The sequence below is a fragment of the Citrobacter sp. Cc139 genome (assembly GCF_030334645.1).
Classification (GTDB): domain Bacteria; phylum Pseudomonadota; class Gammaproteobacteria; order Enterobacterales; family Enterobacteriaceae; genus Citrobacter; species Citrobacter werkmanii.
This window is the reverse complement of record NZ_JAOWDM010000094.1, coordinates 2,230-58,256: the sequence shown is the minus strand read 5'-3', so window position 1 is coordinate 58,256 and position 56,027 is coordinate 2,230. Positions and strand designations below refer to the sequence as shown.

Genomic DNA, 56,027 nt, shown 5'->3' with positions numbered 1-56,027 from the left:
AGACAGGCATAGCTTTGCACAACCAGCGTGGGGTCGATGATCTCTTCACCCAATATCGGTTTTTTAATGTACAGATAAAAGCGAATCACGCTGAGCTTGAACTTTCGTTTGACCGTTGCGCCACCGGTCGGTCGCGTTTCGTTGTTACAGACATCTGCCGTCCCTTCCGACAGTTTTTGGTCTGCCTTTTGACTGCCCATATTGCCGATTGGGGTCGGGTACTCGGTGATTTTGATCTCACTTAACCCCATGCCATCGGGATTGTCGATAGCGTCGTTAAATCCCGAAACCTTGATATCCAGGTTCTCTGTTAAGACTCCGTATCCACTGACGCCTGCCGTCAGCGGACTACCGGCGAAGTTGTATTCATAAATCATCGATGCTGATGTGGTATTGGCGGGACATGTGCAATTGGCTTCGATCTCAGTCCCGGTACCTGGCATGTAGCTCCCCGTTAAGTATGAATAATTTGTATTGTTTTCTGTGCTGCTGAGTTCATGCTCATATGACACTGAATAGTCAGCAGATGCTACAAAGCAATTTGTTAACAGCGTTATCGCAGCCTGGACTGAGGCTGGCAATAGAAAGAGAACCGAGGTCAATACGACCGCAAAAATGTGGCGCATATGTTATTCCTGTTTGCAAATGGCCTGAGTAGAGAGAATCCCTGCGAGATTCGCAGCGTGTTCGGGCTCAGGGAGTACCACGCTGGCATGGCATTGTTGTTCACGAGCCTTACCCCATTGAATGGTTACCGGAAAGGTCGCCGGAACCCCTGCGAGGTAGACGGTGCCGGTATCATCAACGATGCCGAGAATTGAGGCATTATCGACGGAGACCATTGCACCGAAAGGAATGACTTGTCCCCTGGCATTGGTGAGATGGAGAAGCGCCCGATAACCGATGTGCGCGACAAAGTTTGCCGCCACCGCTGCGCTACGGCTTGGAATGACGGTGGTGGCAGTTGCATCGGTATCAACATCATCCGGCAGGCTGGTGGTATCAATTCGGATGCTGTTTTTCTGATACGGCGTCAGGGAGGGGATGACAGCATTACCCTGCCAGTCGGTGCGGACACCGCGCTGATTCTGAAAGCGGATGCCTTTTGCCCCTTGAGCAGAGACTATGGCAAACTGATCGCCCAATGGTTGAGAAAAGGTGATGCCGTGAGGATGGGCGACAATCGCGCCGCTGGCACCCAGATTCAACTGTTGCGAGCGGTCCGATGAAGTGTAATAGCCGGCGTTCAAACTGGCGTATTGCGAGCGGTAGCTGCTGTACAGACTGCTGGTATCTTCGCCGTCGTGATTGCTGTGGCTTTGCTGCAGGGAATAGCTCAGACGCTGATCGTCAAGTAGCGTGCCGTTCAAGCCGATATTATGGCGGGTATAGCCATGTTTGCTGCTGCTGACGTTATAGGTCGACCATGCGTTGGGCAACCAGCGGCTGAGAGGCACGCTGAGTCCAAAGGCGATCATCTGATCGTCTTGTCGATCGCTGGTTTTACTGTAGGTATAAGTCAGATGATAGCTAATCCCATTTATTGTCGTATTTACTCCGGCAGACAGGCTGCGTTCAGTTTCTGAGGTTCCCCAGTAGTCCTGCTGATAACCGTTCAGGTAGATGCTGCTGCCCAGCAATGTTTGGCTGATGCTGGCCTGAATTCGGTTGCGTTTGTTATAGCTGAACATCAGGTCATCTTCATTACCGCTGTATTTCTTATTGGCATCACTGAAGCTGTAATAGCCCTGCGTAGAATAGCGATAGCTGGCGAGCGTGAAGTTGGTGGCGGTACGCTCGATCTTGCCCGAGTAAAGCAGGCGATACGACTGACCGGAACTTGTTTGATCATTATCCAGCGTGGCTCTGGCTGCCGTGACGTCAGCCGAAAGGGCGCCCAACTCGCCCAGTGCTATACCGATCCCGGCGTTCGCAGCCTGATAATCACCAGAAGAGGTGACTCCGCCGAACAGCGTTGCGGCATTGTTCAAACCGTAGATAAAACTGGCCTGGGCGAATTCGGGTTCTTTCTCGTCGCTGCCGCTGGCCGCCCGGTAACGGGCCGCGGTGACTTCGTATTTTATCCTGCCGGGACGTAACATCACGGCGGTGCTGGAGTAGGGTTGGGTAAAATGATGCTCTGTGCCGTCGGCTTCTTTTACCGTGATATCCAGATCGCCGCTGTTGGTTGTCGAGTAGAGATCGGAAATCTCAAAAGCCCCCGGGGCAACGTTTTGCTGGTAGATCAAATAGCCATTTTGCCGGATGGAGACTTCCGCATTTGAACTGGCGATCCCGCGTATAACGGGCGCGTAGCCGCGCTGGCTGAACGGTAACATTTCGTCATCGGAGGCCAGATTTACACCTGTGTACTGAATACTGTCGAAGACATCGCCACGGGTGCTGTTTTCACCCGCGGTAAACTGGCTGCGTAGCACATCAATATCATGCTGCAGATAGGTATTAATGGCATCCCAGGCATTGATGCTTTCAGATTTGCTCCAGGTAGAATAGTTGCGTACCCGCCACCCGCCCAGGTTAAGACCACTACGCAGATTGAGGTACTGGCTGTCAGAGGTATTATGGTTACCGTCACGGGTCTGTGAACCTGAATAACTGTAATCCGTAAACAGAACCGGTACGCCGTCATCCCACTGTGACGGGTCAATACCATCCCTGGCCGGATTCGCAATGGCGGCCTGCGGCATGCTGATATTGAGCGTCATCGTGGAAAAGTCGAGAGATGATGAGGCTTGCGGGATGTAATACCCCAGAGGGTGTAGGAGAGGTACATTCGCTGGCGCATCCGCAAGTGCTGGATAGTTCTCAATTTTAACGCCCCAGTGGCGCAGCATTTCTGGCGTCAACTGTGCCTGAAGCGTACCATCCGTGGCACTTGTATAGGTAACCGGTTCTTCACCCAGCAACGTCTTATTGAGCTGTAGCCGCGAAGGCCAGGTACCGGGCAGTTGCGCATTTTCGCGGGAGAAAAGCGACAAATCGATATCCTGTTGCGAGAGTTCGTTGCCCTCCAGTGATGAAGAGGAAAAGGAATATTCCCGTGCGAAAGCATGGCCTGAAACGACAAATGCAATGCTGAGAAGACCGCGGATTAGCAGCGACAGCCTCGAAGGAGCAAACGTAGAACGTCGCAACATTAACCCCCCTTGCTCAACGGGGCCGAGTATTGTTGCGAGGCATTTCCGTAGTCGGTAATACAGTGCCAGGTAACCTGATCACCGTTAGCTTGCACGGGCAGCGGGAAAGTGGCGGTGCTGAAAGGTGCCACCATATCCGCCTTCGGAAGTGAAACTGCGCCCAAGTGTAAGCTATCGAAAACCGTGTAGAAGGCGTTATTATTCGTTACCTGTAACTGGTTACCTGAACGCACAAACTGTAACTTCTCGCAGCTTTGTGCCGGTGAACCCGTAATATTTTTAGGGCGCCAGAGCAGTTTGAGACGGGTTTTATAGATTAGCCGAAGAATATTTTTACTTTCATTTTCTTTGGCGGTCGCCGGAATAGTGCGCACGTTCATATAAAACAGCGATTCTTTATTCTCTGGAAGTGGCGTGCCGTTCCAGGTGATACGCAGGCTCTGCTCTTTTTGCGCGTTGAGGCGAAAAAGCGGCGGGGTAACGATAAAAGGTCCGCGCGTCTTCTCATCCCCCGTATCGGTCCACGACTGAATTAACCATGGCAGTTGCGTGTCAGTATTAGTCAGCGCCAGCGCGACCTCTTTTTTGTTAGCGTCAAAAATAATCCGTGTGCGGCCAACCTGAATTCCACTCGCCGGACAAAAACACGAGTAAAAGAGAGGAGGGAATAATGCCACCATAATAAGGATACGCATAAAATGGACCCGTAATAGGTTAAATATTATCGATGGTATTAAGCGCCTGGAAATATTCCAGGCGTAAAAATAGAAAGTGTTAGCGATATAAAATATTAATTGTCATGTCCGCATCAGCCGGGCCAGCGGTGACTTCTTTTGCGAACGATTTATAGCGAGCCTGAAGGTGAGCCTGAATGGTATCGGTGGACTCTGTTGATAGCGGAATATAAACTTGCCCCTCTGAACCATCGAAGGCCAACAATGTTGTTGGTGAGTTGATCGGGCTAAGTGCAATACCCACTCCGGTAGCTGCCGTCTCTCCTGCGGTCGTGATCTGACTGACGTCAAGAAGCGTATTGGACTTGGTTAATGCGGTAGGGCCATTAAAGGTTAACTGCACGGAAGTCAGACCTTCAGTCGTCACCGGACAGTCAGTCAGTTTTATATCGACATCAACCAGATCTGTTTCTGTACCTACAGTGGTAAATAATGATGTCGGCCACGTACCCAGCGGTATAGTGCTGTCCGTACCATCATCTCCATCAATGACACAACTTGGTTCAATGATTTCTCCGGTAAAATGAATCGTCCCTGCATTCATTTCTGCGGCTAATACATTAAATGTATATGCTGACAGCAGAGCAAAAAATACAGCGCTTTTCTTCATCTTCATGATTTGATAATCCCTGTAAGTGTTAATATTTTATTCCATAAAAATATGGGTGTAGCTCAACGGTAATATTATTCGGTCGCCAGTATACATGAGGTTTAATCGTTGTGGAGTAGGGCGGGGTTAAGTGGGTTATAATTAAAGCTTATGATTTTTTATTTTATTATTGAGTCTGAAGGGAATGATATATAATGTGATTATGTTAAGCAATTCTTATATTGCTTTCTTCTAAAACTTAGGCGGAATTGCTATTTTTTTATTCGATTTTGTTCTGTTGACAGAGTTATGTTCGTCTTTTTTTAATGTTTCTTAATTCAGAAATTAATAAATATTATGCTGTGATAGCTATTTTAGCCGCGATGAGACGGTATTGCGCAGGATCTATCCGCCGGGTAAACCCCGAAAAGAGCATGATTGCGCGGTTTTTTCTCGCCATTGCTTACGGACCATGCTGGCATGATAAGTCAGACGTAATGGGTAACGAGCACGTACTGTGGCAGAAGAAAGCGACGACGACAAAACAGAAGCCCCCACACCCCACCGACTTGAAAAAGCCCGGGAGGAAGGGCAGATCCCCCGATCCAAAGAGCTGACTTCACTGCTTATTTTGCTGGTGGGAGTGTGCATTATCTGGATTGGTGGGGAGTCGCTGGCCCGCAGACTGGCTGGCATGCTGTCGGCTGGGCTACGGTTTGACCACAGTATGGTCAATGACCCCAATCTGATCCTCAGCCAAATCATCCTGCTGATTAAAGACGCGATGATTGCGCTGTTGCCGTTGATTACTGGCGTCGTTCTGGTGGCATTGATCTCACCCGTGATGCTTGGTGGCTTGATCTTCAGTGGTAAATCTCTGCAACCCAAGTTCTCTAAGTTGAATCCGCTGCCAGGCATTAAACGAATGTTTTCCGCGCAAACCGGTGCCGAACTACTCAAAGCGATACTGAAGTCCACGTTAGTGGGAAGCGTGGCCGGATTTTATCTCTGGCATAACTGGCCAGCGATGATGCGGCTGATGGCGGAATCACCGATTACGGCGATGGGCAATGCCCTGGATTTAGTCGGTATGTGCGCGCTGTTGGTGGTGCTGGGCGTCATTCCCATGGTCGGGTTCGACGTTTTTTTCCAGATTTATAGCCATCTGAAAAAGTTGCGCATGTCGCGTCAGGATATCCGTGACGAATTTAAGCAAAGCGAAGGTGATCCGCACGTTAAGGGCAAAATACGCCAAATGCAGCGCGCGGCGGCACAGCGTCGCATGATGGCGGATGTACCGAAAGCGGACGTCATTGTGACCAACCCCACGCACTACTCGGTGGCGTTGCAGTATGACGAGAACAAAATGAGCGCGCCGAAAGTTGTTGCCAAAGGCGCGGGGCTGGTGGCGTTACGTATTCGTGAGATTGGTGCCGAGCATCGTGTCCCCACGCTAGAAGCACCACCACTGGCGCGTGCGTTATATCGTCATGCAGAGATTGGTCAGCAAATACCGGGGCAATTATATGCCGCCGTTGCCGAAGTGCTGGCATGGGTATGGCAGTTAAAACGCTGGCGTCTGGCAGGCGGCAATCCGCCACCACAACCTGAAAACCTTCCGGTGCCTGACGCACTGGATTTCCTGAACGAGAAGAATACTGATGGCTAATCTGGTCGCGATGCTGCGCCTGCCCGGCAACCTCAAATCCACGCAATGGCAAATCCTTGCCGGGCCGATCCTCATTCTGCTGATCCTGTCGATGATGGTGCTGCCGCTGCCGGCTTTCATCCTCGATCTGCTGTTTACGTTTAATATTGCGCTGTCGATCATGGTGCTGCTGGTGGCGATGTTTACACAGCGCACGCTTGAGTTTGCTGCATTCCCGACGATTTTGCTGTTCACCACATTATTGCGCCTGGCCCTGAACGTCGCGTCGACGCGTATCATTTTGATGGAAGGACATACCGGTGCGGCCGCGGCGGGGAAGGTGGTTGAAGCCTTTGGCCACTTCCTGGTGGGCGGTAACTTTGCCATCGGGATCGTGGTTTTCGTTATTCTCGTCATCATTAACTTTATGGTTATTACCAAAGGCGCCGGTCGTATCGCTGAAGTTGGCGCACGCTTCGTGCTGGATGGTATGCCCGGCAAGCAGATGGCGATTGATGCCGACTTAAATGCCGGACTGATTGGCGAAGATGAAGCCAAAAAACGCCGTTCGGAAGTGACGCAGGAAGCGGACTTCTACGGTTCGATGGATGGTGCGAGTAAATTCGTACGCGGAGATGCCATCGCCGGTATTTTGATCATGGTGATCAACGTGGTTGGCGGCCTGTTGGTCGGGGTGCTACAGCATGGTATGAGCATGGGCAGCGCCGCGGAAAGTTATACCCTGCTGACTATCGGTGACGGCCTGGTCGCGCAGATCCCCGCGCTGGTTATCTCAACGGCGGCGGGTGTTATCGTGACCCGCGTGAGTACCGACCAGGATGTAGGCGAACAGATGGTGACCCAACTGTTCAGTAATCCAAGCGTTATGCTGCTTAGTGCAGCGGTGCTGGGTTTGCTGGGCCTGGTACCTGGTATGCCAAACCTGGTATTTTTGATGTTTACCGCCGCATTACTCGGCCTGGCCTGGTGGATGCGTGGCCGCGAACTCAAAGCGCCTGCTGAACCTCAGCCGGTAAAAATGCCGGAAAATAACTCTGTGGTGGAAGCCACCTGGAACGATGTGCAACTGGAGGATTCACTGGGAATGGAGGTGGGTTATCGCCTGATCCCAATGGTGGATTTTCAGCAGGATGGCGAGCTACTGGGGAGAATTCGCAGTATTCGTAAGAAATTTGCCCAGGATATGGGCTTCCTGCCGCCGGTGGTCCACATTCGCGACAATATGGATCTGCAACCCGCCCGCTATCGCATTCTGATGAAAGGGGTGGAAATTGGCAGCGGGGACGCCTATCCCGGACGTTGGCTGGCTATTAACCCGGGGACGGCGGCAGGTTCGTTGCCGGGAGAGAAAACGGTCGATCCGGCTTTCGGTCTGGACGCTATCTGGATTGAGAGCGCATTGAAGGAACAGGCGCAGATTCAGGGCTTTACGGTGGTTGAAGCCAGTACCGTTGTCGCTACGCATCTGAATCACCTGATTGGTCAGTTTGCCGCTGAGCTGTTCGGGCGTCAGGAAGCGCAACAGCTACTGGACCGCGTCTCACAGGAGATGCCAAAACTGACAGAAGATCTGGTCCCTGGGGTTGTGACGCTGACCACACTGCACAAAGTGCTGCAGAACTTACTGGACGAAAAAGTACCGATTCGCGATATGCGCACCATTCTTGAAACGCTGGCTGAACATGCGCCGCTGCAAAACGATCCGCATGAGCTTACTGCGGTAGTCCGTGTTGCGCTGGGGCGCGCCATCACCCAGCAATGGTTCCCGGGTAATGAAGAGGTTCAGGTTATTGGTCTGGATACCCCGCTTGAACGTTTGCTGCTGCAAGCATTACAGGGCGGCGGCGGTCTGGAGCCTGGTCTGGCAGACAGGCTGCTGGCCCAAACTCAGGAAGCGCTCTCCCGCCAGGAAATGTTGGGTGCGCCGCCGGTATTGCTGGTTAATCACGCGTTGCGCCCGTTACTGGCACGCTTTTTACGCCGCAGCATACCGCAACTGGTGGTGTTATCGAACATGGAGCTTTCCGATAACCGCCATATTCGTATGACGGCGACCATTGGAGGTAAATAATGCGTAACTTACTGTGGCTGTTGGTTTTTCCTTTGGTGGCGCAGGCGGCCGGAGAAGGGGCATGGCAGGCGAGCGGAATGGGCATCACCTTAAACCATCGTGGTCAGTCAGCCTCGTCCGCACCTCTGGTTCCCAGTCAGCCCGTCTCAGGTTTGATGACCCTGGTGGCGTGGCGCTATGCGCTTAATGGCCCAACCCCTGCCGGGTTACGTGTGCGTTTATGTTCTCAGTCCCGCTGTGTCGAGCTGGACGGGCAAAGTGGCACCACCAACGGGTTCAATAATGTTCCCGCCATCGAACCGATGCATTTTGTCTGGGAAGTTCCCGGCGGCGGTCGTCTGATCCCCGCCTTACAAGTACAGAGCAATCAGGTAATAGTAAACTATCGTTAACGCCTTCCTTCATTAAGCCAGCAGCAGAAACTGCTGGCTGCTTCGCAATTTTAGCCCGCCGCTTTGATTAAAAAGAAACGCTGTTTTATAAAATTGGTGACATACGTTGCCGGACTCTTTGTGCTGTTGCCATTTCGCGAACATCCCTGGCAGAAACAGAAAGGTTTCACTTCCTGTTAGCTTTTACTGTGACCCTGTAAGGACGCCCAATATCAACGCGAGGATTGCGGGGCCTCCCAATAATGTGCAGGGGTAACGGCAATGAAGACACGTAAAATCGGACTGGTTAACTATTTTGCCTACGGTTCGGGGGATTTTTTGGGCGCAGGCACCACGGCATTAACCGCCGCCTGGCTGCTCTATTTTTACACTACGTTTTGTGGCCTGACGCCTATCGAGGCGACCTTCATTTTTGCCACCGCCAGGGTGTTGGATGCCGCGGTTAGCCCGTTAATGGGTTTTTTAACCGATAACTTTGGTTCCACCTGGCTCGGTAAACGCTTCGGGCGACGTAAGTTTTTTATTCTGTTGGGGATCCCCTGCGTCTTTAGCTACTCGCTGATGTGGGTGGGTGACATGGGTTTCTGGTACTACCTGCTGACCTATCTGATTTTTGACGTGGTCTACACCATGATTCTGGTGCCTTATGAAACGCTGGTGCCCGAAATGACCGATGACTTTAAACAGAAAACCAAGTTTTCCGGCGCGCGTATTTCGATGGCGCAAATGTCAGCTATTCTGGCCTCGTTCTTACCCGGCGTTCTGCTGACGCTGTTTGGCAAAGATAACCCGGTGTCTTTTTTCTACGCCAGCCTGGTGTTCTCTGTGCTGTGCGCGCTGATGCTGATTTTCGTCTGGTTCTTTACCTGGGAGCGCCCACGTTCTGAGTGGACTGAAGCCGCGCTGCGAGCCGAAGAAGAGAAGAAAAAGCTGACCTTTAGCCAAAGCATGACCCGTCTGTTTGTTGAACTGAGTTCAACACTGCGCATCCGAATCTTCCGCCAGCATTTAGGAATGTATCTCGGCGGCTATATAGCGCAGGACGTTTTTAACGCCGTCTTTACTTACTATGTGGTGTTTGTGCTGATGCAGGAAGCCTCGATGGCGTCAAACCTGCTGGGAACGATGGCTATCTTCCAGTTCATTGCCGTTATCGCCATGATCCCATTGTGTATCCGCTTTGGACCCGCGCCATCATACCGGATGGTGGTTGTCCTGTTTGGCGCGAGCTCTCTCTCTTATGCGCTGCTTTACTATGCCGGGTTAAGCGATGTTTATTCTCTGTTGCTGCTGGTCTCTGCCATTGCGGGTCTGGGACGCGGCGGTATCAATTATGTCCCCTGGAATACCTACACCTATATTGCTGACGTTGACGAAGTGATTACCGGCCAGCGCCGGGAAGGGATCTTCGCCGGCATTATGACGTTAACGCGTAAGGCGTCACAGGCGGGAGCGGTGATGCTGGTTGGGATTGTCATGCAGATGTCCGGTTTTGTCTCCGGTCACAGCGTACAACCCGCGGCAGTCAGCCATACCATTTTGTTAATTCTGAGCTGCGGTACGCTCATTGTTCTGGCGCTGGGTTTCCTGGTTTCCTTGCGCTTCAAACTGAACCTGCAAACCCACAGTACCCTACGTGAAGAGACCGCAAAAATGCGGGCATCGGGACGCCCCGTGCCGGAAGGGCTCTCCGCCAAAGGCCGCGCGACCGTAGAGATGCTGTCGGGCATGCCATATGAATCACTTTGGGGCAACAACAATATTGGTTACCTGAATCGTAATAAGCCAGCAGCACCGAAACTGGAAAAGGGTGCCGCATTGAATTCGACATTGACAGAGGTGAAGTAAATGATTGTTTACCCGGTTAAACACAGCCCGTTATTGCGTCAACCAGACCATTTTATTGCCAGGGATGAATTAAAAACGTTGATCAAAAAGGTGACGCATAACCTGGTCAATATTCATGATGAGACAGGCGAATTCCTGCTGCGTCTGGACGACGGCCGCGTTATTGATACCAAAGGCTGGGCGGGATGGGAGTGGACGCACGGCGTCGGCCTGTACGGGATGTATCAGTATTATCAGCAAACCGGCGATGAAACGATGCGCGATATCATCGATAGCTGGTTTGCCGATCGCTTTGCTGAAGGTGCGACCACCAAAAACGTTAACACTATGGCGCCGTTTTTAACGCTGGCGTATCGCTATGAAGAGACGCGTAACCCCGCGTATCTGCCGTGGCTCGACAACTGGGCTGAGTGGGCCATGCATGATATGCCGCGTACCGAATTCGGCGGTATGCAGCACATTACGCTGGCGGAAGAGAATCATCAGCAAATGTGGGATGACACGTTGATGATGACGGTTTTGCCACTGGCGAAAATCGGCAAGTTGCTCAACCGTCCAGAATATATCGAAGAGGCAACCTATCAGTTCCTGCTGCATGTGCAGAACCTGATGGATAAAGAAACGGGGCTGTGGTTCCACGGCTGGAGCTATGAAGGGCGGCATAATTTTGCCAACGCCCGCTGGGCACGTGGTAACAGCTGGTTAACTATCGTGATCCCGGACTTCCTCGAACTGCTCGATTTACCAGAAAACAGTGCTGTTCGCCGCTATCTGGTGCAGGTCCTGCACGCGCAAATCGCGGCGCTGGCAAAGTGTCAGGATGACAGTGGATTGTGGCACACGCTGCTGGACGATCCGCAGTCGTATCTGGAAGCGTCAGCTACCGCCGGATTTGCGTATGGGATCCTCAAAGCAGTACGTAAACGCTATGTCGGTCAAGATTATGCTGCGGTGGCCGAAAAAGCCATCAGAGGCATTGTGCAACATATCTCACCAGAAGGTGAATTGATGCACACCTCGTTTGGTACCGGAATGGGGCACAATCTCGATTTTTACCGCAATATCCCGCGGACCTCCATGCCATATGGACAGGCCATGGCGATACTGTGCCTTACCGAATACTTGCGTAAGTATTTTTGATCTCGTTGGCAGAGGGGGCTGCCGCTAACGGACCTGATTGTTGATTCACCTCTGTTTGCGCGGCATTATCCTGCGGCGCAAACAGATGATCCATGATTTGCCGCATGACCGGTGCGGCGGTAACACCGTCGCTGCCGCCGTTTTCGAGGATTAACGCCACGGCGACTTTCGGGTTCTTATAGGGCGCAAAAGCGGTATAAAACACATGGTCGCGCAAACGGACAGGAATCATTTTCGCATTGTAGGTCTGATTTTCTTTCAGGCTGAAGACCTGCGATGTGCCACTTTTTGCCGCAATGCCGTAAGGTGCGGTGTGAAAGAACTTATACCCGGTACCGTTTGGTTCATTTGCCATGCCGAACATCGCCTGACGCACCAGCCCCCAGTAGGGTGACGACGCAGAGGCGATTTGCGACGGCGGTTCAGGAGCCTGGTATGGCGTGAGGATTTTGCCGCTTTCTTCATCGAGTAGCAGGTGAGGAGCGATGACTTTGCCGTTGTTAATCAGCGCTACCATAGCCTTTACCATCTGGATCGGCGTGGCAATCCAGTAGCCCTGGCCGATACCGACAGAAATGGTATCCCCTTGATACCATGCTTTTTTATGTACTTTCTGTTTCCATTCGCGGCTCGGGAGCAGGCCGTTATACTCCTCATCAAGATCGATACCGGTCGGTTTACCGTAACCAAACTGGCTGAGCATGCTGTTAATCCGGTCGATCCCCATCATATACGCCACCTGATAAAAGAAGGTATCGGCGGATTCTTCAATCGCTTTGGTGACGTCCAGCATACCGTGACCGGTTTTTTTCCAGTCACGATAATGTCGCTCGGTGCCGGGTAGCGTCCAGGTGGGCGCGCCGAAGAAACTGGTCTGCGGGGTGATGACGCCGTTCAGTAACGCTGACATCGCCATGTAGGGTTTGACCGTGGAGGCAGGAGGGTATAACCCCTGCGTGACGCGGTTGATTAAAGGCAGGTCTTTATCCTGCAACAGCTTGTTATAGTCCTGATAGCTGATGCCTTTGACAAACGGATTGGGGTCATAGCTGGGATTGGAGACCATCGCCAGCACGGAACCGTCGTGCGGATCTTCCACCAGTACTGCCGCACGCTGGCCCGCCAACAGACTCTCAATGTATTGCTGTAAATGTAAGTCCAGCGTCAGATGGATATCTTTCCCGGCAACGGGCGGCACATCCTTGATCAAGCGGACGATGCGTCCGTGGTTATCGACTTCCACCTCCTGATAACCGGTTTTTCCATGCAGTTCGTTTTCGTAATAGTGCTCAATACCCTGCTTGCCGATGTTGTGATCGGCGGCATAGTTTTCTGCCAGACCTTTTTTATCCAGTGCTTTCAGATCGTTGTCGTTGATTTTTGAAACATAGCCAAGGACATGCGCCAGTGCGGCCCCATAGGGGTACTGGCGGTCTTCATAGCTATTGATATTGACGCCACTGAAACGAAACTGGTTAACCGAGAAGCGAGCGATTTCTACATCGGTCAGCGCATTTTTTAGCACTACCGGGCGATAACGGCTGCTGGATTTTAGCTCATGGCGGAACTGGTCAATGTCATCCGGGGTGAGGTCAACGATCGGCGTTAGCTGCCTGATTAGGGTATCCATATCGCTGATTTTATAAGGCGTAACGGAAATGTCGTACCAGGTTACGTTGCGCACCAGCGGGATGCCGTTACGATCGTAAATCATGCCTCGCGTTGGGGCGACGGGCAGCATTTTAATGTCGTTTGCATTCGAGCGGGTGGTGTAATACTGGTGCTGACAGATTTGTAAATTGTAGAGATTGTAAATCAGGATGCCAAAACAGATAACCACAAGGCCAAAGGCCACTATCACACGCCGCTGGAAGAGTTTTTCTTCCGCCTCAAAATCTCTGAATGTCATTGACCCGTACCCGATTAATTCGCCGCCTAATGATACGGAGGCTCAAACGGGATGACAGGCAAAAAATGTTCCATATCTCAACGGAAATGTGTCATTCCTTGTGAGTTGTTACAGATAGCCTGTTACGGAAATAAAAAAGGCCTGAGTCCGCGTTACAGACTCAGGCCTCAATCATTGCGTACTTACATACGTTCTACGGTTTCGATACCCAGCGTATCCAGACCCAGCTTCAGGGTTTTCGCCGTCAGTTGCGCCAGCTTCAGACGGCTGTTACGAATCTCTTCGTTCTCCGCGCTGAGGATAGGGCAATGTTCGTAGAAGCCGGAGAACAGACCCGCTACGTCGTACAGGTAGGCACACATCACGTGCGGCGTACCTTCACGGGCCACGACGGTGAGCGTTTCTTCAAACTGCAGCAGACGCGCAGCCAACTGGGCCTCGCGATCTTCATTGATAATGACCTGCGCATTTGCCAGCGTGCTCTCGTCGATTTCCGCTTTACGGAACACGGACAGTACGCGGGTGTAGGCATACTGCATGTACGGCGCGGTGTTGCCTTCGAACGCCAGCATATTGTCCCAGTCGAAGATGTAGTCAGTGGTACGGTTTTTGGACAAATCCGCATATTTCACTGCGCCGATACCGACCGCATTCGCCAGCTTTTCCAGCTCATCGGCAGGCATATCCGGGTTCTTCTCAGCCACCAGACGACGCGCGCGTTCCAGCGCTTCATCCAGCAGATCGGCCAGTTTAACCGTACCGCCCGCACGGGTTTTGAACGGTTTACCGTCTTTGCCCAGCATCATACCGAACATGTGGTGTTCCAGCGGCACGGAATCCGGCACATAGCCGGCTTTACGGACGATGGTCCAGGCCTGCATCAAGTGCTGATGCTGACGGGAATCGATGTAATAGAGAACGCGGTCGGCATGCAGCGTTTCGTAACGATATTTGGCGCAGGCGATGTCGGTGGTGGTGTAGAGATAGCCGCCATCTTTCTTCTGAATGATAACGCCCATCGGTTCGCCTTCCTTGTTCTTATACTCATCAAGGAATACGACGGTAGCGCCTTCGCTCTCAACAGCCAGACCTTTCGCCTTCAGATCGGCCACGATACCTGGCAGCATCGGGTTGTACAGGCTTTCCCCCATGACGTCGTCACGGGTCAGCGTGACGTTCAGGCGGTCGTAAGTTAACTGGTTCTGCGACATGGTAATGTCGACAAGTTTGCGCCACATCTCACGGAAGTACTCGTCGCCGCCTTGCAGTTTAACAACATAGCTACGGGCGCGCTCTGCGAAGGCTTCATCTTCGTCGTAATGTTTTTTCGCGTCACGGTAGAAACCTTCCAGGTCAGCCAGCGCCATCTCTCCGGCGTTTTCCTGCTGCTGTTTTTCCAGCCACGCGATCAGCATACCGAACTGAGTACCCCAGTCGCCGACGTGGTTAGCACGAATAACATTGTGGCCGAGGAACTCCAGCGTACGCACCGCAGCGTCACCGATGATGGTGGAACGCAGGTGACCCACGTGCATCTCTTTCGCTACGTTAGGCGCGGAGTAGTCGACCACAACGGTTCGTTTAGCCGGTTGGGTTACACCCAGACGATCGGAGGCCAGCGCCTGCTGAACATGCTGCGCCAGAAATGCCGGATCGAGAAAAATATTGATAAAGCCCGGGCCAGCAATTTCAACCTTGCTGGCAATCCCGTTGAGATCCAGATGAGTCAGCACCTGCTCAGCCAGTTGTCGCGGCGCCATACCCAGTTTTTTAGCGACAGCCATCATGCCGTTGGCCTGATAGTCACCGAACTGTATTTTTGCTGACTGACGAACCTGCGGTTCGCAATCTGCAGGCGCGCCTGCAGCAATCATGGCCTGACTGACTTTTTCTGAGAGAAGAGCCTGAATATTCACCGGAATACCTTACATTTATGAAGCGGGATAAAATTCACCGCGCCAGTTTAAGAATTTAGGGCGCGAGTATACTGCAAATGCCCGTTGCCGTCAGCATTGCGAGTACAGTGCATTGTCGGAAATGAAAGCAACGCAATAACGTATAATTATGCATATCGCGTTCGAAAAAAACAGCGGTTGGATGGCGCAGCGCAACAGAGTAAATTAGCGGCTTTGAACATGGATATGAGCTTTTATTATGGCGAACTGGCAAACAGTTGCAGAACTGCATGATATTTCCGCAGATTTACCGCATTTCACGCAGGCGTTAACAGAACTTTCCACCCGTCTTGGTCTGGATGTCACACCGCTTGAAGCCGATCACATTTCTTTGCGTTGCCATCAAAATACTACCGCAGAGCGCTGGCGTCGTGGGTTTGAGCAGTGCGGTGAACTATTGTCAGAGAATATCATCAATGGCAGACCCATTTGCCTGTTCAAACTTCATGAGCCGGTTTGCGTACTGCACTGGACATTTTCCATCGTAGAGCTGCCGTGGCCGGGAGAAAAGCGTTATCCACATGAAGGTTGGGAGCATATTGAGATTGTCCTGCCGGGTGATGCACAAACGCTGAATGCGCGAGCGTTGGCGCTGCTTTCCGATCAAGGCTTGAGTCAGCCGGGCATTTTCGTGAAAACCAGTTCACCGAAAGGAGAGCGTGAGCGATTACCCAATCCTACGCTGGCGGTCAGCGATGGCAGCGTGACGATAAAGTTTCACCCGTGGTCGATTGAAACCATTGTGGCAAGTGAGCGACAGGAGTAAACATGGCCTTACTGGAAGTTTGCTGTTACAGCATGGAATGCGCGCTTGCGGCGCAGCAAAACGGCGCGGATCGTATTGAGCTTTGCTCGGCGCCGAAAGAAGGGGGCTTAACGCCGTCACTGGGCGTATTGCGTTCGGTTCGTCAGCATGTTGCTATTCCCGTCAACCCGATTATCCGCCCGCGTGGAGGGGATTTTTGTTATACCGACGGTGAATTCGCGGCAATGCTGGATGATATTGCGATGGTCAGAGAACTGGGATTTCCAGGGCTGGTGACCGGTATTTTAGATGTGGATGGCAATGTCGATATGCCGCGCATGGAAAAAATAATGGCGGCTGCCGGTCCGCTGAATGTCACTTTTCATCGGGCGTTTGATATGTGCGCTAACCCACTCAATACGCTACAAAAACTCTCTCAATTGGGCATCGCCAGGGTACTGACTTCCGGGCAAAAATCAGATGCAGTGCAAGGTTTAACAAAAATAATGGAACTTATTGCGCAGGCGGGTGCTCCAATCATTATGGCCGGAGCGGGGGTTCGCGCCTCGAATTTGTCCCTGTTCCTGGATGCTGGAGTGCAGGAAGTCCATAGTTCTGCCGGAGTATGGCTGGCTTCCCCAATGCGTTATCGCCATTCGGGGTTGTCGATGTCTTCGGATACGCAAGCGGATGAGTATTCTCGCTATGCGGTAGACGGAGCGGCGGTTGCTGAAATGAAAGCAATCATGGCACGCCATCAGGCCAGCTGATTTTTACCGTTGCATCATGTCGCCCAATATGATGCTTGCTCGTACCAGGCCCCTGCAATTTCAACAGGGGCCTTTTTTTCTCCTTCATATTTCAAGCCGCAGCAGCGTTGGCCGCCTCGCGCACCCCGGTCACGTAGTTATCTACGCTCCCGGGGATTTACTGCGTTGCCGCCTTGCTGCAACGTGAACTATTTTGGAGAAACGGTGCTATACGTAACGGTCATTCGGCAATCTATTACGGCTTACGCGCAATCAATACCGCGCGTAATGGGGCGGGGTAGCCTTCAACCGTTTTACAGTGGTCGTTCGGATCGAGGAAATCGGCCAGCGATTCGGTTATCATCCACTCGGTACGGCGCTGCTCTTCGGTGGTGGTGACGCAGATATCGGCGATGCGCACATCAACAAATCCGCATTTTTCCAGCCAGTTTTTTAGCGCCAACGCAGAGGGGATAAAATAGACGTTACGCATCTGCGCGTAGCGGTCACCCGGCACCAGTACGGTATTTTCATCACCCTCGACAACCAACGTTTCCAGTACCAGTTCACCCTCTTTAACCAACTGATCTTTCAACTGCCACAGGTGTTCCAGCGGGGAACGTCGATGATACAGCACGCCCATGGAAAACACGGTATCAAAGGCGTTGAGCGCCGGAAGCTGTTCAATACCCAGCGGCAGCAGATGCGCGCGCTGATCGTTGCCCAGCAGTTTACGCACCGCTTCAAACTGGCACAGGAACAATTGCGTAGGATCGATGCCAACCGCCAGGTGCGCCCCCGCGCCAATCATACGCCACATATGATATCCGCTGCCGCAGCCGACATCGAGAATGGTACGGCCGGTAAGATCCGATAAATGCGGCAGGACGCGATCCCATTTCCAGTCTGAGCGCCATTCGGTATCGATATTGACGCCGTAGAGCGAGTATGGCCCTTTACGCCATGGCATCAGGTTCCGCATCAGGGTGTCGATGCGTTTGAGCTGACCGTCGCTAAGTGGTTGCTCGCTTTCTGCGGTGACGCTATGCAGTAAGTCCAGACGATACGGCGTTAACTCTGGCAAAAACTCCACCGCATTCGACCACTGCTTAAATAAGCCATGCTGATCGCGCTGCCAGGCAGCGATTTGCGCCGGGAGTGTTTCCAGCCAGTGGGAAAGGTGATTTTTGGCAATCAACTGATAAAAGTTACCAAAATCGATCATGCGCAAACCTCAGCTTTCAGCGCCACCAGGGAACCAAAGTTGAAGCACTGGAACCACAATTCGCTGTGCTCAAAGCCTGCCTGATGCAGTCGCGCTTTGTGTGTTTCTACGGAGTCGGTCAGCATCACGTTCTCCAGCATGCTGCGCTTCTGGCTGATTTCCAATTCGCTATAGCCATTTGCGCGTTTGAAGTCATGGTGCATGTTGAACAGCAGCTCGCCAACTTGAGCGTCTTCGAAACTGAATTTCTCCGACAGCACCAGCGCACCGCCGGGATTCAGTCCCTGATAAATCTTATCCAACAATGCCTGGCGCTCAGGTGGCTCAAGGAACTGCAGGGTAAAATTCAGCACCACCATCGAGGCGTTTTCGATAGTAATGTCGCGAATATCGCCTTCGATGACGTCAACCGGGGTTGGGGCCTTATAAGCGTCAATATGACGACGGCAGCGCTCAACCATCGCCGGGGAATTATCAATGGCAATAATTTTGCAATTCTCGTGATGAATATTGCGACGCACCGAGAGCGTCGCCGCGCCCAAAGAGCAGCCGAGATCGTAGACCTGTGTGTTGGGTTGTACGAAACGTTCGGCCAGCATGCCAATCATCGAAATGATATTGGAGTAGCCGGGAACGGAACGCTGGATCATATCCGGGAAGACTTCAGCTACCCGTTCATCAAAGGTCCAGTCACCCAGACTGGCGATAGGCGCAGAAAAAAGCGTGTCGCGGTGAGACATAACGTAAAAATCCGGGAAAAATAAAGTGGCGTATTGTGCGCTAATGCAGGGAGAAAACCAACTCCCAGGGCATATACCAAAGATTCGCCAGCACCATTAGCAACAGCGAACACCAGGTCGCGCTCATGCCTGAACGCCGCCAGCGGAAAAGCCGGTGGTGGAATCCGTAATAATGCATCAGTCGTCCGGAAATCAAAATCAGTCCGCAAATATGCACCATCCACGTTTCTGCGCCGTTCATTTCCATAAATAACAGCAGCACTAACGCGACAGGAATATATTCCACCGCATTACCATGAATACGGATAGCGTTTTGCAGTTCGCTAAAACCACCGTCACCATAGGCAACGCGGTACAGCATACGCAGGCGCACGACGTCAAATGAGAACTTTATTAACAATAACGCACCCAATACGGCATAAAGCGCGCTTACCATACAAACTCCCTTTAAAATGGCTGATGGCATTGTCTATGATAGGTGGCAATTTCAGAAAAGAGAAGATTGCTGTGGAATAGACGGTGCTGATCCGATCTCTGGCAGGGCGCTACGTAAATCCGCCCATAACGTGTCTACCAGCTCCGGGGCCTGCGCGATATCCGGCGTATGTAAAAAAAGATACGGCGTCGTGGATTGTTGCCACTGCGACAGCTTGGTTAACCAAACTGCAAATAACTGCCGGTTTTGTGCCATATCATCGCTACCGATAAAACGCACCATCGGATGATTGGCCGTTACCACTGCATGAACCGGTACCTTTGGTTTCTTACGCTGAGCTTCGCGTACCGCTTCAGTATGCGGGATGGCGGCATGCACCGGGCGACTGTCTAAGATCACCCGGTTTACACCTCGCTCATGCAGGCCGCGATTCAGTTGCTGCTCGGCTTCGCCTTTGGCAAAGAAGTCCGGATGGCGAACTTCGACACCGTAGGTAAAGGATTTGGGGAGCGCGTCGAGAAACGGCCACAGAGCAGACAGGTCGCGTGAGGCGAAGGTGGCGGGTAATTGTAACCAGTATTGCCCGATGCGCGACTCCAGCGGTGACATGCGCGTGAAAAATTCCTGTACCAAATCATCACAATTACGCAACGCGGCCTGATGTGAAATGGTGGCCGGAAACTTAAAACAAAATCGAAACGCATCAGTGGTATGAGCATGCCAGCGGGCGACAATCTCGGCTTTTGGCAACGCATACAGCGTGGTGTTGCCCTCCACGCAGTTAACATGACGGGCGTTAGGGGTTAACTTACTGATTTTAATAATCCTCCCGTACTGTTCTCGTGGCTATGGGGCATCAATGGGGCAAAATCTGCCAGCTTCTGATTCAGCATTGCGATCTGCTCTGCGCTGCTGTCAGCCATCCATGCACCGTAAACATTGAACACCATCTGCGCGCTCGCATGCCCCATCTGACTGGCAATAAAACTCGGGTTTGCACCAGCAGATAATGACCAGCACGCATAGGTATGTCGTGACTGGTACGCCTTTCTGTGTCTGATCCCCGTGCGCTTTAGTGCCGCTTCCCATGAGTCGCCTACTGAATCGACCCGGTAGATAAATCCGACCTGCTTACTGCGTCTGACTACATGCGGGTTAAAGACGAATGTACACTCATGGTTCACCGAACGGCCGTACTCACGTAACTGCACTTCAATGTGATATTGCCTGCCCAGCCTTGTCATTTCAGCCTGATTTTTCAGGATACTGATTGCGGGCTGGATAAGATGCACTACTCGATCTGTGCTTGCCTCGGTTTTCGGTAGAGTGAACTCACCAAGTTTCGTATAATTACGCCTGACGGTAATTGTTCCCGCCTTCAGGTCGATATCTTCCCAGGCCAGGGAGACCAGTTCCCCGTGACGCATTCCTGTGTACACTGCTAATGACCACAGGTTTTTCGTCTGCTGATGCCGGCATGCATCTATCAGGCGAATAAATTCATCACGAGACAGAGGATCTGGTTCTGCCCTGGCTTTTTTCAGAGGCTTAATTCCCTCGAATGGGTTCACCTCTAAGTAACCGTGATCCGCAGCAAACTGAAACATTCCGGCCATTGTCGTCATGTAATAGTTCACGGTAACAACGCTTCGCCCTTTTGCCGGGGCTTTGTTTTTCGTCGGATTCTGGTAACCAGTTAGCAAATCTTTCCTGAGATACAGCAATTCCTCTTTGGTTACTGCTGATACCAAGCGATTACCTCCGATCCTCGGCACCATATTCCTTGCGACAGACTCATAGCGATTGAATGCGTTCGCGCAGATTTCCATCCGTTTCAGATCCAGCCATTTTTCTTCAAGTTCTTTCACTGTAATGTCTTTTTTACTTACACCAAAAGCCTTGAGGTTAGGGGAGTCAGGAAACTGGGTTGCATAATCAAAGGTTCCTGTGCGGATGGCAAAACATACTGATGTCCGCAGTTCCCCGGCTATCTTCCTGTTCTTAGCGGTGTCAGGGACACCGAGACTTTCCCTGACACGCTTACCTTTAAAATTAAACCAGATGCGTAAAGTGCCACCGTGGTTTTCGACGCCTGTTGGATATGTGACTTTATCCATTGGTGTTACCTCCAGACGCCCAAGAGCGATACGAGCTTACCTTTTTCATTGCATCAAATCACCCTGGCTGCTTGCATTTCATTGAAGCGACCCAGGCATCTACAGCCTTTCTGTTATACATGCACTCACTGGACGGTTTTGGATTCCCGTCAGGCGAGACGTGGATATATTCCCTCCCAACCATCCAGCACTCTTTTCTGGCACGGAGGATGGTTCCGGGTTTGAGCCCGGTAACCGCGATCAGAACGCTTTCACAAACCCAATCGTTGGGAGCTAACTGGAAAACATTGCTCATAGTTATTTCTCCATTATCCCGGCTGCACCCGGGGAAAACTTTAGCTGTTGCTGGTGGTTGGGATTAGTTTCTGCCAAATCTCTGAAACATATTTCGCCTGGTGGCGGGCATCAGCCAGTGCGTTATGTGCAACCCCATCAAATGGCATATCACGCTTAGGATCGAAACCTACAACTCTGCCCAATGTGACGATGGTTCTGACGTCGTGATCATTCCAAAATTGCCACGGGCAAACTTGGCCGGCACGCTCATATGCGCCGCGCAATATAACGTTGTCGAAAGTAGCTCCATTGCCCCAAACTTTTAAATATTTAGGGTTATCAGAATGCCGATTAATGAAATGGCTCAGTTCAGATAGGGCAGATGATATCGGCATCGCATCATCAACACAGATTGCTGATCGTGCTTCTGAGCTTTGTCTTAACCACCACAGAATAGTGTCACCATCCGGCACCGCTCCCTGCTCCATAGCGCTTTCAAGATTAATAGCGGTGTAAAACTCCTGACCCAGTTCACCACTTTGCGGATCGAAGAATACGGCACCAATGGAGACGATAGGGGCATTCGGTTTTTTGCCCATGGATTCGAGGTCGATCATTAAATTGTTCACGTTATACATTCTCCTGCTGCGGTGCTGCTGCGAAATGTTCGACACCTTTAGCCCAAATAGCTTTGATGGTCGTCCATGTGACAGGAACGGTGATTTCAATTCTTCCGCTTCCGTCGCAGGTTTCGCAATCATCATCACCAAAACACTCTGGGCAGTTTATAAATTTCGTTTCTGAAAACTCACCGGACAGCACTCTTTTTGCGCCGTTCTCAGCGGTTAGTTTCTTCGGGACCAGCACGTAACCATCCTGAGTTACCGGAGAGTTGCCAGCCTGAAGCATGGCGGCGCGGCAAGCATCATACGATTCACGCATCGCGTCTTTGACCCAACCAAGTGGTTTATCACCGCGAATTGCCAGCCATTGATCGAACGTTGGCACTACCGGCGCTGGAGGGGCGGCATAGAGTGGGGTCACCTTTACGCTATCCCAGGATAAATCCCTTGCTCGCTCCTCGTCATTGGTAACATGCCATTGATTTAGGTGGAACCATCGCCACGCCACAGGCTCAGCACCAAACGCCGAAATAGCCCCATCAATCACCTTCAATACATCAGCGAGAATGTAAGCTCTGTTCCCGCCGTTTGAGTACTGGGTATCATGTTGCAGGTGCTCGCGTATCTGGTGCAGGCGATCGACAGATACAGGACCGTGCACCGGGTGGTTTGTGCTTTTAGTCATTCCATGCCTCCAGCTCGTTCTGGATTTCCTCGTCGACCTCGTCATTTGTGGCATCTTCGTTCAGATAGTCGCGCGCCTCTTTGAGATACTGTTCACGGCGTTCGTGGTACCAGGCAGAGAACTCCGGCAACCACCCTCGATTAGCCCCCTGAAAATCTACCATCGCATTATCCTCTGCCATACGCTCGACCATGCAGTCGGCAGTTGTCAGGGCGCATTCCCGGATGTAACTGCGAAGGTGGTGCTTACGCCAGTACGGACTGTATTTTGAATCGCAGCGGCTTTTAAATTCGACAGTCCAGCGACGGATGCAACGTGCGTTCAGTGATTTACTCATTGTGTTGCTCCCTGTCTGGCTCTATTCAATAACTGGTTAAACATCATGGTTAGGCTGTTACTGCACCCAAATGGCATATCGTTGACACGGTATGTTGGAATGCCCTTGCGAACACCAGACTTCACGATCCTGCCAGTGGTAAAGAGTTGCGATAACGAACCAGCGATCGAAGCTGTTTTTTTGTTTAAACCCTTAGCTATTTCAGCGCTGGTGGCGTTGGGGTGAGCCTGGAGATATTCAAATACGGTCATGGCGTTTTACCTTTACGTTCCTGTTCAAGTTGCACCAGAGACTCTTTTAATGCTGCGAACGTAGCTTCCAGTCTGGTGGCGACTTCGCGCATAAGCGGTGCATGCTTTGGTGGCAATTCAGCAACGGAGGCAAAAGCCTCCGCTACGAGTTCTTTTACCTTCATGCGGCGCATTGGCGCAGCTCCACCAGTTCGTTAAAGCGATTCATGAACAGGCCATAGGCTTGACCAGGACGGAGAGGAATAACCTGAACGAGATCAGAGCAGGGAATACCTTCGAGAATTTCCCACTTCGAACCGTCATCGATTTCCAGATCACGGCGCTCGGTAGCTAACATGGTTAGATTGGCATATTTCACGACGGCAGCTTGCTCAAGCTGGATACCGAATTTAAAGCGGATAAGACCATCAATATAAGTTTCCATGCGCTGGTAGTCAGGCAGCAAGGCTTTGAGCGGGGCCGGAATATCCTGGCAATATGCCTCCGCAGCGTCGTGCATCAGCGCTTCAAAGGCGAACTCTGGCGGCACAATCTGGCTTACAAGCACAGAGTGCTGGGCCACGCTGTAGAACTCTGGGAGATGCCCAGCGAATCGACAGATGTTGGAAAGAGCAGTCGCGATATCCTCAACATCGATATCGTCGATTGTGGCGGTCAGGTAGTTTAATTTTTTACCGGATAATGTCTGAATGTAGCTCATGGTTTTCTCCATATTGGCGCGCTGCACCGCGCAAACTTATTGGCCTGAATATTTAAAACAGACCACCTTGGTTTTTAGGTTGATTGCGTTTACTTTTCGTGACTTCAGTTTTCGAAACCTGTTTATCTGCCCATGCTTTCGCATGCCTCATCACGTCATCAAAAATTGCACCCTTTTTACTGGCTTGTGACATGCGCTTATATAAATCAATCGCTTGCCATGCCCCCCCCCTGCGCTACTGAAGAAGAAAAGCCTTGTTTTATAAGGATTTCCCTGACGTTCTTCTCAATAAATTCGATATGATTCATCTGCCCTCCGAACCAACCTTCGCCAGATTTGGAGTGCAGCAACCCAACCCATGCTTATGGGGTAATTGCTGCCTGGTGTTTATCGCTTGGCTTCGCCGCCGAGAGAGGTTGTTAATCCGTTAATGAGAGAGATAAGCTCGCCGGTCATTAGAACAAAGTCAGCGTCGAACCGCTGAGCCGCATCATCACGGTCGATATCGTCGTTTTGTTCTGTAATCTCATTAGAGAACTTAAGGCGTTTGATGCTGCCGTCATCGCAAAGAACGAACTGAATGCGCTGTTGCCAGTCGATAGACAGCTTTGTAACTACTTTGCCAGCTTCCAGATGCACATGAATTTCGTCACTGACCAAAGTCTGTTTTTTAAAGCGTCCAATACCGCCATCTTCAAGAATAGCTTTCAGTTCGGCTTCATCACCCAGGCTAAAGCCAGCAGGGGCACTACCGGAACGAACCCAGTCGGTAATAGTTAGTTCGATCGGCGTTTCCATAGTCAGCGGTACCACCGGGAGAGAACCGAGAGTTTTACGAAGCAGGGCCAGTGAGTCTTCGGCACGTTTAGCGCTGGCTGTATCAACCATGATCAGACCGTCTGTGACGTTGATCCACAAACTAACAGTCGAGTTTTTGGAGAACGCCCGAGGAAGCAGGGAGTACAACACTTCATCACGCAGCGAATCTTTCTCAGTTTTTTTGAGGCGACGCCCCTGATCGGATTCCAGACGCGCCACACGCTTGCGCAGTTCTTCAGCAATGACAGGAGATGGCAGTATTTTTTCTTCCCGGCGAATAACCAACAACACTTGATTATTGACAGTGTGATGCAAGCGATCTGACAGCTGACCAAGTGGTGATACCCAACCGGTTTTTGCCATATCCTGGCTACCGCATGGAGTGAAGCGAAATAGTTCAAGCTGCTGTTCCAGCTCTTCCTGGTTGATGGTGAAATCGCGACTAATGCGATACACCAACATATTTTTGAAAAACGGATTGTTCATTCTCGGTTCCTCAACGCCTCTGCACCGGCGCTAAAAAGTTAGTTTCTCCATACACAACAGAGAAGGGCACCTGCATTTGTAGGCGACTGCAACCGCCATCCTCTTGCCCGGGTGGATTGGGTTATGAGCCCGTCGCCCGGTGATGCCCTTTTCTGTTGTGTGTCGGGCTTCCACCGACTCCCATCTGTTTTTAAAGGCGCTCAGATATCGTCTGGCCTGTGCTGGTCTTTCCCTGCCGTCAGCGTTCTACTTCACGCCGTCACTGCCGTCGAGGGAGCTGGCATCTCTCCGTTTACACAGTTGAACGTCTGCCGCTGTTCTCGGTGCTGGTACCGCCACTGTCCAGGACATTTATAAGGACCGTCTCCAAGTGGTAACTCTTCCAGTCCCGGTAAGAATCCTGCGAGATGCTTACCATGACCGGCTGATATTCCCTGAAAAAGGCTGGCGGTTACCGGACAAGTGGGAAAACACCGGACCGCCAGAACAGGGAGTTACTTGTTATTGCTTTGGCCTTCTTTTAACCACATCAGGCGCGGTGGTAGGTATCTTCGGGCGGGGCGCTGGCGACCAACCAGCTACAACCCCTACGGTATTTACACTCCACGCCGTGGGTTAACGGCTCCGTATCGTGGCTGAGTTTCTGTTGCTGGTGGTCAAGCCAGCTTCGCAACCCCTCCCGAAGACACCTGTCAGCGAATCATCCGGTTATTCATACGCCACCGGCGGCTACTTCGTGGGCGTCCTGCCTGTTCGCTGCTGATGAATTAAATCTAACTTAACTTAGCTTTTAGATCAAGAAAAAACACCAAACTATTCTTAGCTTGATGTTAAGAGGAAGGTTAGAGGTGGGTTAAAGCTCGTACTGAACGCCTTTGACAACTCCGATGATCAGGCAATTACCGTTTATTGAAATGTTTGGATAGCGTGGATTTAAGGGAACTAAGAACTTTTGAGGCCCATCGATGACTAGTTTTTTTACAGTAGCCTCGTTTGTCCCATCAAGTCTGGCTACGACTATCTTTCCATTAAGTGGCTCTGCATCAGGGTCCACTATGACTGTTGCCCCTTCAGGGATTGTCGGAAGACCATTAGGGTTTGTCATCGAATCACCTTTGACCTCCAATGCAAAGGAGCTATCACCTATCCTGAGTGATGTTTCTACCCACTTATCTACTTCACTGAAAACTTCTGCTGCTTTACATTCTGTAAACTGTCCAGCCTGAACCCAAGAGATCACCGGAATCCTTCGCATCTTGGTTATCAGATTTCCTTCGAATTCAGTGCCATAGAGTATGTAATCAATTGAAGTATTGAAATACTTTGCAAGTTTCGAAAGTGACTCACCGCCTGGCACATTAATGTCTTTTTCCCAATACCCAACCGCCACATCGCTAACACCACAGAACTTACCCAGTTCTTTCTGCGAAGTTTTGGTTACGCGCCTGAGAGCTTTGATGCGCTGACCGACAGTTTCCATTTGAACACCATAAAAAAATTAAAAGGCTAAGCAATCTTAGTTTTTATTGACCAAAGTTAAATTGGTTATTAATATCTAATCAAACTTAGCTAAGGAGGCATTATGACAACCGATGACATTGAAAACTACTTCGGCAGTACTGAGAAAGTTGCCGAATTTTTTGGAATCACAAGCGAGGCCGTTTACCAGTGGCGTAATAGAACTGGTCGCCTAATCCCGAAAGGACGTGCAGCAGAAGCAGCCTATCGGACTGGGGGGAAATTGGTTTTCCATCCCGACCTTTACGAAAAGCGTAGTGAAGCTTCAGTAAAACTCAAACCACAGGAAAAAGGAATAAACCGTGGGTAACGAACCTATTTGGAAAGTCGAACGCCAGCCAGCCTGGCTGGTTGCGGCGATAAAAAAAACGATCACAGATCTACATGGCGGTTATGCCGAGGCGGCGGAATGGTTGGGCGTGACAGAGAACGCATTGTTTAACCGCCTTCGTATTGATGGCGACCAGATTTTCCCGCTGGGCTGGGCAATGGTTTTACAACGTGCTGGTGGTTCAACCCATATCGCTGATGCCGTTGCGCGCCATTCTCAGGGCGTATTTGTACCGCTGGCAGATGTCGATGATCTGGATAACGCCGATATAAATCAGCGCCTGATGGAGTCCATCGAATGGATAGGCCGTCATTCGAATTTTGTACGTAAAGCCACGGCTGATGGGGTAATTGACGCAGATGAGCGTGCTCAGATTGAGGAAAACAGCTATCAGGTTATCGCGAAGTTCCAGGAGCACGTAGCGCTTCTTTATCGAGTTTTTTGTGTCGCTGAAAAGAGTGACGCCCGCGAGTGTGCAGCTCCGGGCGCCTTGGCGAACAACTCTTCGAGTATGGAGAAATAATCCGCATGAGCAGTTTAACGGCTTTTAACCGTCTACCGCAACTCAGGATGATCCCGGTTTCGGGTTCTCCGTTGTTTCGGTATGAACGTAGATTATCAAACCGCTGGGTTCCGTGTAACCACAGTAGGGCGGTTTCAATTGTGGGGGTCTACAACCGGAGGGAAAAACGCCTGTGCGCGAACTTAACCGAAGGTTCAAAGACAACCGCGGAGTGCCAGTCCGTGTTATCCGCTGGGAGCCAGAAACACAGCGCGTTATCTATCTGCGTGATGGTTACCCGCACGAATGTTTCAGCCCACTTGAGCAATTCAGGCAGAAGTTCAGGGAGATAACGGACGATCATGAGCACTAAATTAACCGGCTACGTATGGGATGGTTGCGCTGCGTCGGGCATGAAGTTGTCTAGTGTCGCGATCATGGCTCGCCTTGCTGATTTCAGCAGCGATGAAGGTGTTTGTTGGCCGTCCATTGAAACTATTGCTCGCCAGCTTGGCGCAGGGCCGAGCACTATCAGAACGGCAATCGCTAAGCTTGAAAAAGATGGCTGGCTCACGCGTACACAGCGCCGTAATGGTAACCGTAATGCTTCGAACGTGTACCGCCTGAATGTGGCGAAACTTCAGGCTGCCGCATTTTCTCAACTGTCAGATTCTGACACGTCAAAATCTGACGCATCAAATTTTGACGCCTCAAAAACTGACCCGTCGAAATCTGGCAAAAAAGGCGGTTTTGACCCGTCAGAATCTGGCGGGGATCCGTCAGTAAAATCAAAACAAGATCCACAAGTAACTTCAAAACCCTCTTGTCCGGTTGCAGCGCAACCAGACCCTGAAGTCGTGATTACTGACCAGGCGATTTTGGTTTTGTCTCATTTGAACCAGATCAGCGGATCCCGGTATCAGAAATCAAAAACATCCCTGGAGAACATCCGTGCCCGACTGCGTGAGGGGTACAGCGTTGCAGACCTGCAACTGGTTATCGACCTGAAGCATGAGCACTGGCACGAGAACGACGAGCAGTACCAGTACATGAGGCCGGAAACGCTGTTTGGCCCGAAGAAATTCGAGAGCTATCTGCAAAGCGCTACCCGCTGGGATCAGAAGGGACGGCCTAAACGCGCTGATTGGGGGGCGAAAAAACGCGATGTGATGGCTTTTGGTCCGGTTGATACAACGATTCCAGAGGGGTTCAGAGGATGACGTTAAACAAATATTGCCAGGCGCTGGCGGTACTGCGTAGCAAACCAGCCCATGAATTGAAAGAAGTTGGCGATCAGTGGCGGACACCGGATCTGCTTTTTTGGGGGATCAACGCGCTATTTGGTCCATTAGTTCTGGACCTGTTTGCTGACGATGACAACGCGAAGTGCCCGGCATGGTACACCGCCGAAGATAACGCGCTGACGCAGGACTGGTCTGAACGTCTTGCAGAACTGGGCGGCGCAGGTTATGGCAACCCACCGTATAGCCGTTCGCAGTACCACGAGAAACAGGCGATCACTGGTATGACGCACATCATGAAGTACGCAGCAGCCCAGCGTGAAAAGGGCGGTCGCTATGTATTCCTGATAAAAGCCGCGCCGAGTGAAACGTGGTGGCCGGAAGATGCCGATCACATTGTATTCATTCGCGGGCGCATTGGGTTCGATCTGCCTGTGTGGTTTGTACCTGCTGACGAAAAACAGAAGCCCACCAGCGCGTTTTTTGCCGGTGCCATAGCTGTATTCGATAAGTCATGGCGTGGTGAGCGGTTCAGCTATATCAACCGTACAGAACTGGAGGCAAAAGGGCAGGCGTTTATGACTTTGGCGCAATTTGCTGTCAGCAAGTCTCAACCTGCAACTGCCACACCATCTGTAGCTGGCAAGCCAGAAGTAGAGTTGCCACTCACTCAGAAAGATATTTTTGATGTCAGCGGTGTAGAGGCGTGGGCATGCGTTAGAGCTGCGTTCGGCGATAAAGAAGAATACACATTCAGTGAATCGAAGTTTGGGCATACCTGGGCGGCGGATTCTGTCGAAGCACCGGAATTTACTCAGGTATCACCATTAACGATCGATAAAGCGAAGCTGCTTATTCGAGATAGTATTTTGTTCGGTGTGGATGCGTGGCTTTTGTCGATTAAATCGGGTGATGCTTCTACATGGTTAGATATTTCTCAACGTATTCGGACTGTTGCCCTTGAGGCATCTGGTGAATACGGCATGAACAGCACTGATTTTATTGCTGCCATGGGGAGCCTAGATGTTTCCAGTTGGTTCAATATTCGCCAGATCCGCGCGCATATCCGTGAGAAGGCGAAACCAGTAGCTGATCAGCTTTCCGAGTCCCGTATCTGGCCGCTGGAGGTTGGAATTGTATTCGACCAGGTGGATGGTGCTGACATGCTGGATGAATCACAGCAACACAAGCTGAAAGCCAATATCAATCAACTTTGGCTGGAGCGGACTGCCGCCAGCGAAATCATTACTGCTGCTTCTGAACTTGTTCGCAATATGCGGGGAGAGGCCGCGTGAAACTAGTCCTGCCTTTTCCTCCGAGCGTGAACACTTACTGGCGCGCCCCTAACAAGGGGCCGCTGACCGGTCGTCACCTCATAGCGCTGATGGCCGTAAATACCAGAGCGCTGCCTGCGTGGCGATCATTGAGCAATTACGACGTCTCCCGAAGCCATCGACTGAACTGGCAGCGGTAGAAATCACTCTGTACCCGCCGGATGCGCGCCGCCGGGATATCGATAATTACAACAAAGCCCTGTTTGACGCGCTGACACATGCGGGTGTCTGGGAAGACGACAGCCAGATTAAGCGCATGCTGGTGGAATGGGGACCCGTAGTGCCTAAAGGTCGGGTAGAGATAACGATCAGCAGATATGAACCGGCGGGTGCAGCCGCCTGATATGGAGAAAAGTATGAGCCAATTAGCAACAACAGCATTAACCATGTCCAGCAGCGATATTGCTGAGCTGGTGGAATCACGACATGACCATGTTAAACGGTCCATTGAACGCCTGGCAGAGCGCGGTGTTATTGAACTCCCCCCAATGGGGGAAGTTAAAAATCACCTCAATCAGTCGGTAGCGGTTTATCTGATAGGGAAGCGGGACAGTTATATCGTTGTCGCGCAGCTGTCGCCGGAGTTTACCGCGCGTCTGGTTGATCGCTGGCAGGAGCTTGAGCAGGCACAGCAGCAGATGATTCCTCAATCATTCTCTGAAGCCCTACGTCTTGCAGCTGACCTTGCAGAACAAAAACAGCAGTTGACTAACGAACTGGCTGCCGCGGCGCCGAAGGTAGCGTTTGTTGATCGGTACTGTACAGCCAGTGGGTCAATGTCATTCCGCCAGGTGGCAAAACTGCTTAAGGCCAAAGAGCCAGATCTGCGGTTATTCCTCCTTGAGAACGACATCATGTATCGCCTTGGCGGAACGATGACCCCACGGCATCAGCATATTGATGCGGGGCGTTTTGAAGTGAAAACCGGCACATCCGTAACCTCAAATCATGCATTCAGCCAGGCACGTTTCACGGCGAAAGGTGTGCGCTGGATTGGTGGACTGTGGGCAGAACACATTGCCAGGGGGCAGGTCGCGTGAGAGCTCTGCTTACCCCCGAGATCGCCCATCGTATGGGGATTGTGCTGTTCCGTCCCGGTGCGGAACTGATGCACCTCTTCATGCGTGGTCGCGTTCTGCTCGAGCCTGAACCAGAAGAAATGGCGTCATTCAATACCGGGGCTGTTCCGGCAGCCATTCAGCCGCTGGCTGATGACCCGGTAATGCGGCAGGTCTTCGGGAATGAGCGGGTTATTCAGCGTGCCGGTGGGCTTCCTTCCCTTGAGCAGTGGCTGAGTTCTCGGTTTGAATGCCAGTGGCCACATTCATCGTGGCACGACAAGAACTTCACAACAATGCGGCACCCACCAGGAAGTATTCGCCTGTGCTGGCATTGCGATCACACTTTGTCGGGGCAGCATACCGAACAGCTTGCAGGTATAGCGGCCGGAAACCTGGTATCCTGGATTCTGGAAGTCATTCGGCGTGATTCTGGTTTTCCCGAGTCGCATATCCTGACGCTTCCGGAACTGTGCTGGTGGATGGTCAGAAACGACCTGGCTGATGTTATTCCGGAAAGCGTTGCGCACAAGGGGCTATGCCTTCCGGATGAGAAGATCCGCTCGGTCATGAGGGAAAGCGACATTGTGCCTTCTGCTTCTGCAACCAGCCTCGTTCAGGAGAAGGCGAAGAAGATCCTCACGCTCTCTGTTGATCCGGAGTCTCCGGAATCTTTCATGCTAAGGCCAAAGCGACGCCGCTGGATAAATGAGACTTACACCCGCTGGGTAAAAACACAACCCTGTGAGTGTTGCCGACGGTCAGCAGATGATCCGCACCATATCGTAGGGCACGGTATGGGGGGGACAGCAACAAAAGCCCATGACCTCTTCGTGATCCCTCTGTGCAGAGAGTGCCACGAAGAGTTACACGCCGATGTACCGGCATTCGAGCAGAAGCATGGTACGCAGCTTGAGCTGCTACTGCGTTTTATGGATCGGGCGCTGGCGATCGGCGTAATTGCGAAAGCTTAAGCGTATGGAGAAGAACAGGATGACACCACATCAACGCCGCAATCATTTTGAAGCACTGGGTAAAGCAGCATCTGCTCCGCGTAAAAGCTGGCTGGGTAAAAGCATTCTTCTGACGGGGATCCAATCCGGATGGATTAAATCCCTGCTCACCACATGGGGCGAGGGTGTGGGAGGAAAAACTGCACCCCGTATGCCGCGGGGCCACGCCTGCTGGAATGTACTAAGAGGTCGTAACTGGTCAGATAAGGCACTGGACCGCTTCACTGCTGCGTTGAATCAGGCACGAGAAGAGGGATTCCGTGGGCAGCAGGCAATGAACAGGGCGCACAGCATTCTCTGGCCCCAGTCACCTGCCAGTGTAATTGACGAGGCCCTGCATAATGACGATGTCGATTTTGTTGAGCAATGCGTGCTACAGGCACTGGATATAAACGATCCTGTTTATGTTGTTGGTCTTCAGTATTACACCACTCGAAAAAAAATCTCAGACATCACCCGGGAACTACAGGTAATCGCGCCATGGCTGACTGATGGGGAGGCAAGAAAGCGCGTGCGCTGGTGCTTGGAAATATTCAGAGCGAAGACCTTTTTGGCAGCACGAAAACAGTTATCTGAATAAACACACTGAACTCAATTTTAGCTATTAATGCTATTTTTTGATAATGGAGTTGAAAATGGGCCAGAAAATCAGATAATCCATTCATGCTTGGCAGAGCTGCGCCGCGATGGCAGCGACGAAAAGCGAACAATTTGAATATAACGAGAACCCCGCCAGCGCGGGGTTTTTGCTTTCCGGCGATACGACAGGGGTATTCGCGAGGTGCATTGCACCAGTACCCCTGTCATATCGTCGATCTAATCTTCCACAAATATAAAGCCTCGCAATTCTGCGGGGCTTTTTCATTTCAGGCTCACGGGAATCATCCGCTACGTGCTTTGTTGATAAATCCAGCCCGTGAAGCCTGACCCTTACTACAAACAGCACCCGCTAACTATGCGAGGTGAGGCTATGAAAATGAATGACAAAAACCCTGAATTCTGGGCTGCGGTTTTGACCGGACTCAAAAATGCGTGGCCCCAGATTCTGGGGGCGTCAATGGCCGGACTCATTGCCTATGGTCGTCTGATATATGACGGTGCAACACGAAAAAATAAATGGCTTGAGGGCGTCCTTTGTGGCGCCCTTTCTTTATGCATCACCAGCGCGCTTGATGTGGTTGGCCTTCCTGTATCGATATCACCGTTCGTCGGTGGTGTGATTGGATTCGTCGGCGTAGACAAACTGCGCGAAATCGCTATCAGCGCACTCAAAAAAAGGGCAGGGGTGACCGATGACAACCAGTAATGTTTCCCGCGGTATCCGCAACAATAATCCCGGCAATATCCGCTGGGGTGACGAATGGCAGGGCCTGGCACCCAAAACACAGCGCACCGATAAAGCATTTTGCCAGTTCACCACGCCTGAGTATGGTATCCGGGCGATGATCATCATCCTGCGCAACTACCAGCGCAAGCATGGTCTGAACACTGTAAGCGGCATTATCAAACGCTGGGCCCCGCCAAACGAGAACAATACACAGGCGTATATCAACAGCGTGGCTCAGGCGGCGGGCGTTACCCCCGACCAGCGCATCGATACCAGCGACAGCCGTTTCATGATGAAATTGCTACAGGCAATCATTAAGCACGAGAACGGTAGCCAGCCTTACGGATTCGATACGTTTGTTCGCGCAGTCGAACTGGCGGGGTAATCATGAATATCGCGCTGGTGGAACAATACTGGAAACCACTGGCGCTAATATTGCTGGTGGTATGCGCGTTTATCACCGGAAATGTCTGGAGTGATCGGGGCTGGGAAAAGAAGTGGGCTGACCGTAATAGCGTGGAATCATCGCGAACAGCGAACGCGCAGACCGCAGCCCGCATAATTGAACAAGGGCGAATTATTGCCCGTGATGAGGCTGTAAAATATGCACAAGAACAAGCCGCTAAATCTGCTTCCACTGCTGCTGGCCTGTCTGCCACTGTTAGTCAGTTGCGCACCGAAGCAACAAAGCTTGCCGCCCGCCTGGACGCCGCAAAGCACACCGCAAATCTTGCCGCTGCCGTCAGAAGCAAAACAACCGACGCCGACGCCAGAATGCTCGCCAACATGCTCGGAGATATTGCAGCAGAAGCTAAACGTTATGCTGGAATCGCTGACGAACGCTATGCCGCCGGGATGACTTGTGAACGCATTTACGATTCGGTGAGAGAGTCAAATAACAATCCTATAGCCTCGCGATAGCGGGGTTTTTTATGCGCATCGCACGCGCACCATGAAGAGAGTCTTTCAGTAGTGAGCCTGGGTGATGCCGTTAGGTTGCGTTTACCTCTCGGGCGGCATTGCCGTGCGACAGGCTCACGTCTAAAAGGAAACGCACATGAAGTATCAGCTTGCAAAATTGTATCGCGGTGATCATTTCTTCGGGTATGGAATAGCCGTAGGTGGCTTGCTTATTGATGGTCAGGTTTCAACGGTGGTAGAAACTTCGCCAAACGAAATGCCGAAAGTAATTGCGACATTTAATCTCAGCAATGAACACTCCGAAAAACAACCACGAATTGATTTAGATAATCCCAGCGCTTCTACCGAACTTAACGTTGTAATCCATCCAGATAAGCCATTAACCATCGAGCAGGCAGACGAACTACGAGATTTAGTAAAAGACTTTGTTGCCAAACATAATCTCTCTGATGGTGGTTTATGGAAGTATTAATAAACGGGGTACGTTTTATACCAGAAGGCGATAATAAAGTACGTATTGGGATAGCAATCACAACCCATAATCGTCCTGAAGTGCTTAAGCGTGCCATTGAGCAGCACATGAAGCATCTTCCATCTGGTGCGCTGGTGGTTGTGATAGACGATGGATCAAGTCCTGCTGCAATAGTTCCTGATGGGGTTAAGTTGGTACGCCATGAGCAATCACGCGGCATTGTCGCTTCCAAGAACGCCAGCCTGACAGCGCTGGTGGACGCAGGGTGTGAGCATCTTTTCCTGTGGGATGATGATGCATGGCCAATAGCTGATAACTGGCATCTACCCTACATCGAGTCACCAGAGCCCCATCTGGCTTATCAGTTTCTTGACCTCGCTGGCCCACGAAAGATTAACGATATGGCTGTCCTGTACAGGGATGATAAGCATATCGCTTACACCGGGCAGCGCGGTGTAATGCTGTACTACCACCGCAGCGCCATTGATAAGGTTGGCGGTTTTGATCCGGTATACGGTCGTGGCATGTACGAGCATCCCGATCTGGCGCTTCGGATTCACAACGCTGGTTTAACGTCGTGGGCGTTCGCTGATGTAATTGGCTCTGAAAAGCTGATTCACTCAATGGACGAGTACGAAGAGGGCGCGCGCTCAATACCACGGCCTGACCGAGAGGCACTGGTAAAAAGAAACGTTGGCATCTTCAACGCCCGACGCGACAGCGGTTATACAGGCTTTGCCTCGTACAGCAGAAATCCAAATCTAGTGATTACGACGCTGCTCACAAGCCAGCCAGACCCACAGCGAGGCAGGAAGATGAAACCCGACCCGCAGGTTCTTCAGGCTTGGGCAGATTCAATATCCGGCGCGCTGCCGATTGTCCTGGCTGACGAATTAAAAGAGTCGCCAACTGGCGCCGGTCTGTTTGAAGTCCCGCCGTTGGCTATGAGCCCCTACTTTGCTCGCTGGCTTCACATCTATCAGTATCTTCGTGCCCACCCTGAATACCATCTTGTCTGGTGTACTGACGGGACAGACGTTGAAATGCTGCGTGAGCCTTGGGAAGAGATGGCGCCGGGTAAAATTTACGTTGGCTCTGAGCACAAAACCTACTTTGACGAATGGATGAAGGACAATCACCACGGCAAAGCTTATAGCGAGTTCTTCGAACTGCACCGGGATGAGCAACTGCTTAATGCTGGCCTGATTGGTGGCTGCCGTGAAGATGTAATGGAGTTCGCCCACCGGATCATCCGTCAGCATTACCTTATTGAAAGCCACCGCTTCTGGAAGATGGAAGCAGCTCCCGCCACGCTGGTGGACATGGGCGCTTTCGGGATGGCTGCAAAGTCATTCGGTAATCGAATCGTTACCGGCCCTCTGGTGCATACCATCTTTAAAACGGATGGCTTCGGAAAGGAGACCGCATGGTGGAAACACAAGTGAAGTATGTTGTGATTGGTCACCATTCCCGCTATGCCTCAGCTGCATTGCTGGCTGGCGAACTTGGCGCACACCTGCTTATCGATGAAGGGAATCACGGTGCGAACTGGAATCACCGGCGCGCTATCGAATGGGCTGCTGAGCAACCTTGCCGGGTAGTGGTGCTGGAAGACGACGCGCTGCCTGTACGTGGATTCAGAGACAAGATTACGGGCTGGCTGGCTCGTTTCCCTGGCGACATGCTTAGTTTTTATCTGGGCACTGGGCGGCCACCGCAATACCAAATGCAGATAGCTGAACGCCTGATTAATGCGGATAAGGTGAGGTCTGACTTCATTATGCTGCAACGCCTGATACATGGCGTGTGCTACAGCATACCGCCTCAAAGCATCAGCCGTGTGCTGTCTCAATGGGACTGCAGTAAGCCTGCCGATTATGCCGTGGGCGATGCTTATGGTGGCGTTGTCGTCTATCCCTGCTGGTCGCTGGTGGACCATGCAGACGGCGAACCGGTTGAGCGTCACCCTGACTCAGCTCCACGAACAGAACGCCGCCGGGCGTGGAGGTTAGCCTGATGCCTGCGTTAATACCGAGAGCATGCCGCAAGCGTGGCTGCCCTGGCACAACCACTGACCGCTCAGGCTATTGTCCCAAGCACCTTAACGAAGGCTGGCAGCAGCATCAGCGAGGACAGAGCAGGCATCAGCGAGGTTATGGCAGCAAGTGGGACAGGCTGCGCCCAATCGTTCTCGAAAGAGATAAACACCTTTGTCAGGAATGCCTGCGAAATGGAAGGTATACACCCGCTGAGACGGTGGACCACATCACCGCCAAAGCAAATGGGGGGACCGATGACCTGTCCAACCTAGAAAGCCTCTGCAAGCCCTGCCACAGGGCGAAGACAGCGGTCGAAAGGCTCAAATGATATAAATTCTCACTTGCATCGACAGAGGGGGAGGGCGGGTTGAAAGTTCAGGAACGACGCGCCAAAGGACCGCCGCCTAGCCTTTCTTCACATCGCCGCAGGTTAGAAAACTTTTTTTGGGGTCTCCCAGCCGATGATTAATAGGAGTTTTCGATTATGTCAGGACCGCCGAAAACCCCTACCCATCTGCGTTTGGTGAGGGGTAACCCTTCCAAACGACCAATCAACAAAAACGAGCCGCAGCCACCTAAAGGGGTCCCCCCAGTTCCCAAGCATTTCGACAAGCAGGGGAAGTACTGGTTTAAGCGGATGGCCGAAGAACTTGATGCCATTGGCGTTATATCTCTGCTGGATGCCAGGGCTCTGGAGTTGCTGGTAGAGGCATATACGGAATACCGCCATCATTGTGAAACGCTGGATCGGGAAGGTTATACCTATGCGGTATACAGCGATGATGATGCTGATGAAGGGAAAGAACGTGAAATACGCATGATCAAGCCGCATCCGGCAGCCATGATGAAAGCTGATGCCTGGAAGCGACTTCGCGCGATGTTAGCGGAGTTTGGTATGACTCCTTCCAGCAGGTCTAAGGTCAGTAAAGACAAACCAGACGATGATGATCTGTTAAGTCAATTTCTAAATTCGAGGGACTGATGGCAAAAGTTACTGATGGCATACGTTACGCCGAACGCGTCGTTGCCGGGGAGGTTATTGCCTGTGAATTTGTCCGTCTTTCCTGTCAGCGATTTCTTGATGATCTGAAGCACGGTGAAGAACGTGGCATCTATTTCAGCGAGCCCCGCGCACAACATATCCTCAATTTTTATAAATTCGTGCCTCATGTTAAAGGAGCACTGGCAGGCCAGCCGATTGAGCTGATGGACTGGCATGTTTTCATCCTGATTAATATTTTTGGTTTTGTTATCCCGCTGGTTAACGAAGAGACGGGGGAAACCGTCCTGCGTAACGACGGCAGCGGTCGGCCGGTGATGGTTCGGCGTTTCCGTACAGCAGATGTTGAGGTGGCCCGTAAAAATGCCAAATCAACACTTTGCTCCGGCGTGGGGCTCTATATGGCTGGCGCTGACGGCGAGGGCGGGGCGGAGGTTTATTCCGCTGCAACCACCCGTGACCAGGCGCGAATTGTTTTTGAAGACGCGAAAAATATGGTCAAGAAGGCGAAAGCCACTCTTGGGCGGATCTTCGAATTCAACAAGCTCGCTATCTACCAGGAGCAAACGGCCTCCAAATTCGAGCCTTTATCATCAGATGCGAACAACCTCGATGGCCTGAACATCCACTGTGCCATCGTCGACGAGCTGCATGCTCATAAAACCCGTGACGTCTGGGACGTTCTGGAGACGGCCACAGGCGCGCGTCTGCAATCGCTGCTTTTCGGTATCACCACCGCCGGCTTCAACAAAGAAGGTATCTGTTACGAACTACGCGATTACGCAATCAAGGTCCTGCGCGGCCTGGTTAAAGACGATACGTTTTTTGCCATCATCTACACCTTAGATGAAGGTGACGATCCCTTTGATGAAAAAGTCTGGCAGAAGGCGAATCCGGGGCTGGGTATCTGTAAGCGCTGGGATGACCTGCGCCGCCTGGCTAAAAAGGCGAAAGAGCAGGTTTCGGCCAGGATTAACTTTTTCACCAAACACATGAATATCTGGGTTACCGCTGAGTCTGCCTGGATGGACATGATGAAATGGGAAAAATGCGAGTTTATCGCCCCGCAGCACGAACTTAAAACCTATCCCTCCTGGGTTGGCGTTGACCTTTCAAACAAAATTGATATCTGTGCAGCCGCTAAAGTCTGGCGCGCGCCAGGTGGCCATGTTCATGCGGATTTTAAATTCTGGCTGCCGGAAGGACGCCTTGAGAAATGTTCACGCCAGATGGCAGAGCTCTATCGTAAGTGGGCCGAGATGGACAAGCTGATCCTTACCGACGGGGATGTAATCGACCATACTCAGATTAAGGAAGAGCTGCAGGTGTGGGTTGCTGGCGAGAGTCTGAAAGAAATTGGCTTCGACCCGTGGAGTGCGACGCAATTCAGCCTTGCGCTGGCAGAAGAAGGGCTGCCGCTGGTGGAAGTGCCGCAGACGGTTCGCAATTTCTCTGAGGCGATGAAAGAGGTCGAAGCACTGGTATACGGCGGCCGCTTCCATCACAGCGATCACCCGGTAATGAACTGGATGATGTCCAACGTAACCGTCAAACCTGACCGGAACGAGAACATTTTCCCGAACAAGTCCACACCAGAGGCCAAGATTGATGGCCCGGCGGCATTGTTCACAGCAATGAGCCGCGTTCTGGTTAACGGTGGCAACGACCAGCAGGATCTCTCCGGATTCTTCAATAATCCCATCATGGTAGGTTTCTGATGAAAAAAAACAAACAGCCAGGCAGGGTGAAAAGCGCTCTGCTTAACTGGCTTGGTGTGCCTATCAGCCTGACTACCGGCACGTTCTGGGAGGAATGGTTTGGCACCAGCAGTAGCGGAAAGGTGGTCACGGCCGATAAAGCCATCCAGCTATCGGCTGTGTGGGCATGCGTAAGGCTGTTAAGCGAGTCTATTTCAACCCTTCCGCTGAAAATATACGTTCGGCAGCCTGACGGTTCGCGCAAAGCGGCAACCGATCATCCGGCCTATTCGATATTGTGCCGCCGCCCCAATTCAGAAATGACACCATCACGCTTTATGCTGATGGTGGTTGCCAGTATCTGCCTGCGCGGGAACGCCTTCATTGAGAAGAAATTCATCGCAAACCGCCTGGTTTCGCTGGTGCCTTTACTGCCGCAGAACATGGTGGTTAAACGTCTCACTACCGGGGCGCTGGAATATAAATACACTGAAAACGGAAACGAGCGCGTCATTCCGGTCAAAAACATCATGCACATTCGCGGGTTCGGTCTGGACGGTGTTTGCGGCATGATGCCGATGAAAACCGGACGGGATGTGATCGGTTCAGCAATGGCGGTTGAGGAGTCTGCTGCGAAGATATTTGAACAGGGGCTTCAGAGTTCAGGTTTTCTCTCCGCTGATAATGCGCTGAGTGACGAACAACGTGAAAGACTTCGCAGCTACATGGCTGCATTTACCGGTTCAAAAAACGCCGGGAAAATCATGGTACTTGAAGGCGGATTGAAGTATCAGGGCGTTACCATGAATCCGGAAGACGCCCAGATGCTGGAAAGCCGCTCTTTCAGTATTGAGGAAATCTGCCGCTGGTTTCGCGTGCCGCCTTTTATGGTTGGTCACACCACGAAACAAAGCAGTTGGGCATCCAGCCTTGAGGGTATGAACCTGCAGTTCCTGACTCATACTCTTCGACCGCTGCTGGTGAATATTGAGCAGGAAATTGGCCGGTGCTTACTCGACAGCGATGACGAAGTGTTTGCAGAATTCTCTGTTGAAGGTCTACTGCGAGCCGATAGTACCGGTCGCGCGGCATACTATACCAGCGCGCTTCAGAATGGCTGGATGTCCCGTAATGACGTTCGTCGTCTTGAGAACATGCCGCCAATTGAAGGGGGCGATATTTACACCGTTCAGCTCAACCTGACGCAACTGAAAAATCTCGAAAGCAGCAACCCTGCTGTTCAGGCCCTGGCCCTGCGAGAGCTGCATAACCACGTATTCCCCGATATTTCCTTTGAACAATCTCCGCTGAAACAGGCCGCCTAGGAGCACTTTCCTGATGAGCAAAAAACAACTTCCGGTAGCACCGGCGGGTCGCCCCTGCGCGCGCGTTACCTGTGAAACATTACCGTCTGCACTGGACCGCTGGGACGGCGGGATCAAAGCTGCGGCCACCGACGATAACAGCATTTCTGTTTTTGATGTGATCGGACAGGACTATTGGGGCGAAGGGGTAACAGCTAAACGTATTGCCGGTGCACTTCGGGCGATGAATGGCACCGACGTTACGGTGAATATCAACTCCCCGGGCGGAGACATGTTCGAAGGTCTGGCTATTTATAACCTTCTCCGCGAATACGAAGGCCGTGTAACTGTGAAGGTGCTGGGCATTGCCGCCAGTGCCGCCTCGATAATTGCGATGGCCGGGGATGATATTCAGATTGGCCGCGGTGCCTTCCTGATGATCCACAACTGCTGGGTATATGCGATGGGAAACCGCCATGATTTTGCAGAACTGGCACAGTCACTGGAACCCTTCGATACCGCTATGGCTGACATCTACGCGGCGCGCTCCGGCCTTGATATGTCCGCTGTCCAGAAGCTGATGGACGCGGAAAGCTATATCGGTGGCAGTGATGCTGTGGCGAAGGGACTGGCAGACAGCCTGCTTTCTGCTGATGCAGTCAGCGACGGCGACGAATCGCCTGCAGCCGCGCTTCGCAAACTTGATGCATTGCTGGCCAAGACCAACACCCCGCGCTCTGAGCGCCGAAAACTCATTAAAGCCTTATCCGGTGGCATGCCTGGCGCTGTCACCACCAACGACGGTACGCCGGGCGCTGCCGAAGACATCAAACCTGAAACCATCAATTCACTTGAAAGCGCCCTGGCGGCGTTAGTCAAATAAGGACCTTTTATGTCTGAAGTAAACGATATTCTGAAAAAAGTCACGGCCAGCATTGAAGAGGCAACCGGCAAGTTCAACGCGAAAGCAGAAGAAGCAGTGAAGGAGGCGCAAAAATCCGGCAAGCTGTCGGAAGAAACAAAGGCAGCCGTCGATAAAATGGCTTCTGAGTTCAACGCCCTGCGCGAAGCAGAAAAAACTCTGAAGGCAGCGATGGGCGAACTGGAGCAACATGTCGCCCAGATGCCGCTGGCAAACGCGAAGCATGTTGTGGAATCAATCGGTCAGCAGGTGATCTCTGCTGAAGCTCTGAAAACCTTTGCCTCCGGCGTGGAAGGTGGCAAACGTATCAGTATCCCGGTTAAGGCTGCACTGACTTCTGCGGATGTGCCTGATGGCGTTGTCGAACCCCAGCGAATTCCGGGCATCGATACAGCACCGAAACAGCGCCTGTTCATCCGCGATCTGATTGCACCTGGTCGCACTTCCTCCCCGGCTATTTTCTGGGTGCAACAGACAGGCTTTACCAACAACGCGAAAGTGGTTCCTGAAAATACCCAGAAACCATATAGCGATATTGAGTTTACGCCGAAAATCACGGGCGTCAGCACCATCGCTCACCTGTTCAAAGCCTCAAAGCAGATCCTGGATGACTTCGCACAGTTGCAGTCAACCGTTGATGCCGAAATGCGCTACGGACTGAAGTACGCGGAAGAGCAGGAAATTCTCTTCGGTGATGGTACCGGCGTGCATCTGCACGGCATTGTTCCTCAGGCGTCAGCATTTAACCCGGCGTTTACTGTAGAACAGCAGAGCGGTATTGACGATCTGCGTCTGGCAATGCTTCAGGCGCAACTGGCGCGCTTCCCGGCATCCGGCCACGTTCTTCACTTCATTGACTGGGCGCGGATCGAACTGACCAAAGACAGCCTGGGCCGATACATTCTGGCTAACCCTGCGGCGCTGACTGGACCGACGCTTTGGGGCTTGCCGGTTGTAGCCACGGAAGCGGCGGCCTTCCAGGGTAAATTCCTGACTGGTGCTTTCAACGCTGGCGCGCAAATCTTCGACCGCGAAGATGCGAACGTGGTTATCTCCACGGAGAACGCCGACGATTTCGAGAAAAACATGATCACCATCCGTTGCGAGGAACGTCTGGCGCTGGCCGTCAAACGCCCTGAAGCGTTCGTGTATGGCTCCTTCAGCACCGGCGCAGGTAGCTGATAAACACTGCGGCCTGCGGGCCGCTTTTTTTAGGTCAGAAAAATGCTTGATCAAAATGTGGTGAAACAGCACTGCCGCATTGATACCGACTTTACCGGTGATGATGCCTTGTTGACTTTATACACTGGCGCGGCGGCGCGTTACGTTCAGACATGGACGCGGCGAACGCTCTATGAAAAAGAAGACAGCCATGGTTACGTAGACGACCCTGCCCCGATTCTACTGAATGATGATGTTAAAGCGGCCATGTTACTGCTGATAGGTCACTGGTATGCCAACAGAGAATCAGTGGTCGTTGGTCAGGCCGTTGCAGAGGTTCCGTTTGCAGTTGAGGCTTTGCTGCAGCCATACCGAATTTACGGGGTGTAAATATGGCCTGTTCCGGGTGCGCGCAGAGGCGCGAATGGATAAAAAAGTGGGCGAAAATAGCTTATGAACGAGCAACTGGTAAAGGAACTAATAGCGGCGCTGCGGGAACAAACCGCAGCTCAGAGAGAACAGACGGAAGCGATAAGCCGCCTGGCTAAATCAAACGCAGCTCTGTGTGATGTCATTATCCAGTCACTGGCCGAAGATGAAGAAATTGATACTACTTCATTAGGTGATGAGCGACCCGTTTACTTGAGTCAAAAACCCAGGGGGTGATATGCAAGCCGGGAAATTGCGTCACAGGGTTACCCTGCAGGTGCCGGTAAAAGAACAGAACCCTACAACGGGAGCCGTAATTAATACCTGGCGCGATGTCGCAACTATCTGGGCCGAAATATCCCCCTTATCAGCACGGGAGTTTATAGCGGCCCAGGCATCACAGGGCGAAATAACAACGCGCATAACGATTCGTTACCGTGCAGGTATTACCCGAAAGCACCGTATTCTCTTTCGTGGCTCAGTATACAACGTTGAGGGCGTGCTCCCGGACCCGAAAAGTGGTCGTGAATATCTGACGCTTCCTTGTTCTGAGGGGGTAAACGATGGCTGATAGTGTTGAAGTAAACCTTACAGGCCTCGAATCACTGCTTGGAAAAATGGAGGCTGTTTCCGACGTTACCCGAAATAAAGCCGGGCGTTCTGCGCTGCGTAAGGCTGCGAATATAATCAGGGATCGCGCCAGAAGTAACGCAGCCAGAGTTGATGATCCCCTCACCAAAGAGGCGATATATAAAAATATTGTCGCCAGCTTCAGCAGCAAACAATTCCGCAGGACGGGTGATCTGGCATTTCGTGTTGGGGTAATGGGCGGCGCCAGTCAGTATGCAAACACAAAGGCTAACGTCAGGAAAGGCAGGGCTGGGAAAACGTTCAAAACACTGGGCGATAAAAGCAATCCTGGCGGCGATACCTGGTACTGGCGTTTTCTCGAATTTGGAACCGAGCATGCCGCCGCAAAGCCTGTACTGCGACCAGCGATGAATGGTGTTGATACCGCAGTAATCAGCGTTTTCGCTGAAGAAATGGAAAAAGCTATCGATCGCGCAGTTAGGCGTGCCGACAAAAAAGGAACGACAGCATGATTGCTCCAGTTTTTTCCGTCTGTTCGACAGACCCGAAAGTAAAAGAGCTACTTGGTGCCAACCCGGTCAGGCTTTATCCGTTTGGCATGCATGATGATGACCTTGTGTATCCCTACGCGGTCTGGCAGAACGTGGGCGGTGAACCTGAAAATTACCTGAGTCAGAACCCTGACATCGACCGTTATTCCATTCAGGTGGATGTCTATGGCGACACCGATGAAGATGCTCTTGCTGTGGCGAGAGCATTGCGCGATGTCATTCAGAGTAAAGCTTACATTACCCGCTGGGATGCACAGGGCAGAGACTCTGCAACCCTCAAATACCGATATTCCTTTGACGTTGACTGGCTGGTCAACCGATAGCTCAAACCACTCACATCACACCGGCTATAAGCCGGTTTTTTTATATCCGGAGATGACTATGTCAGTAGTGACTCAAGGCACTCAACTTTTTGTGCTCGCGAATGGTGTCGTGAGCGAAATCGAATGTATTACGGCATTTTCACCAGGCGGCAGCCCTGCAGATCAGATTGATGATACGTGCCTCAGTGAACGCAACACCCGAAAATATAAAAAGGGTCTGCGTACACCGGGGCAGGCGACGGCCACGCTTAACGCTGATCCACAGAATGCCAGCCATCTGATGCTCAGTAATATGGCTGAATCAAATGATCAGAGTGATGTGACATTTGCGATCGGATGGTCCGATGGTGAGTCTAAACCAACAACGGGGAGTTCCCCTGATGCTGTTGATGGACTGATTCTGCCTTCAGATCGTACCTGGTACGTGTTCAAAGGTTATGTTTCCGACTTCCCGTTTGACTTCCAGGGTAATACCGTCGTGCAGACGTCTGCTACCATCCAGCGCTCTGGCCAGGGGGCATGGATTCCGAAAGAACAGCCAGGCAGTTAATTAAACGCGGGGATCATACCCCGCCTCATTTATGTTTATACCGGAAAAAGACATGAAACTGACTCTTGATACGCTGAAAAAAACAGGTGCTTTTACTGGTCGTCCTGTTGAGAAAGAAATTAAATGGAAAGGTGCTGACGGGGAAGAACATATTGCCACAACTTATGTTCGCCCTCTGGGTTATCACACTGCCACGTCTGACGTTCTCGCCGGTCTTGGCAAGATTGATGGCGTTGCTGGTCGTATTGCAGCATCAATCTGTGATGAAGACGGGCATCAGGTGTTTACCGTTGTTGATGTGACCGGCGAGGCTGATCCTGAACGTGGCGCACTGGATGGCAATCTTACAGTGGCTTTGCTGGTGGCTATTCAGGAAGTTAACGATCTGGGAAAGACGGACTCAGCGCAGAAGACGAAATCTGGTGCGAACTAGTCCTTAACGGGATTGGTGGACGTACCATTTCAGAAGCGCAGGAACGCCTTAGCTTCCTTGAGTTCCAGCAGTGGGTTCAGTATCGTCAAAAATACGGAAGCCTAAACCCTATGATGCGGACGGAATGGGGAGCAGCGTTGATTTCTTCTGTGCTGGCTAATGTGAATCGCGGTACAAACACACCGGCATTCAGCGTTGCTGATTTCGCCCCTCACATAGCAGCTGTAGAGCGCGTTGCCGCTAACGAACCAATCAGCCTGCATGAAGCGATGAGGACGTGGAATTGAAAAGTAGAATTTATTAGAAACGCTTTCCTTGCTACCCTATCTAAAAACAAGGAGATCAAGGAATGGCTTTGATTAAATGCAAAGAGTGTGGAGAACAGGTATCTGATAAGGCCGCATCATGTCCAAAGTGCGGAGCTCCCATAGCAAAAAAAAACAAAGGCCCATCGGGATGTATGATGGTGTTTTTTATTTTTGTAGGGGTTCTTATCCTTCTTTTGTTTATTGGCAAAGTAAGCAATAAAAAAGAAGCACCTAGCCAAACAGTGGGTAGCACTCAGGTAAGCACTGATAAGTTGAAAAATGATGTCGTAAAAGAAGTAGAGGTAAAAAAAGAACCAGTTACAGTTATTAACTGGCATAACCAACCCACGAAAGATAGCGTTACTGGTGAGGTTGGGGAGATTTTTTATAATACATCGAAAAACCATGTTAATTTCCCATTCCCATACAACGTTGATGGTGGATCTGTACTCAACTTGGTTTTCCGCAAAAGAAAACAAGGTACTGATGCCTATGTCGTGATATCTAAAGGTCAGATTGTATGTGGTTACTCAGATTGCTCAATAAGAACGAAGGGCGATAACGGAAAGGTAAAAACCTGGACTGCAAGTAGTGAGGCGTCTGGAAGATCAGATATGATTTTTCTTGATAACCCACAGTCTTTCGAAAAATATATCAAGAGCAATAAAAAAATCACTATTGGAGTGACATTTTATCAATCTGGCGAACAGGGGTTCGATTTTGATGTTTCAGATTATCCAGAGCAAGCAAAGAAAAAATAAAAGTAATATTTACACTATTTAATAAGCATTAAAATGCCTCGCTTTGCGGGGCTTTTTTTTACCTGGAGGACAGCGTGGCAAGTAAATCATTAGGTACATTAACGATAGACTTAATTGCCAAAGTTGGCGGCTTTGTTGGCGGCCTAAGCCAGGCTGAAAGGGCATCGCAGAAATGGCGAAAACAGGTTCAAGAGGATGCAAAATCTGTAGCTGTTGCATTCACAGGGGCAGCAACTGCAGCAAGCGCCGCTGCTATTGGCGTAGGTGTGGCTGGATACAACCTGTTAAAAAACACCTCCAGGCAAATTACTGAGTCTGACCGTTGGGCTAAGTCGCTCAACATGTCTACTCAATCATTACTTGCTTGGCAGTATGCTGCAGAAAAAGCAAGTGTTTCAGGCGATCAAATGGCTGATATTTTTAAAGATATCGGAGATAAAATTGGTGACTCGGTACTGAATAAATCAGGTGAGGCAGTAGATGCATTGGATGCACTCGGTTTATCAGCTAAAAAATTATCGAGTGAATCGCCGGATAAGCAACTTTTAGCCATAAGTGATGCGCTAAGCAAGATTAAAACAAACGCTGAAAAGACTACTATTCTTGAAAGCTTGGGTAACGATCTCTCTAAGTTGCTTCCTTTGCTTGATCAGGGCGGTGATAAATTACAAAAATATATTAAGGCTGCGAAAGAATTTGGCGTAGCACCAGATGATACCGATATAGAAAGTCTCGTAAAAGTTAATTCAATCTTTGAGGATATGGAAAACCAAGTTAAAGGGGTTAAGATTGAATTATCAGCTGGATTAGCAAAGGTTGACCTTTCTAACCTGCAGAAATCAATTAGCGACATGGGTGATGTATTTAAAGACCCTGAAGTTATCAAAGGTATCACCAACCTTGTTAGTGGTGTGGTCGACCTCGCTACCTGGCTTGTTAAGGTTGGAGCGGAAGCAGGAAAACTCATCGATCTTTACAAAGGGGGACAGGCAGTAGGGGAGAATGCATCTATAGAGGAAATTGATCGTCGCATAAGAAACCTTGATGCAGATTTAAATGACGAAGGTTTTCTTGCAGATTTCAACAGATTAGGAATGGATGTGGAAGGGAAACGGGCTGAACGATCAGAGCTTGAACGCCGCCGAGCAATCCTTAAAGCAGGAAATAACCTACCTCTATATCCAGCAACCATAGGTAATTATTCTTCATCTAAAACAGATTATGGTCTTGACGCAGGAGAATCAAACGGGAAATTAAAAACTGATACTTCAGCAAAAAAACTTGAATCAGCTTTTAAATCAATGGAGACAAGTTACCTCCGTCAGATTGCTCTCATCGACACCACTGGAAAGAAAAGCGCAGAAGTTACTGAACAGCAAAAACTACAATTTGATATCGCTGACGGAAAGCTAACTGGACTTAATGAAACACAGAAGCAACGCCTTGACCAACTGGCTACAGAGGTTGATCGCCTAAATTCCGTAAAAAAGGCAAACGAGGAAAATCTAAAACTGGCTGAATACGTATCGAACCTTCAGCGTGAAAATGCGAATTCAGCGGCTTCTCTTGATGCAGATGTCATTGGCGCAGGACTTGGTGATAAAACCCGCGAAAGGATGCGTGAGCAACTCAGCATTGAACGCGAATTTCTGGAGAAGCGAGAGGATTTGCAACGTCGGTATCAGAGCGGAGATATTCGTAGCCAAGAGGATTATGACCGTTATAACCAGGAACTGGACAAAGCGCTTGCTGAGCGACTCGATAAATACCGTTCTCATTATGACCAACTGGATGAGTTACAGGGAAACTGGCTGGCAGGGGCTCAGAATGGTCTGGCTAACTGGGTAGACACTTCCAGCGATTATTACACTCAGGTATCAGATTTAGTCGGTAACACCCTTGATGGTCTGGTGGATAACATGGCTGATGCCCTCAGTGGTAATAAAGCTGACTGGGCAAGTTGGGCGAACAGTGTGTTGAATGAGCTGCAGAAAGTCTTGCTCAGGGCAATTATGGTCAACACGCTTAAATCTGCTGGTGATAGCGGTTGGTTTGGTTCACTTGGTGGGATGTTTGGTAGTTCAGTGGCTGGCGCAGCATCCGCTGGCGGTGCAACACCGTCCGGAGCTTATACAGGTGCGGCATCTCAATTGAAATTCGCCAAGGGTGGTGTAATGGATTCGCCTGATCTTAGTCGTTTCCGTAATGGCGTCGTGAACAGTCCGACGATGTTTGCTTTCGCCAAAGGTGCGGGGCTCATGGGAGAAGCTGGTCCTGAAGCTATTATGCCCCTTACGCGAACTGCTGACGGTAACCTCGGTGTTCGTATGGTGGATGACACGGTTTCTTCTGTTGGCGGTGGTGGTGCTCAGCTCCAGCAAACTATTCATCAGCACTTCAACATATCCGGTAACGGAGACGCTGCACTGAAGCAGGCTATGCAGGAAGCCGCCCGTCAAGGGGCCAATGACGGCGCTAAACAGGCGCGGCAAGATATCTTGCAGGACTTTTCCAATCGAGGGCAGGCACGTCGTTTGTTAGGCGTGTAATGGCCTGCATTCTTAATTTAATCAGCCGAAAGGCGGGAGAAAGTTATGACTTTAGAACAACGTGTTGAAGCGCTGGAAAAGTCGCTTTTGCATATGCGCCAGGCCAATAATGAGATTAACTGCGCGATTGATGAACTCAGTGCTTCTGTTCGACAGCAACTGAAAGTTAATGATAATGGACTTCAGGAGCGGGGCGACAAAGTTACATTAGCAGATGGCGGTATTACTGTTCATCTTAAAGGGGGAGGGGTTATTGTTATTAACTGTTTTAGTTCCCCTGTAAGCGAATCAGATAAATTACGCCAGGCAATGGAGAAAGCCGCTACTGCTGGTGCGGAGGCGGCTATGAAACAAATACATCAAGACTTTATTTCTCGTGGACCACTACGCCGATTACTTGACTGAGGCGGAATATAATCCATTGAGGTACTGATTAACTTCTTTTTCAAGATCCACGAGAGTGCGACTCTTCGCATCCTTAATGTATATATGATTGGTGATGCTTTCTCCGTGCTCACCATAAACGGTAAATCTGACATTTGGATCCCCGGCTTCTGGTTCGTAATCACCTGGCATTCCAATGTGTAGCAGTTGCACTTTAGACAGGTAAAACTTCATTTTATTTCCTTATCCAGAGGTAATCAGCTATCCCTCCTTAATCTGAGTGCGTCAGTGTCCCACCACTGACGGGCTGAGTAACAACCATAACCAGGTATGTAAATCAGTAACATCCTGACAAATGATCAGTAGCGCCGCTGGGCGCAGAATAATGCAGGAGAATCTATGGCTGTACTCGAATGGCCGGAAGATGTCTGTCCCGCGTCGCTGACCTGGCGACCAGAAAGTAATACCAAAACCTTTCGTTCCCCCTTCAATGGCTCATCGCAGACAGCACGCTTTCCCGGTACCCGCTGGGTCTGTTCCCTGACCTTTAATAACCTGACAGATGAAAAATCCAGACGTATAGATGCTCTGGTGGCTTCGCTTGACGGTGAGTATGGCAGGGTAAAAGTTCGTGACTGGGGGCGAAGTGGCAGAACGCCAGCGGGCGTGCCCGTTGTTGATGGCGCTAACCAGACCGGAACCCAGATCCAGAGTAAGGGCTGGACGCCGGGAACAGTGGTGCTCAGACAGGGCGATTATTTCACTGTTAATGACGAGCTGAAGATGGTTACGGCCGACGTGACGAGCGCTGCGAACGGGACCGCAATGATTGTATTTGCGCCGATGTTGCGTGGTTCTCCGCCTGCTAATGCAGTCATTGAAATCGCGAAACCCTACGGCATTTTCAAACTGAAGGATAACCAGCAGGGAGCCGGTAACCGTGTGCCGGGTGTTTTTACCAGTTATACACTGGAGCTTGAGGAGGCATTTTAATGCTGTATTCCCCCTTTTCGGATTCGATGGTGGACTGGTTATCCCGCGACAGGGTGACGGTCGCGATCGCCGCCAATATTCAGTTTGAATCCGGTACCGTCTATGTACATTCCGGTACCGGGACACTGGTTCTTGGGGGTTATGTCTATTACGGCATGGGGCGCATGGGTTCTGTTGATGATGCCAGTGAAACCAGCACGACAAGCCCCACGCAGGTCAAAATGACCCTCTCAGGTCTGGATATGGCCCTCTTTGCTACCACGCTGAATGAGCGATGCGTGGGCAGAAATGCCGAAATTTATCTGGTGGCCATGGATGATAACGGTGTTGTCCAGGTTGCCGATCTCCTGTTCAAAGGGCGGGTATCCAGTACAGGGGCGACCGCTGGCGGGACTAACGCCCTGCAGTACACCATCAGTAATATTTTTGAAGACTGGCAGCGTCCTTTCCCCGATCGCTATACCGATGAATCGCAGCAGGCTGCTTATCCCGGCGACCGCATATTCCGGTATGTGGCGCAGATGTCTGAACGTTCGATTTACTGGGGTAGTAAAAAAGATGCACCAGGATTTACCTATAAGTGAGGAAGCATGAAGCATCCGGACTGGCATAACAGATTAATTACCGTAATAAGGGCCGCTGAAAAGCGGCCTTTTTTATGGGGCAGTCATGACTGCTGCCTGTTCGCGGCGGACTGTGCTCAGGCCATGTGCGGCGAGGATTTTGCGACAGGCTGGCGCGGAACCTACGACAGTGAGCATGGGGCGAAAAAGGCGATATTGCGAGGAGGCGGTTCGCTTGAAAAGGTGCTGTCACGGTATCTCGATGAAGTGCCGGTGAATCTGGCGCAGCGCGGGGATATTGCCGTTGTTGAAAATGCCGGGGCGCGGTGTGCTGGGGTGGTGTATTCCGGCGTTGTGTGGGTGCCTGGCGAAACTGGTCTTGTCAGTCTGCGGGTTAAACCGTTGAGTGTCTGGAGGGTACGTTAATGCCTGCTGCTGTTCCTATAGTTGCCACCATTGCCGCAGGTGTGGCAGCGGCAAATGAAATGTATGCCATTGCGATGGTTATCACCGTCGCCGCTCAAATTGCCACCCAGGCGCTGACCAAGACCCCGTCGCTGAATTCCTACCGTGATACGTCTGAACGCAAACAGGTTCTGCGTGCAGCGGCCAGCGCCAAAACCGTTGTTTATGGTCGCTCAATGTCGGCGGGCACTTTGTTCTTTTCCGAAGAGCAGGCTGGCGAACAGGATGATGGCGAAATGCTGCATCTGGCTATTGCCCTGGCGGGACACCCGTTATCCGGCGTTCAGACTGTCTGGCTGGGTGATGAGCCGATCAGTAGCTATCCTGAGCATGCCTTTTTCGAGCTGCACACCAACCGCCAGACGGCGGACCCTTACATGCTGGAAAACTGCCCGTCATGGAAAGAAGACATGATCGGGAAAGGGATCACCTGGCTGCGCGTATCCCTGAAGTTCAACGCTGAAAAATTCCCGGCAGGTATCCCTAACATCAAGGTAGAAAAACAGGGGCGTGCCGTTTATGACCCGCGTACCGGGTTGACGGGTTACAGCAACAATGCGGCGCTGGTTATCCTGGACTATTACCGCAATTACCTGAAAGTACCCGATACCGATATTCTCTGGGATCAGTTTAAGGAAGCGGCGAACATCTGTGATGAGGATGTGATTACTGGTAGCAATACCGTTGAGAAGCGTTACACGATCAACGGTGAGTTCGATCTCAGTGAAAACAAAGTCAGTATTCTGGAAGGAATGCTGGCGGCATGCGCCGGGGATGTAACGTATACAGCGGGCAAACATGGCCTTCTGGTCGGGGCGTATTACGGACCCGCAACCGAAGTGATCACTGAAAGCCAACTGGCCGGTGATATCGAAATCATGCCGGAAGTATCTCAGGCGGAACGTGTTAACACTATCAAGGGGACATTTGTCGATCCGCAGCAGGGCTATACCGAAGCGGATTTCCCTTCTGTGTCTGTCAGTGAATGGGTGACGGAAGACGGCGTGGAAATATCGCAGGATATGAAGCTGCGATTTGTGACCTCTGAATTTCAGGCCCAGCGTCTGGCAGACGTGAAGTTAAAGCGCACCCGCATCGCCAGAACCATGAACGTTACGTTAAACCTGAGCGGGTACCGTTACCGCCCGGGAATGTATGTGAAGGTGAATTTCCCGTCTATCGGTATCGTGAATGTTGAGATGCGGGTAACTGACTGGAAGTTCGGCGTTCAGAATGGCGTACAACTGACGCTGAAGCAGGAAACCGCAGATGTCTGGGGCGACGCTGTTGGTAAACCGATTGAGCGGCCGCCGTTCACCCAGTTGCCATCAGGCGGAGTGGCGCAGCCGCAGAATCTGAAATACACCGTGGAAGAAATTGGCCAGGTAGTGCAGGGCATTCTGTCCTGGCAAAACATCGGTCAGGTGGTCTACAACAAAGTGGTCATTCGCCGCAATGGTCAGATGGTGATGTCTGTCCAGGTTCCGGGGACGTTCACGCGTCTTACCGGGTTACCGAAAAATACCTACACAGCCCACGTCATTGCCGTAAACCAGATGGGGGCAGAGTCGCCAGAAGGGTATCTGGAATTCAGCATTGAAGCCCCGCCAGCACCTTCCCATGTTGATATTGAGCAGGGATTCTTTGCCGTCACGCTGATCCCGCGTCTGGCGGCGATCACTAATGTTTCCACACAGTTCGATTTCTGGACGTCAGGCGAAACGAAACTGCCAAATACCTCAACAGCCACGGTGGAAGGGAGTGCCAGCCGCGAAGGAATGGGAACCACCTGGACCAGCAATCAGCTACAGGTTGGACATACCTATTACTGGTACATCAGAACGGTTAACGCCTTTGGCGCCTCCGGCTTTATCGAAGTACCGGCGCTCTGCTCCATGGATACTGGCGGTCTTATTGACATCATTGATGACCAGATTCAGAACTCTGATGCGTTCCAGAATATTAAGTCCGGTGTTGATACGAATCTGGAAGGCATTATGGAAAATGCGCTGGCAAACCACGGAACCGTTGAACATCAGTGGGTGCAGTACGGTGAGGTTCGCGCAGACATATTGATTGTGAAAACAACAGTCGCAACCGCAGAGCAGGGGCTTGCTGATTTATCCACCTATGTACAGGCTCAAATAGGACCGGAAGGAAGCCTGACTTCTGCGGTCAACCAGAAAATGACGGCTGAAGTAAAAAGTGACGGAACAGCCAAAGCCTCTTACACCCTGAATATGGGTATCGTAAGAAACGGTGTTAAATACAACACGGGTTTTGGTATGTCCATTGAACCATTCGGGAATGGTTATAAATCCACGGTTGTATTTGCTGCCGATCAGTTCGGTATTTATTCCGGTAATAACCCTGGCAACTGGCAGGCAGCATTCTTTGTCTATAACGGGCAGGTATTTATTCGCAGTGCATTAATTCAGGAGGCATCCATTGATTTCGGGAAAATTACGGACTCGCTTCAATCCTCAAATTTCATACCCGGTGTAAGAGGCTGGAACTTACCCAAGAATGCCAGCCCTGAATTCCACGGAAGGCTGTATGCCGATAGCGGTGAATTTGCATTTAACGGGGTTAATAACACCGTCGTCATCAACGGTAATGGACTAACTGTCAATTTATCTGGCGGTGGTCGGGTTGTCGTCGGGAGGTGGTCATAATGCCGGAAGGGATATTAATCGACTATAACGATGGCCGTCCGGTGATGGCGATTACTGCGGGGCTGCGTGCCCCGAGTTTTTGTACATCGTTTTCAGGCTGGTCATCCCAGTCAATGCAGTACCCGGTCAATACGCCACTTGTTCCCGGCTCACAGGCTATCGTGGTGCCAACTAACCCCATTTACATCTATTCCTATGCTGAATTTGATGTGGCCATTATGACAAGCGTCACCCGCAACGGTAATTCCGGGGTCATCATTGGTGCAGAGACCATCGGGGGGAAGGCCATCACTCCTGACTGGTCTGGTTATGTCATGGAGCTGCTGCCTGCGGCGACGCATAACGAAGGATTACTGGTTTCAAACTCTACTGACTTCACCGCCATATCTAATCAGGCCGCGCTGATGACCTGCGCTTATTCCGGGCGTATTACGGTTAACGGCAGCGCGCCGCTTCCTGTGGGCGGTATTCCTTTTGGCAAATGGGATAACCCGAATGTGTCGGTGGGGTTTGATGGCGGCAACATCATCGTGCGCGATATTTCCTACACCGGGCGGGACGACGTGGCCGGAACGGCGACGATTGACCTGGTGATATTCAACCAGACGGCTCCTGTCGGCGGCGACGGTATCACGATGACCAACGCCGCGGGTCAGGTCACGTTCTCCACGCTGAAACGCCCGTTTGTATATGACCGACAAATCCAGATAACCGACGCATTCCATGATATAGGCGGCGGGTTCTGCCAGATAGTCTATACCGGCGTTCAGGTGCGAATGATTGGTGGATGGGGAAATATCAGAACTAAAGGTGTGGTCATGTCAGGCGGTAGCGTCAGGTCGGCCTACAACAAAGTGTTTGCGGACCGCTATTCCGGTGCATGGGATATGACCCGAAACAGAAATATCGCCATGCCCATTCTTATTCTTCCGAACATGTACTGAGGAAAAACTATGTC

Annotated in this window: 64 protein-coding genes and 1 pseudogene (1 of these 65 running past the window's edge); 44 read left to right on the top strand and 21 right to left on the bottom strand. The window is 51.3% G+C overall.

Annotation, left to right across the window (positions count from 1 at the left end; all coding sequences use genetic code 11):
• The 4 genes from OGV69_RS23135 to OGV69_RS23120 all read right to left on the bottom strand — a co-directional run.
• A protein-coding gene (locus OGV69_RS23135; RefSeq protein WP_227410468.1) for a fimbrial protein crosses the window boundary here: on the bottom strand, positions 1-443 show its beginning. 517 nt of this gene lie to the left of the window's left edge; only the first 443 of its 960 coding nucleotides appear in the window; it begins with the start codon at positions 441-443; its stop codon lies off the left edge, out of view.
• A gap of 186 nt (positions 444-629) precedes the next feature.
• On the bottom strand, positions 630-3,158 hold the full coding sequence (locus OGV69_RS23130; protein ID WP_069323592.1) for a fimbria/pilus outer membrane usher protein: 2,529 nt from the start codon (positions 3,156-3,158) through the stop codon (positions 630-632).
• A complete protein-coding gene (locus tag OGV69_RS23125) occupies positions 3,158-3,853 on the bottom strand; it encodes a fimbrial biogenesis chaperone (protein ID WP_038641463.1) in 696 nt (231 codons plus the stop codon). The genes OGV69_RS23130 and OGV69_RS23125 overlap by 1 nt, the downstream gene beginning before the upstream one ends.
• 79 nt (positions 3,854-3,932) lie before the next feature.
• Positions 3,933-4,508 carry a fimbrial protein gene (locus tag OGV69_RS23120; RefSeq protein ID WP_069323593.1) on the bottom strand — a complete coding sequence of 192 codons (576 nt, stop codon included), beginning with the start codon at positions 4,506-4,508 and terminating at the stop codon, positions 3,933-3,935.
• A 490-nt stretch (positions 4,509-4,998) separates the two neighbouring features.
• Between OGV69_RS23120 and flhB the strand changes: the two genes are divergently transcribed.
• The 5 genes from flhB (at position 4,999) to bglB (ending at position 11,601) form a co-directional block, all read left to right on the top strand.
• Complete coding sequence (flhB, locus tag OGV69_RS23115) at positions 4,999-6,150, top strand: flagellar biosynthesis protein FlhB (RefSeq protein WP_038641457.1); 1,152 nt, start codon at positions 4,999-5,001, stop codon at positions 6,148-6,150.
• Complete coding sequence (gene flhA, locus OGV69_RS23110; RefSeq protein ID WP_006684120.1) at positions 6,143-8,221, top strand: flagellar biosynthesis protein FlhA; 2,079 nt, start codon at positions 6,143-6,145, stop codon at positions 8,219-8,221. The genes flhB and flhA overlap by 8 nt, the downstream gene beginning before the upstream one ends.
• Positions 8,221-8,613, top strand: a complete 393-nt coding sequence (gene flhE, locus OGV69_RS23105) for a flagellar protein FlhE (RefSeq protein WP_038641455.1) — start codon at positions 8,221-8,223, stop codon at positions 8,611-8,613. The genes flhA and flhE overlap by 1 nt, the downstream gene beginning before the upstream one ends.
• A 261-nt stretch (positions 8,614-8,874) precedes the next feature.
• The gene (locus OGV69_RS23100) at positions 8,875-10,461 is read left to right on the top strand and encodes an MFS transporter (protein ID WP_069323594.1); all 1,587 of its coding nucleotides are present in this window, start codon (positions 8,875-8,877) and stop codon (positions 10,459-10,461) included.
• Entirely contained in the window at positions 10,462-11,601 is a 1,140-nt protein-coding gene (gene bglB / locus OGV69_RS23095; protein ID WP_069323595.1) for a beta-galactosidase BglB, read from the top strand. It begins immediately after the preceding gene.
• Here the strand turns inward: bglB and mrdA2 are convergent.
• A complete protein-coding gene (gene mrdA2, locus OGV69_RS23090) occupies positions 11,573-13,510 on the bottom strand; it encodes a peptidoglycan DD-transpeptidase MrdA2 (protein ID WP_069323596.1) in 1,938 nt (645 codons plus the stop codon). The genes bglB and mrdA2 overlap by 29 nt on opposite strands.
• A gap of 182 nt (positions 13,511-13,692) precedes the next feature.
• Complete coding sequence (gene argS / locus OGV69_RS23085) at positions 13,693-15,426, bottom strand: arginine--tRNA ligase (RefSeq protein WP_069323597.1); 1,734 nt, start codon at positions 15,424-15,426, stop codon at positions 13,693-13,695.
• A gap of 238 nt (positions 15,427-15,664) precedes the next feature.
• On the opposite strand from argS, the gene OGV69_RS23080 reads away from it, so the two are divergent.
• On the top strand, positions 15,665-16,231 hold the full coding sequence (locus OGV69_RS23080; protein ID WP_038641445.1) for a VOC family protein: 567 nt from the start codon (positions 15,665-15,667) through the stop codon (positions 16,229-16,231).
• A gap of 2 nt (positions 16,232-16,233) precedes the next feature.
• Positions 16,234-16,980: a copper homeostasis protein CutC gene (gene cutC, locus OGV69_RS23075; protein WP_069323598.1), complete on the top strand. Its 747-nt coding sequence runs from the start codon at positions 16,234-16,236 to the stop codon at positions 16,978-16,980.
• Positions 16,981-17,215: 235 nt separating this feature from the next.
• Here the strand turns inward: cutC and cmoB are convergent, their stop codons facing one another.
• From cmoB to OGV69_RS23005, 14 genes are all read right to left on the bottom strand, one after another.
• Positions 17,216-18,184, bottom strand: a complete 969-nt coding sequence (gene cmoB, locus OGV69_RS23070) for a tRNA 5-methoxyuridine(34)/uridine 5-oxyacetic acid(34) synthase CmoB (protein ID WP_069323599.1) — start codon at positions 18,182-18,184, stop codon at positions 17,216-17,218.
• Positions 18,181-18,924: a carboxy-S-adenosyl-L-methionine synthase CmoA gene (gene cmoA, locus OGV69_RS23065; RefSeq protein WP_038641439.1), complete on the bottom strand. Its 744-nt coding sequence runs from the start codon at positions 18,922-18,924 to the stop codon at positions 18,181-18,183. The genes cmoB and cmoA overlap by 4 nt, the downstream gene beginning before the upstream one ends.
• Before the next feature lie 40 nt (positions 18,925-18,964).
• Positions 18,965-19,360 carry an MAPEG family protein gene (locus OGV69_RS23060; RefSeq protein ID WP_069323600.1) on the bottom strand — a complete coding sequence of 132 codons (396 nt, stop codon included), beginning with the start codon at positions 19,358-19,360 and terminating at the stop codon, positions 18,965-18,967.
• Between the two features lie 51 nt (positions 19,361-19,411).
• The gene (locus OGV69_RS23055; protein WP_069323601.1) at positions 19,412-20,185 is read right to left on the bottom strand and encodes a DUF72 domain-containing protein; all 774 of its coding nucleotides are present in this window, start codon (positions 20,183-20,185) and stop codon (positions 19,412-19,414) included.
• On the bottom strand, positions 20,164-21,477 hold the full coding sequence (locus tag OGV69_RS23050; protein ID WP_069323602.1) for a tyrosine-type recombinase/integrase: 1,314 nt from the start codon (positions 21,475-21,477) through the stop codon (positions 20,164-20,166). Before OGV69_RS23050 ends, OGV69_RS23055 begins: the two co-directional genes overlap by 22 nt.
• A gap of 58 nt (positions 21,478-21,535) precedes the next feature.
• Complete coding sequence (locus tag OGV69_RS23045; protein WP_069323603.1) at positions 21,536-21,772, bottom strand: excisionase family protein; 237 nt, start codon at positions 21,770-21,772, stop codon at positions 21,536-21,538.
• Positions 21,773-21,812: 40 nt separating this feature from the next.
• The gene (locus OGV69_RS23040; protein ID WP_048216422.1) at positions 21,813-22,382 is read right to left on the bottom strand and encodes a 3'-5' exonuclease; all 570 of its coding nucleotides are present in this window, start codon (positions 22,380-22,382) and stop codon (positions 21,813-21,815) included.
• Between the two features lies 1 nt (position 22,383).
• Positions 22,384-23,061, bottom strand: coding sequence for a hypothetical protein (locus OGV69_RS23035; RefSeq protein ID WP_069323604.1), 678 nt, complete (start codon positions 23,059-23,061; stop codon positions 22,384-22,386).
• A complete protein-coding gene (locus OGV69_RS23030; protein WP_069323605.1) occupies positions 23,054-23,398 on the bottom strand; it encodes a hypothetical protein in 345 nt (114 codons plus the stop codon). The genes OGV69_RS23035 and OGV69_RS23030 overlap by 8 nt, the downstream gene beginning before the upstream one ends.
• Entirely contained in the window at positions 23,395-23,649 is a 255-nt protein-coding gene (locus OGV69_RS23025; RefSeq protein ID WP_048216132.1) for a hypothetical protein, read from the bottom strand. Before OGV69_RS23025 ends, OGV69_RS23030 begins: the two co-directional genes overlap by 4 nt.
• Positions 23,646-23,822, bottom strand: a complete 177-nt coding sequence (locus OGV69_RS23020) for a hypothetical protein (RefSeq protein ID WP_001253787.1) — start codon at positions 23,820-23,822, stop codon at positions 23,646-23,648. Before OGV69_RS23020 ends, OGV69_RS23025 begins: the two co-directional genes overlap by 4 nt.
• Positions 23,810-24,349 carry a hypothetical protein gene (locus tag OGV69_RS23015; protein WP_069323606.1) on the bottom strand — a complete coding sequence of 180 codons (540 nt, stop codon included), beginning with the start codon at positions 24,347-24,349 and terminating at the stop codon, positions 23,810-23,812. Before OGV69_RS23015 ends, OGV69_RS23020 begins: the two co-directional genes overlap by 13 nt.
• 387 nt (positions 24,350-24,736) lie before the next feature.
• On the bottom strand, positions 24,737-25,654 hold the full coding sequence (gene rdgC / locus OGV69_RS23010) for a recombination-associated protein RdgC (protein ID WP_069323607.1): 918 nt from the start codon (positions 25,652-25,654) through the stop codon (positions 24,737-24,739).
• Positions 25,655-26,507: 853 nt separating this feature from the next.
• Complete coding sequence (locus OGV69_RS23005; protein ID WP_048217445.1) at positions 26,508-27,134, bottom strand: LexA family protein; 627 nt, start codon at positions 27,132-27,134, stop codon at positions 26,508-26,510.
• 102 nt (positions 27,135-27,236) lie between these two features.
• On the opposite strand from OGV69_RS23005, the gene OGV69_RS23000 reads away from it, so the two are divergent.
• The 32 genes and pseudogenes from OGV69_RS23000 (at position 27,237) to OGV69_RS22850 (ending at position 50,394) form a co-directional block, all read left to right on the top strand.
• Complete coding sequence (locus tag OGV69_RS23000) at positions 27,237-27,482, top strand: Cro/CI family transcriptional regulator (protein WP_000205493.1); 246 nt, start codon at positions 27,237-27,239, stop codon at positions 27,480-27,482.
• Positions 27,475-28,026: a YmfL family putative regulatory protein gene (locus OGV69_RS22995; protein ID WP_069323608.1), complete on the top strand. Its 552-nt coding sequence runs from the start codon at positions 27,475-27,477 to the stop codon at positions 28,024-28,026. Before OGV69_RS23000 ends, OGV69_RS22995 begins: the two co-directional genes overlap by 8 nt.
• A gap of 172 nt (positions 28,027-28,198) precedes the next feature.
• Positions 28,199-28,378 (top strand): DUF4222 domain-containing protein, encoded by a 180-nt coding sequence (locus OGV69_RS22990; RefSeq protein ID WP_024135702.1) that lies wholly within the window; start codon positions 28,199-28,201, stop codon positions 28,376-28,378.
• Positions 28,368-29,225 (top strand): conserved phage C-terminal domain-containing protein, encoded by an 858-nt coding sequence (locus OGV69_RS22985; RefSeq protein ID WP_069323610.1) that lies wholly within the window; start codon positions 28,368-28,370, stop codon positions 29,223-29,225. Before OGV69_RS22990 ends, OGV69_RS22985 begins: the two co-directional genes overlap by 11 nt.
• A complete protein-coding gene (locus OGV69_RS22980) occupies positions 29,222-30,541 on the top strand; it encodes a phage N-6-adenine-methyltransferase (RefSeq protein WP_069323611.1) in 1,320 nt (439 codons plus the stop codon). Before OGV69_RS22985 ends, OGV69_RS22980 begins: the two co-directional genes overlap by 4 nt.
• Positions 30,538-30,923 (top strand): annotated as a pseudogene (locus tag OGV69_RS22975) (RusA family crossover junction endodeoxyribonuclease). The gene OGV69_RS22980 and the pseudogene OGV69_RS22975 overlap by 4 nt, the downstream one beginning before the upstream one ends.
• Positions 30,924-30,936: 13 nt before the next feature.
• Complete coding sequence (locus tag OGV69_RS22970; RefSeq protein WP_069323612.1) at positions 30,937-31,620, top strand: phage antirepressor KilAC domain-containing protein; 684 nt, start codon at positions 30,937-30,939, stop codon at positions 31,618-31,620.
• Entirely contained in the window at positions 31,617-32,612 is a 996-nt protein-coding gene (locus OGV69_RS22965; protein ID WP_069323613.1) for a DUF968 domain-containing protein, read from the top strand. Before OGV69_RS22970 ends, OGV69_RS22965 begins: the two co-directional genes overlap by 4 nt.
• A 19-nt stretch (positions 32,613-32,631) precedes the next feature.
• Positions 32,632-33,231: a hypothetical protein gene (locus tag OGV69_RS22960; RefSeq protein ID WP_069323614.1), complete on the top strand. Its 600-nt coding sequence runs from the start codon at positions 32,632-32,634 to the stop codon at positions 33,229-33,231.
• A gap of 396 nt (positions 33,232-33,627) precedes the next feature.
• The gene (locus tag OGV69_RS22955; RefSeq protein WP_079967939.1) at positions 33,628-33,957 is read left to right on the top strand and encodes a phage holin, lambda family; all 330 of its coding nucleotides are present in this window, start codon (positions 33,628-33,630) and stop codon (positions 33,955-33,957) included.
• Positions 33,944-34,363: a structural protein gene (locus tag OGV69_RS22950; protein WP_060854482.1), complete on the top strand. Its 420-nt coding sequence runs from the start codon at positions 33,944-33,946 to the stop codon at positions 34,361-34,363. The genes OGV69_RS22955 and OGV69_RS22950 overlap by 14 nt, the downstream gene beginning before the upstream one ends.
• A 2-nt stretch (positions 34,364-34,365) precedes the next feature.
• Positions 34,366-34,899, top strand: a complete 534-nt coding sequence (locus tag OGV69_RS22945) for a DUF2514 domain-containing protein (protein ID WP_069323615.1) — start codon at positions 34,366-34,368, stop codon at positions 34,897-34,899.
• A 136-nt stretch (positions 34,900-35,035) separates the two neighbouring features.
• Positions 35,036-35,371, top strand: a complete 336-nt coding sequence (locus OGV69_RS22940) for a hypothetical protein (RefSeq protein ID WP_069323616.1) — start codon at positions 35,036-35,038, stop codon at positions 35,369-35,371.
• Positions 35,359-36,816 carry a glycosyltransferase family 2 protein gene (locus OGV69_RS22935; protein WP_227409169.1) on the top strand — a complete coding sequence of 486 codons (1,458 nt, stop codon included), beginning with the start codon at positions 35,359-35,361 and terminating at the stop codon, positions 36,814-36,816. The genes OGV69_RS22940 and OGV69_RS22935 overlap by 13 nt, the downstream gene beginning before the upstream one ends.
• The gene (locus OGV69_RS22930; RefSeq protein ID WP_069323618.1) at positions 36,798-37,388 is read left to right on the top strand and encodes a hypothetical protein; all 591 of its coding nucleotides are present in this window, start codon (positions 36,798-36,800) and stop codon (positions 37,386-37,388) included. Before OGV69_RS22935 ends, OGV69_RS22930 begins: the two co-directional genes overlap by 19 nt.
• Positions 37,388-37,738, top strand: a complete 351-nt coding sequence (locus OGV69_RS22925) for an HNH endonuclease (RefSeq protein WP_074458489.1) — start codon at positions 37,388-37,390, stop codon at positions 37,736-37,738. The genes OGV69_RS22930 and OGV69_RS22925 overlap by 1 nt, the downstream gene beginning before the upstream one ends.
• A gap of 156 nt (positions 37,739-37,894) precedes the next feature.
• Positions 37,895-38,392, top strand: coding sequence for a phage terminase small subunit P27 family (locus OGV69_RS22920; protein ID WP_069323619.1), 498 nt, complete (start codon positions 37,895-37,897; stop codon positions 38,390-38,392).
• A complete protein-coding gene (locus tag OGV69_RS22915) occupies positions 38,392-40,128 on the top strand; it encodes a terminase large subunit (RefSeq protein WP_069323620.1) in 1,737 nt (578 codons plus the stop codon). The genes OGV69_RS22920 and OGV69_RS22915 overlap by 1 nt, the downstream gene beginning before the upstream one ends.
• The gene (locus OGV69_RS22910; protein ID WP_069323621.1) at positions 40,128-41,432 is read left to right on the top strand and encodes a phage portal protein; all 1,305 of its coding nucleotides are present in this window, start codon (positions 40,128-40,130) and stop codon (positions 41,430-41,432) included. The genes OGV69_RS22915 and OGV69_RS22910 overlap by 1 nt, the downstream gene beginning before the upstream one ends.
• Before the next feature lie 13 nt (positions 41,433-41,445).
• On the top strand, positions 41,446-42,294 hold the full coding sequence (locus OGV69_RS22905) for a head maturation protease, ClpP-related (protein ID WP_069323622.1): 849 nt from the start codon (positions 41,446-41,448) through the stop codon (positions 42,292-42,294).
• 9 nt (positions 42,295-42,303) lie between these two features.
• On the top strand, positions 42,304-43,515 hold the full coding sequence (locus OGV69_RS22900) for a phage major capsid protein (RefSeq protein WP_069323623.1): 1,212 nt from the start codon (positions 42,304-42,306) through the stop codon (positions 43,513-43,515).
• A gap of 42 nt (positions 43,516-43,557) precedes the next feature.
• Positions 43,558-43,884: a head-tail connector protein gene (locus tag OGV69_RS22895; RefSeq protein WP_069323624.1), complete on the top strand. Its 327-nt coding sequence runs from the start codon at positions 43,558-43,560 to the stop codon at positions 43,882-43,884.
• Positions 43,885-43,947: 63 nt separating this feature from the next.
• Complete coding sequence (locus OGV69_RS22890) at positions 43,948-44,160, top strand: hypothetical protein (RefSeq protein WP_069323625.1); 213 nt, start codon at positions 43,948-43,950, stop codon at positions 44,158-44,160.
• A 1-nt stretch (position 44,161) separates the two neighbouring features.
• Positions 44,162-44,494 (top strand): phage head closure protein, encoded by a 333-nt coding sequence (locus OGV69_RS22885; RefSeq protein ID WP_069323626.1) that lies wholly within the window; start codon positions 44,162-44,164, stop codon positions 44,492-44,494.
• Positions 44,487-45,026 (top strand): HK97-gp10 family putative phage morphogenesis protein, encoded by a 540-nt coding sequence (locus OGV69_RS22880; RefSeq protein ID WP_069323627.1) that lies wholly within the window; start codon positions 44,487-44,489, stop codon positions 45,024-45,026. The genes OGV69_RS22885 and OGV69_RS22880 overlap by 8 nt, the downstream gene beginning before the upstream one ends.
• Positions 45,023-45,388 (top strand): tail completion protein gp17, encoded by a 366-nt coding sequence (gp17, locus tag OGV69_RS22875; RefSeq protein ID WP_069323628.1) that lies wholly within the window; start codon positions 45,023-45,025, stop codon positions 45,386-45,388. Before OGV69_RS22880 ends, gp17 begins: the two co-directional genes overlap by 4 nt.
• Before the next feature lie 58 nt (positions 45,389-45,446).
• Complete coding sequence (locus tag OGV69_RS22870) at positions 45,447-45,938, top strand: phage tail tube protein (protein WP_039517935.1); 492 nt, start codon at positions 45,447-45,449, stop codon at positions 45,936-45,938.
• Between the two features lie 52 nt (positions 45,939-45,990).
• The gene (locus tag OGV69_RS22865; protein ID WP_069325438.1) at positions 45,991-46,371 is read left to right on the top strand and encodes a phage tail assembly chaperone family protein, TAC; all 381 of its coding nucleotides are present in this window, start codon (positions 45,991-45,993) and stop codon (positions 46,369-46,371) included.
• Positions 46,372-46,481: 110 nt separating this feature from the next.
• Positions 46,482-46,658 carry a phage tail assembly protein T gene (locus OGV69_RS25415; protein ID WP_202617084.1) on the top strand — a complete coding sequence of 59 codons (177 nt, stop codon included), beginning with the start codon at positions 46,482-46,484 and terminating at the stop codon, positions 46,656-46,658.
• A gap of 62 nt (positions 46,659-46,720) precedes the next feature.
• Complete coding sequence (locus OGV69_RS22860) at positions 46,721-47,440, top strand: zinc ribbon domain-containing protein (RefSeq protein WP_077224034.1); 720 nt, start codon at positions 46,721-46,723, stop codon at positions 47,438-47,440.
• Between the two features lie 74 nt (positions 47,441-47,514).
• Positions 47,515-49,989: a phage tail tape measure protein gene (locus tag OGV69_RS22855; RefSeq protein ID WP_069325439.1), complete on the top strand. Its 2,475-nt coding sequence runs from the start codon at positions 47,515-47,517 to the stop codon at positions 49,987-49,989.
• A gap of 45 nt (positions 49,990-50,034) precedes the next feature.
• Positions 50,035-50,394: a hypothetical protein gene (locus OGV69_RS22850; RefSeq protein ID WP_069325440.1), complete on the top strand. Its 360-nt coding sequence runs from the start codon at positions 50,035-50,037 to the stop codon at positions 50,392-50,394.
• Here the strand turns inward: OGV69_RS22850 and OGV69_RS22845 are convergent.
• Positions 50,383-50,607 carry a hypothetical protein gene (locus OGV69_RS22845; RefSeq protein WP_003841703.1) on the bottom strand — a complete coding sequence of 75 codons (225 nt, stop codon included), beginning with the start codon at positions 50,605-50,607 and terminating at the stop codon, positions 50,383-50,385. The two genes, OGV69_RS22850 and OGV69_RS22845, sit on opposite strands and share 12 nt — an antisense overlap.
• A 165-nt stretch (positions 50,608-50,772) precedes the next feature.
• Between OGV69_RS22845 and OGV69_RS22840 the strand changes: the two genes are divergently transcribed.
• The 5 genes from OGV69_RS22840 to OGV69_RS22820 are packed head-to-tail and all read left to right on the top strand — an operon-like array spanning position 50,773 to position 56,013.
• Entirely contained in the window at positions 50,773-51,366 is a 594-nt protein-coding gene (locus OGV69_RS22840) for a hypothetical protein (protein ID WP_069325441.1), read from the top strand.
• Positions 51,366-51,950: a hypothetical protein gene (locus OGV69_RS22835; RefSeq protein ID WP_048217931.1), complete on the top strand. Its 585-nt coding sequence runs from the start codon at positions 51,366-51,368 to the stop codon at positions 51,948-51,950. The genes OGV69_RS22840 and OGV69_RS22835 overlap by 1 nt, the downstream gene beginning before the upstream one ends.
• Positions 51,951-51,956: 6 nt before the next feature.
• The gene (locus tag OGV69_RS22830) at positions 51,957-52,355 is read left to right on the top strand and encodes a DUF6950 family protein (RefSeq protein WP_038642081.1); all 399 of its coding nucleotides are present in this window, start codon (positions 51,957-51,959) and stop codon (positions 52,353-52,355) included.
• Positions 52,355-55,069 carry a phage tail tip protein J-related protein gene (locus tag OGV69_RS22825; RefSeq protein WP_069325442.1) on the top strand — a complete coding sequence of 905 codons (2,715 nt, stop codon included), beginning with the start codon at positions 52,355-52,357 and terminating at the stop codon, positions 55,067-55,069. The genes OGV69_RS22830 and OGV69_RS22825 overlap by 1 nt, the downstream gene beginning before the upstream one ends.
• Complete coding sequence (locus tag OGV69_RS22820) at positions 55,069-56,013, top strand: DUF6453 family protein (protein WP_227409168.1); 945 nt, start codon at positions 55,069-55,071, stop codon at positions 56,011-56,013. Before OGV69_RS22825 ends, OGV69_RS22820 begins: the two co-directional genes overlap by 1 nt.
• The last annotated feature ends 14 nt before the right edge of the window (positions 56,014-56,027 follow it).

Bases quoted from the DNA above. Each gene is read 5' to 3' on its own strand.
- OGV69_RS22860 (WP_077224034.1), top strand. From the start codon at position 46,721: ATGGCTTTGATTAAATGCAAAGAGTGTGGAGAACAGGTATCTGATAAG.
- OGV69_RS22865 (WP_069325438.1), top strand. From the start codon at position 45,991: ATGAAACTGACTCTTGATACGCTGAAAAAAACAGGTGCTTTTACTGGT.
- OGV69_RS22910 (WP_069323621.1), top strand. From the start codon at position 40,128: ATGAAAAAAAACAAACAGCCAGGCAGGGTGAAAAGCGCTCTGCTTAAC.
- OGV69_RS22830 (WP_038642081.1), top strand. From the start codon at position 51,957: ATGAAGCATCCGGACTGGCATAACAGATTAATTACCGTAATAAGGGCC.
- OGV69_RS22890 (WP_069323625.1), top strand. From the start codon at position 43,948: ATGAACGAGCAACTGGTAAAGGAACTAATAGCGGCGCTGCGGGAACAA.
- OGV69_RS23100 (WP_069323594.1), top strand. From the start codon at position 8,875: ATGAAGACACGTAAAATCGGACTGGTTAACTATTTTGCCTACGGTTCG.
- OGV69_RS22960 (WP_069323614.1), top strand. From the start codon at position 32,632: ATGACACCACATCAACGCCGCAATCATTTTGAAGCACTGGGTAAAGCA.
- OGV69_RS23120 (WP_069323593.1), bottom strand. From the start codon at position 4,508: ATGAAGATGAAGAAAAGCGCTGTATTTTTTGCTCTGCTGTCAGCATAT.
- OGV69_RS23060 (WP_069323600.1), bottom strand. From the start codon at position 19,360: ATGGTAAGCGCGCTTTATGCCGTATTGGGTGCGTTATTGTTAATAAAG.
- OGV69_RS23035 (WP_069323604.1), bottom strand. From the start codon at position 23,061: ATGACTAAAAGCACAAACCACCCGGTGCACGGTCCTGTATCTGTCGAT.
- OGV69_RS22925 (WP_074458489.1), top strand. From the start codon at position 37,388: ATGCCTGCGTTAATACCGAGAGCATGCCGCAAGCGTGGCTGCCCTGGC.
- OGV69_RS22930 (WP_069323618.1), top strand. From the start codon at position 36,798: ATGGTGGAAACACAAGTGAAGTATGTTGTGATTGGTCACCATTCCCGC.
- OGV69_RS23080 (WP_038641445.1), top strand. From the start codon at position 15,665: ATGGCGAACTGGCAAACAGTTGCAGAACTGCATGATATTTCCGCAGAT.
- bglB (WP_069323595.1), top strand. From the start codon at position 10,462: ATGATTGTTTACCCGGTTAAACACAGCCCGTTATTGCGTCAACCAGAC.
- OGV69_RS23045 (WP_069323603.1), bottom strand. From the start codon at position 21,772: ATGAGCAATGTTTTCCAGTTAGCTCCCAACGATTGGGTTTGTGAAAGC.
- OGV69_RS23030 (WP_069323605.1), bottom strand. From the start codon at position 23,398: ATGAGTAAATCACTGAACGCACGTTGCATCCGTCGCTGGACTGTCGAA.
- OGV69_RS22850 (WP_069325440.1), top strand. From the start codon at position 50,035: ATGACTTTAGAACAACGTGTTGAAGCGCTGGAAAAGTCGCTTTTGCAT.
- OGV69_RS22880 (WP_069323627.1), top strand. From the start codon at position 44,487: ATGGCTGATAGTGTTGAAGTAAACCTTACAGGCCTCGAATCACTGCTT.
- OGV69_RS22920 (WP_069323619.1), top strand. From the start codon at position 37,895: ATGTCAGGACCGCCGAAAACCCCTACCCATCTGCGTTTGGTGAGGGGT.
- OGV69_RS22950 (WP_060854482.1), top strand. From the start codon at position 33,944: ATGACAACCAGTAATGTTTCCCGCGGTATCCGCAACAATAATCCCGGC.
- cutC (WP_069323598.1), top strand. From the start codon at position 16,234: ATGGCCTTACTGGAAGTTTGCTGTTACAGCATGGAATGCGCGCTTGCG.
- OGV69_RS22955 (WP_079967939.1), top strand. From the start codon at position 33,628: ATGAATGACAAAAACCCTGAATTCTGGGCTGCGGTTTTGACCGGACTC.
- OGV69_RS22820 (WP_227409168.1), top strand. From the start codon at position 55,069: ATGCCGGAAGGGATATTAATCGACTATAACGATGGCCGTCCGGTGATG.
- OGV69_RS22870 (WP_039517935.1), top strand. From the start codon at position 45,447: ATGTCAGTAGTGACTCAAGGCACTCAACTTTTTGTGCTCGCGAATGGT.
- cmoA (WP_038641439.1), bottom strand. From the start codon at position 18,924: ATGTCTCACCGCGACACGCTTTTTTCTGCGCCTATCGCCAGTCTGGGT.
- OGV69_RS22900 (WP_069323623.1), top strand. From the start codon at position 42,304: ATGTCTGAAGTAAACGATATTCTGAAAAAAGTCACGGCCAGCATTGAA.
- OGV69_RS23020 (WP_001253787.1), bottom strand. From the start codon at position 23,822: ATGCGCCGCATGAAGGTAAAAGAACTCGTAGCGGAGGCTTTTGCCTCC.
- OGV69_RS22905 (WP_069323622.1), top strand. From the start codon at position 41,446: ATGAGCAAAAAACAACTTCCGGTAGCACCGGCGGGTCGCCCCTGCGCG.
- OGV69_RS22895 (WP_069323624.1), top strand. From the start codon at position 43,558: ATGCTTGATCAAAATGTGGTGAAACAGCACTGCCGCATTGATACCGAC.
- gp17 (WP_069323628.1), top strand. From the start codon at position 45,023: ATGATTGCTCCAGTTTTTTCCGTCTGTTCGACAGACCCGAAAGTAAAA.
- OGV69_RS22825 (WP_069325442.1), top strand. From the start codon at position 52,355: ATGCCTGCTGCTGTTCCTATAGTTGCCACCATTGCCGCAGGTGTGGCA.
- OGV69_RS22835 (WP_048217931.1), top strand. From the start codon at position 51,366: ATGCTGTATTCCCCCTTTTCGGATTCGATGGTGGACTGGTTATCCCGC.
- OGV69_RS22840 (WP_069325441.1), top strand. From the start codon at position 50,773: ATGGCTGTACTCGAATGGCCGGAAGATGTCTGTCCCGCGTCGCTGACC.
- OGV69_RS22985 (WP_069323610.1), top strand. From the start codon at position 28,368: ATGAGCACTAAATTAACCGGCTACGTATGGGATGGTTGCGCTGCGTCG.
- OGV69_RS22970 (WP_069323612.1), top strand. From the start codon at position 30,937: ATGAGCCAATTAGCAACAACAGCATTAACCATGTCCAGCAGCGATATT.
- OGV69_RS23025 (WP_048216132.1), bottom strand. From the start codon at position 23,649: ATGACCGTATTTGAATATCTCCAGGCTCACCCCAACGCCACCAGCGCT.
- OGV69_RS22915 (WP_069323620.1), top strand. From the start codon at position 38,392: ATGGCAAAAGTTACTGATGGCATACGTTACGCCGAACGCGTCGTTGCC.
- OGV69_RS23125 (WP_038641463.1), bottom strand. From the start codon at position 3,853: ATGCGTATCCTTATTATGGTGGCATTATTCCCTCCTCTCTTTTACTCG.
- OGV69_RS22885 (WP_069323626.1), top strand. From the start codon at position 44,162: ATGCAAGCCGGGAAATTGCGTCACAGGGTTACCCTGCAGGTGCCGGTA.
- OGV69_RS23050 (WP_069323602.1), bottom strand. From the start codon at position 21,477: ATGGATAAAGTCACATATCCAACAGGCGTCGAAAACCACGGTGGCACT.
- OGV69_RS22980 (WP_069323611.1), top strand. From the start codon at position 29,222: ATGACGTTAAACAAATATTGCCAGGCGCTGGCGGTACTGCGTAGCAAA.
- OGV69_RS22945 (WP_069323615.1), top strand. From the start codon at position 34,366: ATGAATATCGCGCTGGTGGAACAATACTGGAAACCACTGGCGCTAATA.
- OGV69_RS23000 (WP_000205493.1), top strand. From the start codon at position 27,237: ATGACAACCGATGACATTGAAAACTACTTCGGCAGTACTGAGAAAGTT.
- OGV69_RS23130 (WP_069323592.1), bottom strand. From the start codon at position 3,158: ATGTTGCGACGTTCTACGTTTGCTCCTTCGAGGCTGTCGCTGCTAATC.
- OGV69_RS22845 (WP_003841703.1), bottom strand. From the start codon at position 50,607: ATGAAGTTTTACCTGTCTAAAGTGCAACTGCTACACATTGGAATGCCA.
- OGV69_RS23015 (WP_069323606.1), bottom strand. From the start codon at position 24,349: ATGAGCTACATTCAGACATTATCCGGTAAAAAATTAAACTACCTGACC.
- OGV69_RS22940 (WP_069323616.1), top strand. From the start codon at position 35,036: ATGAAGTATCAGCTTGCAAAATTGTATCGCGGTGATCATTTCTTCGGG.
- OGV69_RS22935 (WP_227409169.1), top strand. From the start codon at position 35,359: ATGGAAGTATTAATAAACGGGGTACGTTTTATACCAGAAGGCGATAAT.
- flhE (WP_038641455.1), top strand. From the start codon at position 8,221: ATGCGTAACTTACTGTGGCTGTTGGTTTTTCCTTTGGTGGCGCAGGCG.
- cmoB (WP_069323599.1), bottom strand. From the start codon at position 18,184: ATGATCGATTTTGGTAACTTTTATCAGTTGATTGCCAAAAATCACCTT.
- OGV69_RS25415 (WP_202617084.1), top strand. From the start codon at position 46,482: ATGATGCGGACGGAATGGGGAGCAGCGTTGATTTCTTCTGTGCTGGCT.
- rdgC (WP_069323607.1), bottom strand. From the start codon at position 25,654: ATGAACAATCCGTTTTTCAAAAATATGTTGGTGTATCGCATTAGTCGC.
- OGV69_RS23005 (WP_048217445.1), bottom strand. From the start codon at position 27,134: ATGGAAACTGTCGGTCAGCGCATCAAAGCTCTCAGGCGCGTAACCAAA.
- mrdA2 (WP_069323596.1), bottom strand. From the start codon at position 13,510: ATGACATTCAGAGATTTTGAGGCGGAAGAAAAACTCTTCCAGCGGCGT.
- flhA (WP_006684120.1), top strand. From the start codon at position 6,143: ATGGCTAATCTGGTCGCGATGCTGCGCCTGCCCGGCAACCTCAAATCC.